Here is a 55,835-nt window from a genome sequence, read left to right as displayed (position 1 = left end):
GCCGCAGGCGACCAGTTCGACGCCCGGGTCGATCTGGCGCATGGCGCGGGCGGTCTCGGCGGCGATGCGGCCGTACTCCTCGGCGGTCTTGTGGCCGGTCTGCCAGGGGCCGTCCATCTCGTTGCCCAGGCACCACAGCCGGATGCCGAAGGGGTCCTTGTCGCCGTGCGCCGCCCGCAGGTCCGACAGGGCCGTGCCGGAGGGGTGGTTGGCGTACTCCTGGAGTTCGAGGGCCTCGGCGACCCCGCGCGTGCCGAGGTTGACCGCCATCATCGGCTCGGCCTGCGGGCCGATCTTCCTCAGGAAGGCGATGTACTCGGACAGGCCGAAGCGGTTGGTCTCGGTGGAGTGCCAGGCCAGGTCCAGGCGGTGGGGGCGCTCCTCGGCCGGGCCGACGGAGTCCTCCCACTTGTAGCCGGAGACGAAGTTGCCGCCGGGGTAGCGCACGGCGGTGACGCCGAGTTCGCGGACGAGGTCCAGGACGTCCCGGCGGACGCCGTCCTCGTCGGCGGTGGGGTGGTCCGGTTCGAAGATGCCGGTGTACACGCAGCGGCCGAGGTGTTCGACGAAGGAGCCGAAGAGCCTGGGGTCGACCGTGCCGACGGTGAAGGCGGGGTCGAGCGTGAAACGGGCGGTGTCGTGCATGGTCGCCTTTCGGAGTGGGTGGGGCGGGTGGCGTGGGTGCGTGGGCGTGTGCGGGCCGGCCGTGGCGGGGCGCGCGGTTCCCCGCGCCCCTGGCGCAGGGCCGGCCGGCCGTCCTTCGTCCGGGTCAGGGCGTCGAGGCCCGGCTCGGGGGTGCCGTCGTCCCCGGCGTCGCAGCAAGGGCGCCGCGCACGGTCACTGCCCCGCCAGTCCCGTGTGGGCGACGCCCGCCACGATCTGCCGCTGGAAGAAGACGAAGACGACGATCAGCGGCAGGCCCGCCATGAGGCCGCCGGCCATGAGCTGGGCCCACTGGATGCCGTAGGAGTTCATGACGGTCGCGATGCCGTTCGGCATGGTCATCAGGTCGGGGTTGTTGGTGACCATGTACGGCCACAGGAAGTTGTTCCACGACGCGATGAAGGTGAAGATGCCGACCGCGGCGAGCGAGGGCCGGGCGAGCGGCACCACGATGGTGAGGAAGACCCGCCAGCGGCCCGCGCCGTCGATGAAGGCGGCCTCCTCCAGTTCGCGCGGGATGCCCTGGAAGAACTTGTAGAGGATGTAGACCATCGCGGCGGGCGCGCACTGCGGCAGGATCATGCCCCAGTAGGTGTCGACCATGCCCATCTGCTGGACCGTGGTGAACAGCGGGACGCCGAGCACCGCCGGGGAGATCATCAGGCCCGCCATCACCAGGCCCAGCAGGAGGTTCTTGCCGCGGAACTCGGTGCGGGCGAAGCCGTATCCGGCGAGCGCGGCGACGGTCAGCACGACGGCGGTCACGCACACGGAGACGACCAGCGAGTTGACGAACCAGCCGGTGATGTTGCCGGTCTCGAAGATCGCCGACCAGGCCTGGCCGGTCCACTCCTCGGGCAGCCAGTGCGGCGGCACCTCGACGGCCTCGGTCTCCGACTTCAGCGAGGTGAACAGCGCCCAGGCGAGCGGGGCGAGGAACACCGCGGAGACGGCGGTGCCGAGCAGGGTGAGGACGATCTGGCCGGGCGTCCACGCCCGGCGGGGCCTGACGCGGACCTGCTGTGCGGCGGTGGTCATCGGCCGCCCTCCTCACGGTTGCGCAGCAGCCACATCCGCGCGAGGGCGACGGCCGCGATGAGCACGAAGAAGATGATGGAGATCGCGGAGGCGTAGCCCACGCGGTAGCTGGTGAAGCCCTCTTCGAGGGTGAACTGCACGAACGTCCGGGTCGACTCCTCGGGGCCCGGCGAGAAGTCCATCATCACCACGGCCTGGTCGAAGACCTGGAGCGAGGCGAGGATCTGCAGGGCGACGACGAGGCCGGTGATGTGGCGCAGCATCGGCAGCGTGATGTGCACCGTGCGGTGCCAGGCGTTGGCGCCGTCCAGCTTGGCGGCCTCGTACAGGTGCCCGGGGATGCCCTGGAGCGCGGCGAGGTAGAGCAGGAAGCTGAAGCCGACCGTCCACCACAGGGTGCAGACGACGACGGCGAGCATGGCGTACGCCTTGTCGGTGAGCCAGGGCGTCTCGAGGCCGAGGACGTGGTTGACCATGCCGGTGCCGGGGTTGAACAGCCACTGCCACAGGTTGCCCGCGACCGTGGAGGGCAGCAGGAACGGGGCGAAGAAGCACAGCCGCCACAGCCACTTGCCGCGCTCGATGTGGTGGGCGAGCATCGCCAGGAGGAAGGCGAGGACGGTGATGCAGGGCACGACCAGGAGCGTGAAGTACGCGCTGTGGCCGAGCGCGTCCCACATCAGCCGGTCCCGCAGGGCCTCGCGGTAGTTGTCGAGGCCGACGAAGCCCGCGCCGTCGCCGGAGATGTTGGCGTCCGTGAAGCTGAGGTAGACGCCGCGCAGCAGCGGCCAGATCACGAACAGCGCGAACAGCGCGAGGAACGGGGCGACGAACCAGCCGCCGTGCTGGAAGCCCTGCCCGCGGCGGACGGCGGCACTCGGCGCGGCGGTCCGCGCGCGGGCCGGTGCGATGACGGTCTCTGCGCCGGTCGTCGTCATGCGGCCGCACCTCCCTGCGCGGCGGTCCTGCCGTCCATGGGGTTGGCCGTGCCGAGCAGTTGGGTGAGCACGCCCTTCATCCGGCGGGCGGCGGCCTCCGGCCGGGCGGAGCCCGTCGTGGAGGAGACGACGACGGGGCCGATGCGCTGGGCGAGCAGGCCGGTGGACCCGGCGAACCACACCTTCGGCTCGGTGGCCTGGTGGTCCATCGCCGAGGCGTACTCGCTCTGCGGGTCGAGGTCCTTGTACGCCTGCGTGGACAGGGTGGGCGTGTAGGCGGGGATGTGGCCGCCGCCCGCCCACTGCTGGGCGTGCCGCACGATGTAGGCGGCGAGCCGGTGGGCGGCCTCGTCGGCGGCTCCGCCGCGCTCCGCCTGGTGGGGCAGGACGAAGGAGTGCGACTCGGCGTGGGTGGCCTGCCTGCCGAAGACCGGCGGCAGGGGGGCGGCGCCGTAGTCGAGCTTCGCCCCGGAGAAGACCGGCACCGACCAGTTGCCCTCCCACGCGAAGGGCGAGCCGTTGACGAACTGCTCGGCGCCCGCGCCGCCGCCGAAGGCGGGGTCGGCGTAGCCGTCGGTGACGTGCCGGCGCAGGAACTCCAGGACCTGCACGGCCTTGCCGGTGTCGAAGGTGACCTCGGTGCGGGCGTCGTCGAACCAGGTGCCGCCGAGCTGGGTGTAGAAGGCGACGAAGAACCACCACTGGAAGTTCTGGTCGTTGTGCCACAGGCCGATGGTCTGGAGCCCCTTCTTCGTGGCCTTCCTGGCCTCCTCGAGCACGTCGAACCAGTCGTCGGGCGAGGTGACGGGCACCATCCGCCCGTCGGCGCCGAGCAGCCCCGCTTTCTTCAGCACGTCCTTGCGGTAGAAGCAGAGCTGGACGTGGATGTCGAGCGGGAGGGCGTAGAGCCGGCCGTCGATGACGGCGCGCTTCCACAGCTCGGGGTTGAAGTCCGCCTCCCGCACGCCGTACCGGGCGAGCAGGTCGACGTCCCAGGGGTCCAGGAGCCGGCCGGGCGAGAAGCCCGGGACCCGGCCCAGGTGCATGACGCCGAGGTCGGGGGCGCGGTTGCCCGCCGCCGCCATGGCCAGCTTGGTGTAGAAGGGGCTGCCCCACTGGAGCGTGGAGTCCTTCACCGCGATGCCGGGATGCTCCTCACGGAAGGAGTCCAGCATCGCGATCATGTTGTAGCCGTCGCCGCCGCTGAAGAGGTTCCAGTACCGCACCCGCGTGTCGGCGTCGGAGGCCAGTGCGTCGGCGCCGGTCCCGAGGGCGGCGAAGCCGAAGCTGCCGGCGACGGACAGTCCCGTGAGCCCGCCCAGAAGCTGCCTGCGATTCAGGCCAGGTCGTCCCATGCCCTGCCCTAACTGTTCGGTGTCCAGTGATCGGGGTGTGCTGTGACGCGTCGGGCGCGTTCGATATTTCGACAGGCGCCCGTAACTTCGAACGGGACCGTAGGTTCGAAGCGTGTGCGCGTCAATGGTTCGGACAGAATGCACAGCCGGCTTCCGAAAAGCGGTGGCCGGACCTGGCCGAACTCCGGCCGCCGGATGGCATGATGCGACCGGTTGTCGCCACGTAGGCTCGAACAGGCCGCCGACGGCCGGGGCCAGGGGGGTGCGAATGGACATCGGGGGCGCGCGCACGGCCGGGGCCCGGGTCGCCGGGGCGCTCCGGCGTTCGCGGAACGGCGCGGCCATGCGCCGGCTGGCCGCCGACCTGGCCGCGGCGGTCCGGGCCAGGCCCCGGCCGCCGGACGGCGTACGGGCGCTGTGCCGGGCGCTGTGCGAGGAGATGAGCGCGCGCCGCGGCGGGCGCCCGGTCGAGCTGCGCTTCGAGCGCTTCCCCGACGAGCTCCAGGTGACCGGCCTGTGGGTGGAGTTCCACGACTTCGACCTGGTCATCGTCGAGCAGCGGGCCGAGGCGGTGCAGCAACTGGTCATCCTGGGACACGAGTTGTGGCATCTGTACGTCGGTCACGACCACCACCACGCCGGCGGGGCGGCGGCCGCGCGGGCGCTGGCCGGCGAGGCCGGCTGGCGGGAGGCCGCGCTGGCCGTGGCCGCGCGCAACGGCTCCCGTGAGCGGGACGAGGCCGAGGCCGACGACTTCGGGCACCGGCTGGCCGCCGTGTTCCGGCCCTGGGTGGGGGCGCGGCCCGGCACCGGCACGGCCGCCGGGCCCGTGCAGCGCTCCCTGGGCTACCGGCCGCGCGGCGGGGCCGAGCGGTGACGACCCGACCGGCGCTCACGCCCTCCGCGCTCCTCGGCGAGTTCTCCATCTCCTTCTGGGTGCCGGCCGCGGTCCTCACCGTCGCCCTGCTGATCAAACTGCCCACCATCGTGCGGCTGTGGCGGGACCCGCTGCTGCGCGCGGTGGGCGGCCTGCTGCTGCTCGCCTGCCTCGTCTTCGTGTTCTGCGCCCCGTCGACGATCGCCCGCGTCAACCGCCTCGCCGGCGTGCCCAACATCTCCGCGCCCTGGTGCTATTCGCTGCTCACCGCGTTCTGCGGGTCCTGCCTGCTGCTGATCATCGCCTGGCGCAACGGCCTGTCCGAACGCTCCGCGGCCACCCGCCGCGCGATGCGCTGGGTCGTCTGCGGCTACTCGGGGGTGATCGTCGCCCTGTGGGTGCTGTTCCTCCTCGCGGACGCGCCCGTGGAGCGGCTGCGCGACCTGGACACGTACTACGCCACCACGCCCTTCATGCGCGAGGAGATCCTGCTCTACCTGACCGCCCACACCGTGGCCGTGCTCATCACGTCCCGGCTGATCTGGAACTGGGTGCGCACCGACGGGCTCGACGCCTGGCTGCGCTGGGGCCTGAAGTCCCTCGGCGTCGGCTACGCGATCAACCTGGTCTTCGACGCGGCCAAGCTGACCGCCGTCGCGGCCCGCTGGACCGGGCACGACCTGGACTGGCTGAGCACCGACCTCGCGCCGCTCGTCGCCTGCCTGTCCGCCCTCCTCATCGCGGTGGGCTTCATCCTCCCGCACGCCGGCCAGTACCTGAGCGAACGCCGGCGCATCCGGCTCGCCCACCGCGAACTGCGGCCCCTGTACCTGCTGATGCAGTCCGTCAACGGCTCCGGCGTGCCGTTCGTGCTGCGCGCCGGCCCGGAGCTGCGGCTGATCCGCCGGGAGACGTTCATCCGCGACGTGCTCCTCCCGCTGGCCCGGCACGTCGACGACGACACGCGGCGGCGGGCGCACGCCGCCGCGCTGGAGCTGGGCCACGAGCCGGGCCGGGCCAAGGCGCTCGCCGACGCGGTGGCCGTCCTGGACGCCGTCGAGGCCGGACGGCGGACGCCGGACGCCGACGGCGACGGCGGTCTGGACACCGCCGACCTGCTCCAGGAGATCGGGGCCGTCTCCCGGGCCCTGCGCCGCCCCGACGAGATCGCCGCGGTGCGCGCCCGGGCGGCCGCGCCGGGCGGCGAAGGCCCGCCCGGCGCCCGAAGAGCCGTCGAGGAACAGAGCCGTTGAACAGAGAGCGACCCCGCCCATGAGTGAACGCCCCGCCACCGCCGTCGTCCTCGGCGGCTCCCTCGCGGGCCTGCTCGCCGCCCGCGCCCTCGTCGGCGTCGCCGGGCGGGTCACGGTGGTGGAGCGCGACGCGCTGCCCGCCGGGCCGGAGCCGCGCAGGGGCCTGCCGCAGGCCCGCCACGTCCACCAGCTGTGGTCGGGCGGGGTGCGCGCCCTGGAGGAGCTGGTCCCCGGCGTCACCGGCGAGCTGCGGCGGGCGGGCGCGCACCGGCTGCCCGTCACCACGGACATGGTGGCGCTGTCACCGCAGGGCTGGTACCGGCGGTGGGCCGAGTCGCACTTCATGCTGCTGTGCACCCGGGACGTGCTGGACGCCACCGTACGGGCGCGGGTCCGCGCCGACGAGCGGATCGAGCTGGTGGAACGGGCCGAGGCGCTGGGCCTGGAGGGCACCGCCGCGGCGGTGACGGGCGTACGGGTGCGGCTGCGCGACGGTACCGTGCGGGTCCTGCGGGCCGGCCTGGTCGTCGACGCCACCGGCCGCGGCTCCCGCATGCCGCGGTGGCTGGCCGAGCTGGGGCTGCCGGAGCCCGAGCGGCGGGAGGTCGACGCGGGGCTGGCGTACGCCAGCCGGCTCTACCGCGCGCCGGCGGCGGCCCGGGACGGCTTCCCGGTGGTCAACGTGCAGCCCGACCCGCGGTCCGGCCGGCCCGGGCGGGGCGGGGTGCTGCTGCCCGTGGAGGACGGCGGGTGGCTGGTCACCCTGTTCGGCACGCGCGGGGGCGAACCGTCCGCGGACGCCGCGGACTTCGAGCGCTACGCCCGCACCGAGCTGCGGCATCCGCTGATCGCCGAGCTGATCTGCCGGGCGGAGGCGCTGACCGACGTGGCGTTCACCAGGACCACCGCGAACCGCCGCCACTTCTACGAGCGGATGCCGGCCTGGCCGGACAACCTGGTCGTCCTCGGCGACGCGCTCGCCGCCTTCAACCCGGTCTACGGGCACGGGATGTCGGTCGCCGCGCGCAGCGCGCTGGCCCTGCGGGAGGCGCTGCGCCGTTCGGCGGGCGGCCGGGACCGGCCCCGGGCGTCGCGGCGCGTCCAGCGGGCCGTGGCACGGCCGGTGGGCCCGGCCTGGGACCTCGCCGCCGGGCAGGACGTCTTCTTCCCCGGCGCGACGGAGCACGGGCCGACGCTGCGGGAGCGGCTGACGGCCGCGTACGTGGACCGCCTGCTGCTGACCGCCACCGGGAACGGCCGCATCGCCCGGCGGGTCACGGACGTGACCTCGCTGGAGCGGGGCCCGGAGGCGCTGCTGGCGCCGAGCGTGCTGGTGGCGGCGGCGGTCGGGCCGCTCAAGCCGGCGCTGGACGGGCCCCCGCTGACGGAGGCGGAGAGGAAGGCGGCCGGGCTGGTGTAGCGGCCGCCGGGCCGGGCTCGCGCGGCCGGCCCCCGGGGGCGTGCGTCCGCCTCCCGGCAGGGGCGGACCCGGCGGCGGGCCGCGCGGCCCGCCGCCCGCGCCGCGCGGTCAGCCCGCGAACGCCGGCTGCGCCAGCCCCTTCCCGGCTCCCGGCACCACCAGCAGGGAGCCCGCCAGCGGGTGCGGCGCGTCCAGGCCCACCCGGGCCGTCGTGACGTAGAGGTCGGTCAGGTCCGGGCCCCCGAAGGCGCAGGCCGTCACGCGCGGCACCGGCAGCTCGATCACGCGGTCCAGTACGCCGTCCGGCGTGTAGCGGCGCAGCGCAGCGCCGTCCCACAGGGCCACCCACACGCACCCGTCGGCGTCCACGGTGAGGCCGTCGGGGAACCCGGCGCCGTCCTCGACGCGGGCCAGGGTCCGCCGGTCGGACACCCGGCCGTCCGCGTGGTCGAAGACGTCGATGCGGCGGGTCGGCGTGTCGATGTAGTACATCAGCCGGCCGTCGGGGCTCCACCCGGTGCCGTTGCTGACCGTCACGTCACCGAGCACCGGCTCGACCGTGCCGTCGCCGGTGATCCGGGACAGCGTGCCGCCGCCGGGGGCCTCGTCGTAGCGCATGGTGCCGGCCCACAGCGCGCCGTCGGGGGCGACGGCGGCGTCGTTGGCGCGGCGGCCGGGCACGGGGTCGCGGTGCAGCCAGCGGAAGGTGCCGTCGTCGTCCAGCAGGGCCACGCCGTCGCGGAGGTTCAGCACCAGTCCGCCGCCCGCGCGCGGCTTGACCGCCCCGACGTGCTGGTCCGTGCCGCGGACCGTCCGGCGCCCCGAGACCGGGTCGTAGGTGTGCACCCGGGATCCCAGGATGTCGATCCACAGCAGCCGGCCCGCCGCCGCGTCCCAGGTCGGTCCCTCGCCGAGGGCCGCCTGCGCGCGGACCGCGACCTCGTACGCCCTCGTCGCCGTCATGCCGCGCTCCGGTGGCCGAGCCGCTCGGACAGCTCCGCAGCGCCCTTGGCGGCGAGCTGCTCCAGCTCGGCCCGGCGCTCCTCGCTCCAGCGGATCATGGGGACGGAGATGGACAGGGCCGCGACCACCTGGCCGGTCCGGTCCCGGACCGGGGCGGCCACGCAGCTCACGTCCGGGTTGGACTCGCGGTTCTCCACGGCGATGCCGCGCTGCCGGATCCGCGCCAGGGTCTCGCGCAGGGCGGCCGGGTCGGTGATGCTGTTCGCAGTCATCGCGGGCAGCTCGGCGCCGTCGGGGATACGGGCGGCGAGCTCCTGCTCGGGGAGGGAGGCCAGCAGCATCTTGCCGACGGAGGTGCAGTGCGCGGGCAGCCGGCGGCCGGCCGCCGACACCATCCGCACGGCGTGCGTGGAGTCCACCTTGGCGATGTAGATGACGTCGGTGTCCTCGAGGATCGCCACGTGCACGGTCTCGTCGCAGGTCTCGGCGACCGACCGGGCGACCTGCTGCCCCTCGGCGGCGAGGTCGAGCCGCTCGGCGTACCGGGCCCCGAGCTGGTAGGGGCGCACGCCGAGCCGGTAGCGTCCGGGCTGGCCGGGCACGGGGACGATGTACTTGCGCGCGGCGAGCGTGGTCACCAGCTCGTGCACGGTGGTGCGCGGCAGCTGGAGCCTGCGCACGATGTCGGGCGCGGAGAGCGTCCCGTCCCCGTCGAGGAAGAGCTCGAGAATGTCGAGAGCCCGGGTCACGGCTGGTACGAGGCGTCCCACGTCCGGTCCCCTCCCTGTGTGTCTCAGCGCCTGCGTTCGAAATTTCAACAGGCGATCGGCATGACGAACACAGGCTAGACAGAGAGGGCGGGCACGGGCAATGGCCGGGTCCGGCCGGACGCCCGGCCGGACCCGGCTCGTGGTGCCCGCCGGACCCGGCTCGTGGTGCCCGGCCGGACCCCGCCCGCGGCCCCCGGCCGGCCGCGCTCCGTCACCGCCGCGCGCGGGGATCCCCCAGCTCCCCCCGCAACCGCTGCGCCCGCAGCACCATCTCGAGCTCGAAGCGGCGGTCCGGGTCGTCGATCTGGGGGCCGAAGAGGTCGCGGATCTGGCGTAGGCGGTAGCGGACCGTCTGGGGGTGGACGCCGAGGCGGGCCGCGACCTCGGGGGCGCCGCCGCGGGTCTCCAGCCAGGCCAGGAGGGTCTCGGCGAGGCGGCGGCCGTGGGCGGGGCCGCAGTGGGACAGGGGCGCCAGGCAGCGCAGCGCGAGGGCGTCGATCAGCTCCTCGGGCTGCAGCAGCACCAGTGCCTCGGTGTGCTCGGTGCAGTGCAGCACCTCCCCGGACGGCAGCAGGCCCCGTTCCATCAGCCGTACCGCCGCCTCCGCCCAGCGCAACGACTTCGCCGCGGCGGCCGGCGGGACGGGAGGTCCGATCGCGCCGGACCAGCCGGTCAGGGCGCGGTGCAGCAGTTCGGGGCGGCCCGCGGCGTCCGGTTCGGGGACGATCATGCGCGGCTGCTCGTACTCCATGTCGAGCAGCACCCCCTGCCCCACCGCGGGGGCCACCGCCTCCCGCGCCGGGCGCAGCAGCACGCCCACCGCGACCCGGGCGGGCAGCGGCCAGCCGATCCGGGCGGCCCGTTCGGCCAGCGCGTCGGAGGGGTCGCCGCGGTGGTGCTCGGTGAGCAGCAGTTCCACCAGGCGGCGCTGCAGCCGCAGCCGTTCGCCGGCCTGCCGGGCCGCGGCCTCGGCGTAACCGCGCACGGACTGGTCGACCAGGCCGTCGAGGTACTCGTAGCCCGCGTCGACCAGTTCGTACATCGCCGGGGGCGGGATCTCCACGCGCTGGCCGATCTCGGCGAAGCGGCGCCAGGCCATGCGGACGCCCATGCGGTAGATCGCCTGGAGCGCGTCGAGCGAGCGGCCGTTGAGGCCCTCGCCGCGGCCGAAGTCCTGGAAGACGCCGGGGGGCACGGTCGGCCGGCCGGTGGAGAAGTCGGCCTTCTCCAGGTGCTGGACGAAGACCTCGATGGCGCGCCGGATGCCGACCAGGGCCATCGGCTCGCCGGAGTCGTCGAGGACGACGGGCAGGTGGGGGTACTCGCGCTGGATCTCGCGCAGGATCTCCTCGGCGAGTCCGGGCGCCTCGGCCAGGGCGGTCTGCGTGAACCGGCGCACCTTCGGGTGCGGCACGTCGTGCCAGGCCGAGCGGCTCGTGACGGTGCGCGCCGTCACCGGTCAGCTCCCCCGGCCGGCTCGTTCGTACGTGATCAACGGTGTGTTCGGCTGGTCGGGCGTCGCTTCGAGCAGCGCGACGACGCCGAGCGCGGCGGCCACGGCGAGGGCGGCGGCGAGCGCGACGGTCAGTGCGGCGGCGAGCAGTCTGGACATCGCAGGGTCAGCCTCTCTGTCCGAAAGGTCGTCCCCACCCCGGACGGTCACGTCTGCACACCCCTGCCAGTCGTCCGCCCAGTGTCGACAGACATTGACACCCCGTCAAGAGGCGCCTACGGTTCCCGGCCCATACCGCACGCGCACTTTCCCCCACGGTGTCGGCGCGACCGCATCCTCCGGCGCGCCGAGCCGCCTCACGCCCCTGGAGTGCCCGGATGCGCCGTACCGCCTCCCCTTTTTCCCTGCTCCTGCTGGGTCTCGGCACCTTCCTGCTGGTCCTGGCCCCGCTGCTCGCGTGGTACGTGCAACCGCGCGCCGCGGTGAACCCCGTCGACATCGACACCACCGCCGTCTACACCGGCCGGGGCAGCGTCTTCGACACCGACCGGATCGAGACGGTGCCCGACCGGAGGATCACCGTCACCCAGCGGGTGCGGGGCGACGTCGAGGAGAGCGAGCGCAGCGGGAACGCCGTCTGGGACGTGATCACCACCGTCGACACGGACGCGTCGCTGCCGGCCGCCGACCCGCACGACGCGCTGGACTTCACCCCGCACCGCTGGGTCATGGACCGCAGGACCACCAGGCCGGTGCACTGCTGCGGCGAGCGGCCGCGCATCGAGGGCGAGGCGTACCTGAAGTTCCCGTTCGACGTGCGCAAACGCTCCTACGAGTGGTGGGACAACACCCGCGGCTCCACGGTCACGCTGCACTACCGGGGCACCAAGGAGGTCCAGGGCCACACCGGTTACCGCTTCACCGGCACCGTGCCGCCGACGCGGACCGGCACCCGTCTGGTGCCGGGCAGCATCATCGGCCAGCCGCGGCGCCCGCAGGTCCTCGCCGAGGAGTGGTACGCCAACCACGGCGTCGAGCTGGTCGTCGACCGGCGCACGGGCCGGGTGGTCTACGCGCAGACCGGCCCGCGGCGGACCCTGCGGGCGCCGGGCGGCACGAAGGACGCGGCGGTGCTGCTGGACAGCCGGAAGATCGCGTTCACGACCGCGACGCAGCGCGAGGCGGTCCGGCAGGCCGAACGTGACGGCGGGCGGCTACGCCTGGTGGGCGAGACGCTGCCGGCCGGTGCGGCCCTGGCGGGGGGCGTCCTGGCCCTGGCGGGCGGCGTTCTGGTGGCCTGCGGGCGCCGTGCACCCGTACCGGCCGATACGCCGGAAACACCCGGTTCGCCCCGGCCCACGCTCACGAAATGACGTGCCGCCGCCTCCGACAAAGCCCGAAATTGTCACGCCTGTGAGTAGCCGTCGCGATCGTCCGGGCGAAAACTGTCCCATCCCACCCGGGCACACCCCGCCCATACCCCACCCTCAGGAAGAGCTCGGTCCCCCCACAGAGCGTGACGTCCGGCGGCCCCGCCGGCCGCCGCGCTGAGTTCCGCGACCCGAGACGAGTTGGAGCACCGATGCCCCAGCACGTACCGTCCACGCTGCGCACCGCGTCCCCCAGCGCGCCGCAGCACTCCCCGGCCCTCCCCCCGCCTCCCCGCCGGATCGTCTTCCTCGCCCACCGGGACCTCGGCAACCCGTCGGCCGGCGGCTCCGAGCTCCTGGTCGACCGGCTCGCCGACGGTCTGACCCGCCTGGGCCACCAGGTCACCCTGCTGTGCGGGGGCCCGGCCGCCTTCCGCGACTACCGGGTCGTGTCGGCGGGCGGCACCTACGGCCACTACCTGCGCGCCCGTTCCGCCTTCGCCCGCCAGGTCGGCGACTGCGACCTGCTGGTCGAGGTGTGCAACGGGGTGCCGTACCTGGCGCCCCTGTGGCACCGCGGCCCCACGCTGTGCCTGGTCAACCACGTCCACACCGACCTGTGGCCGATGCGCTTCGCCGGGCCGCTGGCCCCGGCCGCCCGGATCGGCCGCAGACTGGAGCACTGGGCGCTGGCCGGTGCCCGGCGGCGCGGCCTGCTGGTCGCCGTCTCCCCGTCCACGGCCCACGCGCTGCGCGCGATCGGCGTGGAGCGCGAACGGATCCGGGTGGTGCACAACGGCGTCGAGGAGCCGGGGCCGCGCGCCGCGCGCTCGCCCGACCCGCTGTTCGTCGCCGTCGGCCGGCTCGTCGAGTACAAGCGCGTCGACCTGCTGCTCCGGCTGTGGGAGCGGGTGCGGCCGGTCACCGGCGGCCGGCTGGTGATCGTCGGCGACGGTCCCGAGCGGCAGCGCCTGGAGCGGCTGGCCGGTCCCGGCGTGGAGTTCGCCGGTCATGTCCCGGAGGCGGAGAAGCACCGGCTGCTGTGCGCGGCCTGGCTGCTGCTGCACCCCTCGGCCGTGGAGGGCTGGGGCCTGGTGGTGACGGAGGCCGCGGCGCGCGAGACCCCGGCCGTCGCCTTCGACGTGCCGGGCCTGCGGGACTCCGTGGTGGACGGCGAGACCGGCGTCCTCGCGCGGGGCGAGTCGTCGTTCGCGGCGGCCTGGTGCACGCTGGCCCTGTCCGGGCACCGGCGTGAGCTGATGGGGAAGGCCGCGCGGGACCGCGCGGCGCGCTACCGCTGGGAGCGGACGGTCCGGCAGTTCCGGGCGGTGGCCGCGGAGGCGGTGCGGAGTTGGGGGCCGTGACGCCCGGTCGCCGGGCCGGCGGCGGCGTCCCGCGGCTGCGGGCCCGTCGTGGCGGGTCGCGCGGTTCCCCGCGCCTCTCCGGCGGGACGTCGCCCGGCCGGCGTGCGAAGGACCCCTCCCTGCGGCGTTCCCTCGCCCTCTTCCGGGCCTTCCTGCGCGAGCAGGACGACCCCGACGCCTGCTACACGCTGCTCGCGCGGGACGCCGCCGACCAGGTCGAGGCGTACGACGGGCCGGTCGCCGGCCGGACGGTGGTGGACGTGGGCGGCGGCAGCGGGTACTTCACCGCCGAGTTCCGCCGGCGCGGCGCGCACGCCTACCTCTTCGAGCCGGACGCGCGGGAGCTGGGCGGGAAGCCGCCCCGGGGCACGGTGATCGCCGACGGGTACCTGCTGCCGCTGGGCGACGGGGTCGCGGACGTCACGTTCTCCTCCAACGTGCTGGAGCACGTGGCCGATCCGCAGACCTTCCTGAGCGAACTGGTCCGGGTGACCCGGCCGGACGGGCTGATCTACGTGTCGTTCACCAACTGGCTGTCGCCGTGGGGCGGGCACGAGTGGGCCCCGTGGCACTACCTCGGCGCGGACCGGGCCCGGGCCCGCTACCTGCGCCGCACCGGCGGGCCCGCCAAGCACAGGCTCGGCGAGAACCTGTTCGCGCACCACGTCGGCACCACGTTGCGGCAGGTGCGCGCCCGGGACGACGTGCGGGTCGTCTCGGCGCGCTCCCGCTACTGGCCGTTCCTCGCGGAGGCCGTCGTCAAGGCGCCCGGCATCCGCGAGGTCGCCACCTGGAACCTCCTCCTCATCCTGCGGCGGTGTCCCCCATGACGACCACGGTCCAGGCTCCCCCTCCGGCAGCCGTCCCCACCTCCCGGGCCGCCTCGGGCCCGCCGGACGGGCCGCGGTCGCGGCGCTGGCTGCTGGGGTTCTGGGCCGTGGTGTTCGTGCTGCTGCTGGCGGTGCGGCCGGGCCGGCAGACCTTCGACACCAAGCTGGGGGTGACGGTCGACCCGGGGCGGTTCCTGTCCGACCTGGGCCAGTTGTGGCACGACCGGGCCGGGTTCGGCGGCATCCAGGACCAGTACGCCGGCTACCTGTGGCCGATGCTGCCGTTCTACTGGGTGGCCGACCTGGTGCGGCTGCCGGTGTGGCTGGCGGAGCGGCTGTGGCTGTCGCTCGTCGTGACCGTCGCCTTCTGGGGCGCGCTGCGGCTGGCCGAGCGGCTGCGCACCGGCAGCGGCGCGTCCCGGCTGCTCGCGGCGACGGCGTACGCGCTGTGGCCGGTGTTCACCACCGTCGTCGGCTCCACCTCGGCCGCCGCGCTGCCCGGCGCGTTCCTGCCGTGGGTGCTGCTGCCGCTGGCGGACGAGCGGTACGCGGCCCGGGTCGCGGCGCTGCGGTCGGCGCTGCTCGTGCCGTTCATGGGCGGGGTGAACGCGGCGGCGACCCTGGCCTCCCTGCTCCCGGCGGGCCTGTACCTGCTGTCCCGGCCGCCCGGCCCCCGGATGCGCCGGCTGATCGCCTGGTGGACGCCGGCCGTGCTGGTGGTGACGGCCTGGTGGTGGATCCCGCTGCTGCTGCTCGGCGCCCACGGCGAGAACTTCCTCCCCTACATCGAGACCGCGCGGACCACGACGTCCACCATGTCGGCGACGGAGGCGCTGCGCGGCGCCGGGAACTGGGTGGCGTACCTGCACTTCGGCGAGGCGTGGCTGCCGGCCGGCTGGACGGTGGCCTCCTCGGTGCCCGTGGTGGTCTGCTCGGCGCTGGCGGCCGGGCTGGGCCTGGCGGGTCTGGCCCGCCGGGACCTGCCGGAGCGGCGCTGGCTGGTGCTGACCGTGCTGGTGTGCGTGCCGGTACTGCTCGCCGGGTACGGCGGCGCGTCCGGGGCGCCCTTCCACGGCGTGGTGCAGGGCTGGCTGGACGGGTGGCTGGCGCCGTTCCGGAACATCTACAAGTTCCAGACGGGCGTGGCGCTGGCGCTGGTGCTGGGCCTCGCCCACCTGGTGGGCGCACCCGCCGGACCGCGCGGGGTCCGCCGGGTGCGCGGCCGCCGCCTCGCCGTGCCGGCCGCGGCGGTGCTGGTGCTGCCGGGGCTGGTGTGGCCGTACCTCAACGGCTCGATCCTCAGCGCCGGTTCGTTCCGGGAGATCCCGGCGTACTGGCGGGCCACGGCCGACTGGCTGGAGACCAACTCGCCCGACGCGCGGGCCCTGGTCGTCCCGGCGACCGCGCACGGCCTGTACACCTGGGGCTCGCCGGTCGACCAGCCGCTGGACGCGGTCGCGCGCTCCCGGTGGGCGCAGCGCGACCACGTCCCCTTCGGCACGCCCGGCAACCGGCGCGCCATGGACGCGGTCGAGCAGGCCCTGACGACCGGCGCCGAGGTCCCGGGCCTGGCGGACTTCCTGAGCCGGGCGGGCCTGTACCACGTCGTCGTCCGCAACGACCTCGACCCCGACCAGATCGGGTACGTGCCGACCACGACGGTCAAGCGCACCCTGGAGCAGTCCGGGTACGAGCGGGTCACGGGCCTCGGCCCGGTCATGACCGGCGGCCGGATCGCGCCGGACACCCCGCTCCAGGTGGAGGGCCTGTACCCGCGGCAGCGGGCGGTGGAGATCTACCGGCCGCGCGCGGCGGACGTGCCGCGCCCCGGGCAGGCCGGGCTGGCCCCGGTCGCGGACACGGCCGTGGTCTCCGGCGGGCCGGAGGCCCTGCTGCCGCTGGCGGCCGGGCTGCGCGGCCGGGCGACCGTGCTGACCGGCGACCGCCATCCCGGGCTCGCCGCCCCGCCGGTGCAGGTGGTGGGCGACGGGATGCGGTACGCGGACACCCGGTTCGGGCTGGTCAACGGGAACACCTCGTACCCGTACACCCGGGACGAGCGCAACGCGCCGGACGCCCAGCAGGACCCGGGCGAGAAGCCGCGCCAGATCCTGCCGACGCGGGGCCTCGCCCACCAGACGGTCGCCGAACTGCGCGGCGCCCGCTCGGTGACGGCCTCCTCGTACGGCAACTGGCTGTTCCACCTCCCGCAGTTCGACCCGGTGCACGCCTTCGACGGCGACCCGGGCACCGCCTGGACGGAGGGCTCGCCGGGTTCGCCGGACGGGCAGTGGCTGCGGATCGGCTTCGACGGCGGCTACGACATGCCGGCGTCGTTCGAGGTGACCCCGCTGCCGCAGGACGGTGTGCGGGCGGCGGCGACCCGGGTGCGGGTGGAGACCCGCAACGGCTCGGTCACCACCGCCCTGCGGCCGGACGGCACGGTGCAGCGCGTCCGGGCGCCGGAGGGGACCACGCCCTGGATGAAGCTGACGATCACCGGCTCGGTGGCCCCGCGGGCCGGCCTGGCCGGCGCCGGCTTCGCCGAGGTCGCCCTGCCGGACGTGCGGGTGACCCGCCTGCTGCGCCTGCCCGCCGACGCCGACGGCTCCGACGCGCCCGCCACGGTGATCTCCCTGCACCGCGCCCCCGACCCCACCGGCCTGTCCCCGACGGGCACCGAGGCGGGCCTGCACCGCCGGTTCACGGCCCCCGCGGCGGGACCGTACGCGGTGCGGGCGAGCGCGGTGCCGGTGCCGGGCGAGGCGCTGGACCGGCTGCTGTACGAGGTGGCGCCGCAGCAGCGGGGCCGCGTCGTCGCCACCGCCGACTCCACGGCGCGCCTCGGCGCGGGCCTGTCGGCGCGCAACCTCACCGACGGCGACCTGACGACGGCGTGGGTCGCGGGCGACCGTCCGACCGTCCACCTGAGGTGGCCGGGCAAGCTGCCGGTGGGCGAGCTGGTGCTGGCCCCGGCGGGCGGCCTGTCCACCCGGGCCACCGAGGTGCACATCGGCTCCCCGGACGGCGCCGCGATCGCCGGCGTCGACCGGAACGGCTGGGTGCGCTTCCCGCCGATCACCACCGACCGCCTCGACATCACGATCACGCGGACCGCCCGGCTGACCCTGCACAACCCGGTCGCCGACGAGCACCTGCGGCTGCCGGTCGGCCTGACCGAGGCGTACGTCCCGGCCCTCGACGCCTACCGCACCCCGCAGCCGCCGGGCACCCGGACGTTCTCGCTGCCCTGCGGGAAGGGCCCCGAGGTGACGGTGGACGGGGAGCGGTACCGCACGGGCGTGCGCGGCACGGTCCGGGACCTGGTGGAGCGGCGGCCCGTCGAGGTCGCCCTCTGCCGGGAGGACCGGCGGGACGCGGAGCTGCGGCTGACCGCGGGCTCGCACCGGCTGGAGAGCCGCGACACGGGCCCGCTGGCGCTGACCGGCGTGACGCTGACCCGCGGCACGGTCGCCGAGGACACCGCCGCCGGGCGCGCGCTGCGGATCCGCGACTGGCTGGGCGACCGCCGCGAACTGACGGTCGGCCCGGGCGCGGCGGCGTACCTCACGACGTACGAGAACCACAACGAGGGCTGGCGGGCCACGCTGGACGGCGAGGAGCTCACCCCCGTGCGGCTGGACGGCTGGCAGCAGGGCTGGCTGGTCCCGGCCGGGGCGGGCGGCACGGTGAAGCTGTCGTACGGGCCGGCCACGACGTACGAGGCCGGGCTGATCGGCAGCGGGGCCGGTGTCGCGGTGCTGGCCGGCCTGGCGCTGTGGCGCCGCCGCGCGCCCGGCCCCGGCGCGCCGCAGCCGGTCCCGCCGCCGCCCGGCCCGTGGCTGGGCGTGGTGGCGACGGCCCTGGCCGGCGTGGTGATCGCGGGGTGGCTCGCGCTGCTGGTCCCGGCGCTGGCGTTCCTGGCGGCGCGGCGGCGCGCCCTGCTGGTGCCGGTGGCGTTCGCGGCCCTGGCGGGGGCGGGGGCCGCCGCCGCGACCGGGGCCGGGGAACCGGTCGGGGCGGGCGGCGGGGCCTTCGGCCACGTGGCCCAACTGCTGGCGCTGACCGGCCTGTTCGCGGCTCTGGTGACCCTGCGGGAGCCGCCCGCCGCCGAGGCGCCGGCGCGGCGGCTGCCCGAGACGGACCCGGGGAAGGACGAGCCCGTATGACGACACCGGTACGCATCCCGTTCCCGGTGGTGGACGAGGTGTCCCGGCACTGCCTCCAGCAGGAGGAGCCGGAGACCGTGCACATCGAGGTCCACCTGCCCGGCCGCCTGGAACCGGCGCGGCTGCGCAAGGCGTTCACCGAGGCCCTGCACCGGCATCCCCGCGTCCTGATGCGGGAGGCGCCGGGGCCCTGGTACCGGCGCCGGTACGAGTGGGAGCTGACGGCGGAACCGGACGTGGCCGTGGTGGGTTTCCCGCCGCCGGGGCGGGACGCGCTGCGGGAGGCGAGGACGCGGGCGCTGACGCAGGCCCCGCCGCTGTCGCTGTCGCCGCCGGTCCGGCTGGAGGCGGTGGAGGGGGCCGGGACCGCGGAGACCGGGTCCGCACCGGGCACGGTGCTGCTCCTGACCGTCAACCACACCGCCCTGGACGGCCCCGCCTGCCTGCGCGTCCTCGCCACCGCGGCGGAGCTCTACGGCGGCCGGGACAACGCCCCCGCCGCCCCGCCCGTCCGCCCGGCGGAGGCCGGGCCGCCGCCCGGGGACGCCCCCTCCCCCTGGGCGCCGCCCGCCCGGGTCGCCCCCGGCACCCCCGGCGGCTCCCCGGGCAACGGCCTGCTCGTCACCGAACTGCCCCTGCCCCGCCGGCCCGAGGGCGTCCCGTACACGGTCAACGACCAGCTGATGGCCGCCACCGCCCTGACCGTCGCCCACTGGAACCGGGAGCGCGGCGCCCGCCCCCGCCCGCTGCGCATCACCATGCCGGTGGACGACCGCCCCCGCGACACCACCATGCCGATCGGCAACGGCACCCGGCTCGTCGAAGTGCCTTTCGCACCCGACGAGTTGACCGGGGACGCCGGCGACGTGCCCGCCCTGCTGCGCCGCACGGCCGCCCGCACCCGCGCCCTGAAGGCCCTGCCGCGCCCGCAGCTCGGGCACGGCGCCGCGCTCCTCACCGCGCCCTGGGCGCCGGTGGCGGTCCGCGCCGCCCTGACCCGCGCCCTGCGCCGGGCGGCCGCCCCGTGGACCTCCACCACCCTGCTCAGCAACATCGGCCGGATCCCGTACCCGCTGGACTTCGGGGAGGAGGCGGGCCGGGCGCACGCGGTGTGGTTCTCGGCCCCGGCCCGCATGCCGCGCGGGCTGACGGTGACGACCGCGTCCACCGCGGGCCGCCTCCACCTGGCGCTGCGCTGGTCCCGCGCCCTGCTCGGCCCCGGCGACGGCGAGCACCTGCGCGACCTGTTCGCCCACCACCTGCGCACCACGGAGGCCGCCCCGTGACCACCGCCCCCACCCACCCCCCGCACCTGCGCGACTTCCACGAGAACCCCGCCGTCCCCCTGGCCCCCGGCACACCCCGCAGCCACCGGGCCCGTACCACGCCCCGCCGGCCCCGCGGCCCGCACGGCCCCGGCCACCGCGCCCACCCGCGCCACCCGCTCGCGCACCACCCGCACACCACGGAGGCCGCCCCGTGACCACCGCCCCCACCCACCCCCCGCACCTGCGCGACTTCCACGAGAACCCCACCGTCCCCCTGGCCCCCGGCACACCCCGCAGCCACCGGGCCCGTACCACGCCCCGCCGGCCCCGCGGCCCGCACGACCCCGGCCACCGCGCCCACCCGCGCCACCCTCTCGCGCACCACCCGCACACCACGGAGGCCGCCCCGTGACCACCGCCCCCGCCCACCCCCCGCACCTGCGCGACTTCTACGAGAACCCCGCCGTCCCCGTGGCCTCCGGCGCACCCCGCAGCCGCCGTCAGGCCCGCATGCTGGCCGCGGCCCTCGGGCCGGCCGCCGGGGGCGCGCGCACCGTCCTCGACGTCGGCTGCGGCGACGGCACCGCCGCCGCCACCGCCGCCCCCTTCCTGCGCGGCCACCGCGTCATCGGCGTCGACTGGTCCCAGGACGCCCTGGCCCGCGCCCGCACCCGGATGCCGTACGCGGTGCGCGGCGAACTCACCGGCGGCGGGCTGCCGTTGCGCACGGCGTGCGCCGACGCCGTGCTGTTCAGCGAGGTGATCGAGCACCTCGTCGACCCGGACGCGGCCCTGGCCGAGATCCGCCGGGTGCTGCGCCCCGGCGGCCACCTGATGCTCTCCACCCCGAACCTGGCCGCCTGGTACAACCGCGCCCTGCTGATGGCCGGGGTGCAGCCGGTCTTCTCCGAGGTGAGCCTGCGCGCGGTCCACGGCCGCCCGGGCCGGGAGGTCGTCGGGCACCTGCGCCTGTACACCGCGCGCGCCCTGCGGGAGTTCGTCGCCGCGTCCGGCTTCGAGGTCGTCCGGCTGGCCGGCGCCCCCTTCCACGGCGTCCCGCGGCCGCTGCGCCCGCTGGACCGGCTGGCCTGCGCCCGGCCGCCGCTGGCGTCGATCCTGCTGCTGCACGCCCGGCGGGCGTGAGGGGCCGCGATGTGGTGGGGAGTGGCCGCGGCCCTGCTGGCGAACACCCTGTACAGCGTCGGTTTCGTGCTGGAGAAACGGGCGCTCGCCGCCCTGCCCGAGGTGACGGCCGGACGGCCGGCGCGGCTGCTGCGGCTGGTACTGGGCAGCCCGCTGTGGATCGCCGGTTCCCTGGCCCTGGCCGCGGGCTTCGCCGCCCAGCTCGCCGTCTACGCCACGCTGCCCATCGCCGCCGCCCAGGGCGTGTTCGTCTCCGGGCTGGTGCTGCTCGTGCTGCTGTCGTCCCGGCTGCTGGGCGAGCGGACCACCGGCCGGGAGCGGTCCGCGCTCGCCGCGATCCTGCTCGCGCTGCTCATGGTCGTCCTGTCGCTGCGCGGGGGCGGGGCGGGCGCCGACACCGTCGGCCGATCGGCGTCGCACCCGGTGATCTGGCTGGTGTGCGTGCCGTCGCTGGCGGCCGGGGTGGGGCTGTACCGCGCGGCGGAGCGCCGCGCCCGCCACCGGCACCGGCCGCCCGTGAGCGGTGTCGCGTACGGGGTGGCGGTGGGCCTGCTCTACGGCGTCAGCTCGCTCGCCGTCAAGGGCGTCTCCGGGCACCTGGCGGCCGGCGGCCCGGTCGGCGCGCTGCCGGCCCTGCTGCGCTCCCCGTACCCGTACCTGCTGCTGTTCACCGGCGCGTTCGGCCTGGTGATGTCGCAGGCGGCGCTGCAGCGCTGCCGGGCCTCGCTGATCGTGCCGGTCTGCACGACCGTGACCTGCCTGTACACGGCGGTGCTCGGCACGCCCGTGTTCGGCGAGACGCTGCCCGAGGAGCCGCTGCGGCTGGCGCTGCGCGTCGCGGGCACCGCGCTGGCCGTCGCCGTCCTGCTGGCGATGCCGAAGCACGACACCGCTCCCCCGCCCGCCCTCCCCGCCGAGGAGTTGACCCCTCCGTGACACCCGACGACCCGCTGCTGACGATCCTGGCGTGCCCGCTCGACAAGGGCCGGCTGCACCTCCTGCCCGCGCGGGACGGCCGGGAGGAGGCCCTGTACAACCCGCGGCTGCGCCGCCGCTACCCGGTCACCGACGGCATCCCGCAGCTGCTGCCCTCCTCCGGGGAGCAGGTCACGGACGACGACCACGAGGAGTACCTGAAGAGGATGGTGCCGTGACCACGCTGGCCGCCCGTCTGGCGCCCTTCCTCCCGGGCCGTGCGGTGGCCGCGGCCGCCCGGGCCGTCTACCCGCGCTTCGAGCCGGAACTGGCCCGGCTCGGCGAGCTGTGCCCGCCGCGCTGCGGCACGGCGGTGGACGTCGGCGGCTGGTACGGCCCGTGGACGCACCGCCTGTCCCGCCGCGCCCGCGAGGTGGTCACCCTGGAGCCGGTGCCGCACCTGGCGCGGCTGCTGACCGCCGCCGCCCCGCCGAACGTGCGCGTGGTCCGGGCGGCGGCCTCGGACCGGCCCGGCGTCGCCCGGCTGTGGCTGCCGCCGGACGACACAGGCGGCCGGGGCGTGTCGTCCCTGGTCCGCCGCGACATCCACGGCCGCGCCCTGGACGTGCCCTGCGTCACGCTGGACGGCCTCGGCCTGCGCGACGTCGGCTTCGTCAAGATCGACGTGGACGGCAACGAGCCGGCGGTGCTGCGCGGCGCGGCCGGCCTGCTGGCCCGCGACCGCCCGGCCCTCTTCGTCGAGCTGGAGTCCCGCATCCAGCCCGTCGCGCCGGTCGTGACGTACCTGGGACGGCTCGGCTACGACGGCTGGGTGCTGCCCGGCGACACCTGGGTCCCGCTGTCCCGCTTCCCGCTGGAGGCGCACCAGGCGGAGACCGCGTACGTCGTCGCGCACGGCCTGCTGCGCCGGGTGCTGCCGCCGCGCGGCCCCCGGTACGTCAACTCGGTCCTCTTCCTGCCGGACGGCCGCCGCCCGGGCGGGACCCGGGTGGGCGACGATGGGTCCCATGCCGTCCGCGAAGCCCCCCGCTAGCCCCTTCACCCCGCTCGACTTCCAGCTGGTGCTGCTGCGCCGGATGGCCGACCACAACCCGGGCCTGGTGGAGGACGCCCGTCACGCGCTGGGCGCCTCCCCCACCGACCTGCGGGAGGCCAACCGGCGCTGGCAGGCCATGGTCCGCTCGCCGCGCTCCCGCCCGGCCGCCGCGCGGTACCGCTCGGTGCTGGGCACCCCCGGGGCGGTCCTGCCCCGCCGCGTCGGCGGCCTCGACTGCGAGGCCTGGCAGTGGCCGCTCCCGCTCTGGCCGGACCTGCGCTTCGAGGTGCTGGTGGCGCCGGACCGGGTCGTGTGGAACGCGTGGCTGGTCCGCGCCCCGGGCGCCCCGGCCCCCGCCCTGCGCACCCTGGACGACCTCACCCCGTGGTCCTGCACGGTCGACGAGGCGGCCCGCGCCTTCGCCCCGGCCCGGGCGCTGGAGGGCACGGCCCCGACCCGGTGGGGGCTGGCGTTCACGGCGGCGGACGGGCGGGGGGTGCGGCACGAGGTGGCGGCGGAGTTCACCTGGGGACTGCTGCAGCGGGTCGCGGCCGGCGGCCGGCGGCCCTGAGGACCGCCTCCACCACCCCCGCCACCGACCCCGGGTGCAGGAACAGGAACAGGTTCGGCTCCACCAGCTCCAGCTCCATCACCCGCGGCTGTCCGTCCTCGCCCGTCACCAGGTCGACGCGGGCGTACAGCAGCTCGGGGTCCCCCGGCACGGCGGCCAGCGCCCGTTCGGCGACGGCCAGTTCCGCCGGGGCCGGGGTCCACGGCGCCAGGTCCGGGTGCGCCACCTTGTCCGCGTCGTACGCCGTGCCCGGCGCCAGCACCGCGCCCTTGCGGCTGGCGTGCAGGAACCGCCCGCCGAAGAACTGCAGCGCCCGCTCCCCGGCGCTGTCGATGCTGCGCACGTACGGCTGGACCATCGCGGTGAGGCCCTCGGCGTGCATCCGCTCCAGCTGCCGCACGGCCGTGGCGTGTTCGGCGGGCGTGTAGCGGGCGGCGTAGCGGGCGCCCGCGCCGGTGGTGGGTTTGACCACGTAGTCCCGGTCGCCGGGGAAGTCGGCGGGCTCGCCCGGGGCGAGGTAGCGGGTGGGGACGGTGGGCACCCCGGCCGCCGCGAGGTCCCCGAGGTACCGCTTGTCCGTGTTCCACCGCACGACCCGCGGCGGGTTGGCCAGCCGCGTCAGCGTGCCGCACCGCTCCACCCACGCGGCGAACTCCGCCGCCCGCCAGGTGTAGTCCCAGGTCGACCGTATGACGACGAGGTCGAAGGCGCCCCAGTCGGCGGCGGGGTCGTCCCACGGCACCGCGACGGCCTGCGCCCCGGCGTCCCGCAGGGCGGCCACCAGCACCGGGAGGTCGCGGTCCGCACCGGGCTCGGTCCCGGGGTCGTAGGTGGCGAGTGCGATACGGGGCACGGCGGGCTCCCTCGGCGGTCGGACGGGCGGGCGGTCGACCGGCAGGCTAACCGCCCGTGCGGCGCGCGGGGCAACCCCGGCGGCCCGCCCGCCGGCGGGACCGGTGCCGCGGCCGCGGGCACCCTCCCATGACCGTGCCCGGCTGCGGGTAGGACCCGCGGACGGCGGACAATCGACGACAGCCGCCACAGACAGGAGTACGACGCGTGTCCACTCTCTTCCCGGCCCTGACCGACGGCCCGGCCGACCGGCCCGCCCTGCGCTTCGGCGGGCGCTCACTGACGTACGGGGAGCTCGCCGCCGCGGCCGGTGCGACGGCCGCGCGGATCCGGGAGGCCCGCCGGGTGGCCGTCTGGGCGACGCCCGCGCTGGAGACCGCCGTCGCCGTGGTCGCGGCGCTGGCGGCGGGCGTGGCCGCCGTGCCGCTGAACCCGAAGTCGGGCGAGAAGGAGCTCGGGCACATCCTGTCCGACAGCGCACCGGACGCCGTGCTGGCCGCGCCCGGCGCCGAACTCCCCGCGCCCGTACGGGACCTGCCGCGCGGCGACGTCGACGCGCACGGCCGGGGCGCCCTGCCCGAGGAGCACGCCGGGGACGGCGACCCGGCGCTGGTCGTCTACACGTCCGGCACCACCGGCCCGCCCAAGGGCGCCGTCCTGCCGCGCCGGGCCCTCGCCACGACCCTGGACGCGCTCGCCGACGCCTGGCGGTGGACCGGCGACGACGTGCTGGTGCACGGGCTGCCGCTGTTCCACGTGCACGGCCTGGTGCTGGGCGTCCTCGGCCCGCTGCGGCGCGGCGGGCCGGTCCGGCACCTGGGCCGGTTCACCCCCGAGGGGGTCGCCCGCGAGTTGCGCGGCGGCGCGACCATGCTGTTCGGCGTGCCGACGATGTACCACCGGATCGCGGAGGCCCTGCCCGGCGACCCGGAACTCGCCGAGGCGCTGGCCGGGGCGCGGCTGCTGGTCTCCGGCTCGGCCGCGCTGCCCGTGCACGACCACGAGCGGATCGCGGCGGCGACCGGCCGGCGGGTGATCGAGCGGTACGGCATGACGGAGACGCTGATGAACACCAGTGTCCGCGCCGACGGCGAGGCCCGCCCCGGCACGGTCGGCGTCCCCCTGCCGGGCGTGGAACTGCGGCTCGTGGAGGACGACGGCACGCCGGTCACCGCGTACGACGGGGAGAGCGTGGGCGAGATCCAGGTGCGCGGGCCGAACCTGTTCACCGGGTACCTCGGCCGGCCCGACGCCACCGCCGCCGCGTTCACCGCCGACGGTTTCTTCCGCACCGGCGACATGGCGGTGCGCGACCCCGACGGCTACGTCCGCATCGTCGGCCGCAGGACCACCGACCTGATCAAGAGCGGCGGTTACAAGATCGGCGCCGGGGAGATCGAGAACGCGCTGCTGGAACACCCGGGGGTGCGGGAGGCCGCGGTGACCGGGGAGCCGGACGCCGACCTCGGCGAACGGATCGTGGCGTGGATCGTGCCCGCCGACCCCGGGGCGCCGCCCGGACTGGACGAGCTGGCCGGCCACGTCGCCGGCCGTCTCGCCCCGCACAAGCGCCCGCGCGTCCTGCACGTCCTGGACACCCTGCCCCGCAACGACATGGGCAAGATCATGAAGCGGGCGCTGGGCCGTGGCTGAGCGGCCGTCCGCCCGGCGGGCCGTCGCCCTCGTCGCCGACGACTTCACCGAACTCCCCTGCGGCATACGGGAGTCCGGGCCCGACGGCCCCCTCGCCTGGCCGGGCTACGACGCCGCCCGCGCCCGCGCCGCCGAGCGCACCGGCGAGCAGGAGTCCGTGGTCTGCGGCACCGCCGACGTCGGGGGCGTCCGCGCCGTGCTGATCGCGTTCGAGTTCGGGTTCCTCGGCGGCTCGCTCGGCGAGCGCACCGGCGACCGGCTGGAGGCGGCGTACGCCCACGCCCGCGAGCACCGCCTGCCGGTCGTCCCGCTGGTGGCGACCGGCGGCAGCCGCATGCAGGAGGGCATGCTCGCGCTCACCCAGCTCCAGCGCGTGGCACGGCAGTCGGTGCTCACCCGGGAGGCGGGGCTGCCGCAGGTCGCCGTGGTGCGGGACCCGACCACCGGCGGCGGCTGGGCCACCCTGGGCGCGGGCGCCGACGTCACGCTGGCGCTGCCCGGCGCGCAGGTCGGCTTCGCCGGTTCCCGGGTCCGCCCGGCGGACGCCGACCCGGCGGCGTACACGGCGGAGGCGCAGGTGGCGGCCGGGGCCGCCGACGCGGTCGTCCCGCCGCGGGAGCTGCGCGAGACGCTGGGGCGGTGGCTGCGGCTGCTGACCCGGCCGTCGGACGAGCCCGCACCGCCGCCGGAGCCGCTCGGCGCGGCACGGCCGCCCGCCACCGGCTGGGACGCCGTGCGCCGCGCCCGCGCCCCGCACCGCCCCCGCGCCGGCCGCTACCTGGACGCCTACTTCACCGAACGGGTGGCGCTGAGCGGCGACCGGTGCGGCGGCACCGACGCGGGCATGCTGTGCGGCTTCGGCACCCACGACGGCCGCACGGTGGCGTACGCGGCGCAGACCGGCACGGCCACCCGCCCGGCCGGCTACCGCACCGCCGCCCGCCTGGTCCGGCTCGCCGACCGGCTGGGCATCCCGGTGCTGACCCTGGTCGACACGCCGGGCGCGGCCAACGACGCGGCGGCGGAGCAGCAGGGCGCGGGCCCCGCGATCGCGGACCTGTTCGCGGCGATGGCCGCCGTGCGCACACCGGTGACCACCCTCGTCATCGGCGAGGGCGGCTCCGGCGGCGCCCTGGCGCTCGCCGCGCCCGGCAACACCTGGGCCACCCCGGACAGCTACTTCTCGGTGATCGCCCCGGAACTCGCGGCGGCCATCCTGAAACTCCCCCCGGAGCAGGTGGAGGCGACCGCCGACCGTCTGCGCGTCCGGCCGCAGGACCTGGTGGAGCTGGGGGTGATCCGGGGGGTGACGGGGCCGCCGTCCGGCGCGGGCGCGTGACGGCCGGCCCGGGCCGGCGAGCCACCGGGCCCGGCGGCGCCCCGGGCGCGTGACCCGCCGGTCCCCGCGGCCGCCGGGCCCTGCCCCGGGCCCCCGGCGGGCCGCTCCCCCGTACGGCCCTCCCTCGTACAGCCCTCCCCCGTACGGCCCTCCTCCGTATGGCCGCTCCCCACTCGGCCCCCTCCAGAAGGCGCCCGCCGCCCGGGCGCCCGCACGATGCCAGGGAGGCCCGCCACCCGGTGCGGCCTCGACGGTCTGCGCATTCGGGAGGAACCGCCGTGACCGCCAGCCTGGAGCAGTTGCGCCGCTGTCATTTCGCCGTCGACCTGGGGGCGACCCGCACCCGGGTGTACGTGAAGGGCGCCGGGCTCGTCGTCGACCAGCCGTCCACCGCGGCCGTGAACACCCGGACCGGAGCGCTGATCGCGGTCGGCGAGTTCGCGGAGAAGATGACGGGCCGCACCCCGGACTACATCCGCGTCGTCCGCCCGATCTCCGGTGGCACCGTCGTCGACATCGAGATGGCGCAGCGCATGCTGCGCCACCTGCTCGGCGACAAGACCCGCCGCGCCCTGCGCCGCAAGCCGTTCCTGCGCGCCGCCGCCTGCACCCCGCACGACATCGACCCGCTGGCCCGGCGCGCCGCGATCGAGACGCTGGTCGGCCTCGGCGCCCGCCGCGTCGAGCTCGTCGACACCCTCATCGCCGCCGCCGTGGGCTGCGGCCTGCCCGTGGAGCAGCCCGAGGCCACCATGATCATGGTGTGCGGGGCGCACGCCACGCAGGTCGCCGTGCTCTCCCTCGGGTCGATCGTGACCGCCGCGCGGATCCCGGTGGGCGGCGAGGCCGTCGACCACGCGATCGTGCAGCACCTGCGCCACCAGCACGAACTGATGCTGCCGAACCAGTCCGTACGGCCCCTGCAGCTCGCCCTGTCCGGCAACGGCCTCACCCCGCACGGCCCGGCGTCGACGGAGATCCACGGCCGGGACGTCGTCACCGGCCTGGCCCGCTCGGTGCAGGTCGACACGGCCGCCGTGCGCGACGCCATCCAGACGCCGCTGACCTCGGTCCTCGACGGCATCGGCAAGGTGCTGCGGAACTGCCCGCCCGACCTGGTCGCCGACCTGGCCGACCGCGGGATCATGATGGTCGGCGGCAGCGCCCTGCTGCCGGGACTGGACCAGATGCTGCGGCAGGCGACGGGGATGCCGGTGCACATCGCCGAGCGGCCCGACGTGTGCGCCGTGCAGGGCCTGGGCTACATGCTGGAGGGGAAGATCGAGCCGCTGGTCCTGGACCCGCTGGCGACCTGACCCGGCCGCCGGTCCGCGGGGCGGGTCACCGGGCGAACCAGCACCGCACGGTGGTGCCCTGGTCCCCGGTGTGCAGCCGCACCAGGTCCGCGACGAGGTTGACCAGCAGCAGCCCGCGGCCGCCGCGCTGGTCGCGGGAGGCGGGCCGGCGCCCGGCCAGCGGGTCGGCGAGCCGGCCCTTGTCGCGCACCTCGCACACGACGTACCCGTCCTCGGACCACACCCGCATGCTCCCCGAGCCGCCGGCGTGCACCACGCTGTTGGTGGTCAGCTCGGCCGTGGCGATCGCCAGGTCCTCCAGCCGGACGCCCGCGAGGCCGAGGCGCGCGCCCTCGGCGGTGGCGACGTGCCGGGCCTGGGACAGCGTGGCGGCGTCGAAGGGGAAGACCAGGGCGTCCGGCACCGGGGACAGCGGCTCGTTGTAGCGGGCGACCACGGCGTCGGGGGCGTAGGCGTCGCTGCCCTGCTCGTGCCGGGCGCCGGCGGGGATGACGGTGGGGTGGGTGGCGTACGCGTCGGCGACGACGTGCCCGGGCAGGCGCGCGATGTCGTAGGGGCACAGGATGGTCGCCGCACGGCCCCGGAAGGCGGCGTTGATCAGCGCCTCGTGCTGGACGCAGGCCGGGTACTCGGTGCCGGAGCGTCCCGCCCAGATCGGTTCGCCGATGATCCGCACCCGCGTCCCGGGCGGCTGGGCGTCGGCGAAGGCGCGCAGCACTCCCGGGATGATCCGGCCGGGGTTGCGCCCGGCCTCCCGCATGTCCAGGAGCCGGACCGCCCCGGCGTCGTCGCCGAGGGCGTCGCGGATCAGCCGCAGGTTGTCCCCGGGCACGGCGACGGCCACCGGCTCGCCCGCCGCCAGGCCGTCGCGCACGAAGGAGACGGTCCCGCCGAGGTACTCGTCCTCGTCCCGGTAGAACAGCGCGGGGTGGACGAACGGCTCGTCCGTCCCGATGGGTTCCGCAACGGTACTCATGACATCGACACCTCGATCGCCGCCAGGCCGGGCCAGAACGTGTCCAGGGCCCGCCGCAGTGTGCCCGGCGGCCCGTCCAGGACGAGCCGCCGGCCGTCCCGCAGCCGCTCGGCGGCGGCCGCGAGCGCGTCGGCGCCCGCGACGTCGACGAACGTCACGTCGGACAGCTCCAGGTAGTACACGTCCTCACCCTCGCGCACCGCCTGTTCGAGCACGCGTTCCCATATGTCGCGTGTCGACAGACTGATCTCTCCCGCCGCCCGGACGCCTCTGCGTCCGCTCAGCGGTGCCACCGTCAAGCGCGGTACCGGTGCCGGACCGCGGAATGCCCGGTGTCGAGTATCCACCCCGTCTCCCCCCACTCCGCGACCGCGGCGGATCCCACCGACCGCCGGTACGCCGACCCGGGCGGTGTGTACTCCGCCGAACGGCGGGCAGGCGCACCCTCAGCATAGATGCGGCAGTCACGGAAAAGGCCGGAGAGGACGACGACCGGCACCGGCGTCCCCCGGCGGCCACGACCGGCGACCGGCCGACGACCAGCGACCACCAGGTGCCCGGCGCCGCCATCGACGACGACCGGACGACGACCGAGAAGGCGGTGACATGACCCCCGCGGGACCCCCCTCGTTCACAGGGAGGCTGAACACCCTGGTCATCGAGGTCCGCGTGGAGGCGGACCGGGCTCTGCTCGAGCCGAGAGGGGAGCTCGTCCACGGCTGCGCGCAGACCCTGTCCGAGACGCTGGCCGGGCTGCCGGCGGCCACCGGCCGGGTCGACCTGGACATGAGCGGCGTGCACTTCATGGACACGGCCGGGCTGCAGTTCCTCGACGTCCTGGGCGACTACGGGCGGCGGCGTTCGGTGCCGGTCACGGCCACGCGCTGGAACGGCCAGCCGCGCCGCGTCCTGGAGCTCGCCGGCCTGGACACCACCGACCCGCTGCGCGGCGGCGCGCCGGGGCCCGCGCCGCTCCCCGGCCCGCCGCCGGCCCCGGTCTCCTCCGCGGTGGTCCTGGAACCGGCGGAGCAGCTGTGCGTCCTGCGCGCGGAGGTCCAGCAGCTCCGCCACGCGATCGCCTCCCGCCCGGTCATCGACCAGGCGCGCGGCATCCTCATGGCGACCCACGGCTGCACGTCCGACGAGGCCTGGCACATCCTGCGGGAGACCTCCCAGCTCGCCAACACCAAGCTGCGCACCGTCGCGGCGGCGGTCACCGCGGGCGCCGCGGCCGGCGGCCCGCCCCTGCCGCCCGCCCTCCGCACGGCCCTGCGGCGCGCGCTGGCCCGCCGCAGGCGCTGACCGGCCGGGAGGGGACGCCGTTTCCGCGCACCGGCGCCGGGTACCCGGCGCCGGCCCGGAATGGCCGCATGCCGAGGAGACCCCCCATGGGCTTCAACCCGCTCGAGCACCAAGGCATCGCACTGGACCGTCAGCTGCGCAGCTGGCGGGAGCTGGACGTCGAACCGGTCGACCCCGACCGCGGTGACCCCTACACCCGGTGCCGCATCATCACGATGAACGGCATCGAGGTCGAGGCGATCATGTTCAGCCACCAGCTCGCCCGCCGTTGTCCCGACCCCGAGGTGAAGCGCCAGCTCGCCGAGGTGCGCTACATCGAGCACCAGCAGCAGAAGGCGGTCAACTGGCTGCTGCCCGGACTCGCCTCCGTCCTGGAGACGACCATCGCCTACGAGCAGGTGGCCGTCGACCTCACCGGCTGGGTGGCGCGCCACGAGCCCGACCCGTACCTGAGGCAGGCCTACGAGTTCGGCGTCCTGGAGGACTTCGACCACCTGTACCGGTACGCGAACCTGTACGAGATGATCGAGCACCGCAAGGCGGAGGCGATCGTCGACGGCCTGACCGAGGTCATGCCGGGCCGCCCCACGAAGTTCCACCACCGCCACCCGGCCGACAACGTGCGCGAGCCGTACGACCGTTCGACGGTGGACCCGCTGTCCAGGCTGCACGCGCTGACCATCATGTCGGCGGAGCAGCAGACCATGAACTTCTACATGAACGTCGGCCCGCAGTACATGGAGCCGATCGCCCGTCAGCTCTACCAGGAGATCGGGCTGATCGAGGAGGAGCACGTCACGCACTACGAGTCGCTGGTCGACCCGGGCGAGACGTGGTGGGAGCAGCTCGTCAACCACGAGTACAACGAGTGCTACCTCTACCACTCCTTCATGGAGCAGGAGTCCGACCCGAAGGTGAAGGCGATCTGGGAGCTCCACCTGAACATGGAGCTGGAACACCTGCGCATCGCCTGCGACCTGATGCGCCGCCACGACGGCCGCGAGCCGCAGGAGATCCTCGCGCCGGAGCTGCCGAACGTCCTCACCTTCGAGGAGAACAAGCAGTTCGTCCGCAACCTCCTCGACACGCAGATCGACCTGACCACCCTGGGCGCGGGGTACGTCCGGGACGCGCACGAGCGGTTCGAGCGGATGCAGGAGCAGCTGCACGGCGGCGAGGAGCCGCCCAGCGAGCGGGTGATGGCCCAGCACCAGGAGATGTTCGGCCGCGAGTACCGCATCGAGACCGAGGGCGAGCACCCCGACGCGTCGCTGAGGGAGAAGTGACATGGCCGGTACCGCGCAGGGTGACGCCGACGTCGTGGCCCTCCTGATGCGCCAGCACGGCGACATCCGCAACCTCTTCGACGAGGTGGAGCGGACCGCCGGGGACGAGCGGCGCGCCGCCTTCCGCCGCCTGGTGCGGCTGCTGGCCGTGCACGAGACGGCCGAGGAGGAGGTGGTCCACCCCTTCACCCGGACGTCCGTCCCGGACGGCGAGCGGGTGGTGGAGGCCCGCCTCACCGAGGAACGGGAGGCCAAGGAACTCCTGTCCCGGCTGGACGGCATGGACCCGGACGACCCGAAGTTCCTGCCCGAACTGCAGGCCCTGCGCCTGGACGTGATGGCCCACGCCCGCGCCGAGGAGCGCTACGAGTTCAACCACATCCGCCGCCACGCGGACGAGGCGCGCCTGGCGACCATGGCCACGGCCCTGAAGGCCGCCGAGGCCACCGCCCCGACCCATCCGCACCCGGGCACGGAGTCCGCGGCGAAGAACATGGCGCTGGGCCCGGTCGCGGCGGTCGTGGACCGCACGAGGGACGCCGTCCGCAAGGCCATGGGCAAGGACGGATGAGAGCCCTGCCGCGCGGGCCGGCCCGCCGCCCGCCGCGCCGGACCCGCCGCGCGGCGGCGGAACGCTGACGCACCGGGACGCACACCGACGATGCACCACGGCATCTCCGCCCCCGCCCCCCTGCCCGTCCTCGTCCTGCTGTGCTGCCTGCTCTACACGGCGGCCGCCGCCCGGCTGCGCCGGCGCGGGGACCGGTGGCCGTGGTGGCGGGAGGCGGGCTTCTGGCTGGGCGGCGGCACGCTCGTCGCCGGGGCCGCCGTGCCGTGGGAGGCGTGGCTGCCGCCGCTCACCGCGCACATGGCCGCCCACCTGGCGGCCGGCATGGCGGCCCCGCTGCCGGTGGTGCTCGCCCGGCCGGTCACGCTGGCGCTGCGCGCCCTGCCGGTGCCGGGCCGCCGCGCGCTGCTGTCGCTGACCCGCTCCCGGCTCGCCACGGCCCTGGTTCTCCCGCCGGTCGCCGCGGTCGTGGACATCGGCGGCCTGTGGGTCCTGTACCGCGTCCCGCTGCCGCCCGCCGTGCACCACAGCCCGCTGCTGTACGTCCACCTCTTCGCGGCGGGGACGCTCTTCACGTTCGCCCTGCTGGCCGTGGACCCGCTGCGCCGCCGCCCGGGCCTCGCGCTGCGGGCGGGCACGCTGCTGGCCGCCTCGGCGGCCCACGCCGTCCTCGCCAGGAGCCTGTGGGCGGCGGGCCCGCCGGGCCTGTCGTACGCCCCGGCCGACCTGCACCTGGCGTCCCGGGTCATGTACTACGGCGGGGACGCCGTCGAGGTCGCCCTCGCCGTGGTGCTGGCCGGGCAGTGGTACCGGGCGCGGGGCAGGGCGCTGTCCCGGCGGGCGGTGATCCGGCCGGTCCCCGGTGCGCCGGCGTCCGGCGGGGTACCCGGTGCGCAGACCCCCGACAGCCCCCTCAGCAGGAGGTACCACGATGAGTGACCAGATCCCGTCGCAGGCCGAGGGCGAGCCCGAGGACGACCCGAAGAACCCGGCCCACCACAGCTCGCCGCCCCACCCGACCCCGTCGCAGGCCGAGGGCGAACGCGACGACACGGACACCGACGAACCCGGCTGACCCCGCGCCCTCCCTGACGCCCCCGCAGCCGCCGGCACGCCGCGGGGGCGTACCGCTGCCCGCAGGGCCGTGCTGAGGAAGGGGGACCCGGCTCGGCAGGCGGAAACGCTTCTGCCCGAGGAGTGCCTGGTGGGGCGGGTGGGACTCGAACCCACGGCCGACGGATTATGAGTCCGCTGCTCTAACCGGCTGAGCTACCGCCCCATAGCGGCGTGTCGCGTACATGTGTGCGCGCCGTCTGCCGCAGCATAGCCGCTCATACGATCTCCTGCTTCGGATGGTCGGCTTCCCACGGCGTCCGTGACCATGAGGACTGCGCTGCGCCCCGGGCGGTTCCCGGACACCGGGGCGGACATGAAAAAGGACCCCTGAGGGGTCCTCGTTCAGCATGCTCCCCCGACTGGACTCGAACCAGTAACCTGCCGGTTAACAGCCGGCTGCTCTGCCAATTGAGCTACGGAGGACCGAGCTCCCCCGACTGGACTCGAACCAGTAACCTGCCGGTTAACAGCCGGCTGCTCTGCCAATTGAGCTACGGAGGAATGCCTCGTTGCATCGAACGCATCTGCCTGGGTATCCGCCAGGGGGCGCGCGCTCGCTGCGACACATACATTAGCGCAAGCAGGGGGGTGCTCCGCCAATCGGTACTCCCCGGCGCCGACGCCGCACCGGAGACCTACGCCAAGGGAAGGGTGGCCGCCATGCGTTACCGGCTCACGTTCGTCGCCGGAGTCGTCCTGGGTTACGTGCTGGGCACGAGGGCCGGACGCGAGCGCTACGAGCAGTTGAAGAAGCAAGCCAGGCAGTTCGCGCAGAACCCCGCCGTCCGCAACACCGCGGAGACCGCCGCGCAGCAGGGCCGCGAGTACGCGGGCAAGGCGTACCACGCGGTGAGCGACAAGGTCGGGGACCGCGTGCCCGACTCGGTGGCCCAGCGGGTGCGGTCCCTGCGGGAGCGCGCCGGGCACGGCAGCGGCGAGGACGACTGGGGCACCAGCAACACGTGACCCGTTCGGCACACCGCGCCGTCGAGGGCTCCGGGCGTCGCCCGGGGCCCTCGACGGCGTCCGGGGACGTGCGCCGAGGTACGGCCACCCCCCGCCGTACGGCAGAATTTTCGCCATGGGGATAGTCGCCGGGTTGGACAGTTCGCCCGATTTCACTCGTATCGTCGTCTGCGACACGGACACGGGGGCCGTGCTCAGGCAGGGATATGCGCCGCATCCGGTGGAGAGCCCCGACGGAGGGCGGCCCTCCGACGTCGATCCGCAGGCCTGGCTGCTGTCCCTGGGCGAGGCGGCGGGCGGCGGGCTGCTGGAGGGCGTGCAGGCGATCGGGGTGTCCGCGCAGCAGAACGCCGTGGTGCCGCTGGACACGCAGGGCAACACCGTGCGGCCGGCGATGGTCGGCGGCGACAAGCGGACCCAGGTCGCGGCGGCCGACCTCGTCGACGCGCTGGGCGGGCGCGAGGCCTGGGCGCACGCGGTCGGGGCCGTGCCGCAGGTCGCGCAGCCGGTGACCAAGCTGCGCTGGCTGGCGCGGACCGAGCCCGAGAACGCCGCGCGCACCGCGGTGCTGCTCCAGGCGCACGACTGGCTGGTGTGGCAGCTGCTCGGGCGGCCGGTCCGCAGGACCACCGACCGGGGCGGGGCGTCCGGCACCGGCTACTGGTCGGCGGCCACCGGCGGCTACCGGCCCGACCTCGTCGAGCTGGCGCTCGGGCACCAGGTGATGCTGCCGGAGGTGATCGGCCCGGCCGACGCGGCCGGTACGACGCCGGAGGGGCTGCTGATCTCCGCGGGGACGGGCGAGACGATGGCCGCGGCCTTCGGGCTGGGCCTCGGCCTGGGCGACGCGGTGGTGTCGCTGGGCGCCTCCGGGTCGGTGATGGCCGTGCACCCCGAGGCGCTGGTCGACGGCTCCGGCATGATCACCGCCCTGGCCGACGCCACCGGCATGCACCTGCCGGTCGTCACGACCCTGAACGCCGTACGGACGCTGCGCGGTGCCGCCGAGCTGCTCGGGCTGCCGGACCTGGAGAGCCTGTCCGACCTGGCGATGAAGTCGACGCCGGGCGCGCACGGGCTGGTGCTGCTGCCCTACCTGGAGGGCGAGCGCACCCCCCACCTGCCGCACACGGCCGGGACGCTGTCGGGGCTGCGGCGCGAGTCGATGCGGCCGGAGCACCTGGCGCGGGCCGCCTTCGAGGGCATGCTGTGCGGGCTGGCCGACGCGCTGGACGTGCTGCGCGGCCGGGGCGTGGACGTACGGCGGATCTTCCTGCTGGGGCCGGCCGCCGAGCTGCCCGCCGTGCAGGCCGCGGCGCCCGCGCTGTTCGGGACGCAGGTCGTGGTGCCGCAGCCCGCGGACTACGCCGCGATCGGCGCCGCCCGGCAGGCCGCCTGGGCGCTCGGGGTGCAGCAGGGCGTCCTGGACCCGCGCACCCCGCCGGCCTGGCAGGGCGCGGCGGCGCAGGTGCTGGAGCCCGGCGAGGAGCTGGCGGTGGGTCAGGCGGTGCGCCAGCAGTTCGTGTCGGTGCGCGAGCAGACCCACCCGGGGGCGTTCCGGGTGTGAGGGGCGACCGGTCGGATTAATGGGTTGAGGTAACGCGGGTGGAGTGTTCGACGATAGGGGCCACGGGCAACCGTCCGCCCCCCTCGCCGACCCCGAGAGAAGCAGCGTGCTCATACGACTCCTGCGAACCCACCTCAGGCCGTACCGCCGGCCCATCGCCCTGGTGGTGCTGCTGCAGTTCCTGCAGACCTGCGCCACGCTCTACCTGCCGACGCTGAACGCGGACATCATCGACCGGGGTGTCGTCCGAGGCGACACCGGTCGCATCGTGTCCTACGGCGCCCTGATGATCGGCATCTCGCTCGCCCAGGTGGTGTGCAACATCGGCGCGGTGTACTACGGCGCGCGCACCGCCTCGGCGCTCGGCCGCGACGTGCGGGCCGCCGTCTTCGACCGCGTGCAGTCGTTCTCGGCGCGCGAGGTCGGCCGCTTCGGCGCGCCGTCCCTGATCACCCGTACGACGAACGACGTCCAGCAGGTACAGATGCTGGCCCTGATGACGTTCACGCTGATGGTGTCGGCGCCCATCATGTGCGTGGGCGGGATCGTGATGGCGCTCGGGCTGGACGTGCCGCTGTCCGGGGTGCTGGTCGCGGTGGTGCCGGTGCTGGGCGTCTGCGTGACGCTGATCGTGCGGCGGCTGCGTCCGCTGTTCCGCACCATGCAGGAGCGGCTGGACACGGTGAACCGGGTGCTGCGCGAGCAGATCACCGGCAACCGGGTGATCCGGGCCTTCGTCCGCGACGACCACGAGCAGCGGCGGTTCCAGAAGGCCAACGCCGACCTGACCGAGATGGCGCTGGGCACGGGCAACCTGCTCGCGCTGATGTTCCCGGTGGTCATGACGGTGGTGAACCTGTCGTCGATCGCCGTGGTGTGGTTCGGCGCGCACCGCATCGACAGCGGCGGGATGCAGATCGGCGACCTGACCGCGTTCCTCGCCTATCTGATGCAGATCGTGATGTCCGTGATGATGGCCACCTTCATGTTCATGATGGTGCCGCGCGCGGAGGTGTGCGCCGAGCGGATCCAGGAGGTGCTGGACACCTCGTCGAGCGTGGTCCCGCCCGAGGCCCCCGTGCGGGAGCTGCGGCGGCACGGGCACCTGGAGATCCGCGGGGCGGGCTTCCGCTATCCGGGTGCCGAGGAGCCGGTGCTGAAGGGCGTCGACCTGGTGGCCCGGCCCGGCGAGACCACCGCCGTCATCGGGTCGACGGGCAGCGGCAAGTCCACGCTGCTCGGGCTGGTGCCCCGGCTGTTCGACGCCACCGACGGGGAGGTCCTCGTGGACGGCGTGGACGTGCGGACCATCGACCCGGCGGTGCTGGCGCGGACGGTCGGGCTGGTGCCGCAGAAGCCGTACCTGTTCGCGGGGACGGTGGCGAGCAACCTGCGGTACGGCAACCCGGACGCCACCGACGAGGAGCTGTGGCACGCGCTGGAGGTGGCGCAGGGCAGGGAGTTCGTCGAGCGGCTGGAGGGCGGGCTGGACGCGCCGATCGCGCAGGGCGGCACCAACGTGTCGGGCGGTCAGCGGCAGCGGCTGGCGATCGCCCGGACGCTGGTGCAGCGCCCGGAGATCTACCTCTTCGACGACTCCTTCTCCGCGCTCGACTACGCCACCGACGCGGCGCTGCGGGCGGCGCTGGCCCGGGAGACGGCGGAGGCGACCGTGGTGATCGTCGCCCAGCGGGTGGCGACGATCCGGGACGCCGACCGGATCGTGGTCCTCGACGAGGGCCGGGTGGTCGGCACGGGCCGGCACCACAAGCTGATGGCGGACAACGAGACCTACCGGGAGATCGTGCTCTCCCAGCTGACGGAAGCGGAGGCTGCCTGATGGCCGGGCCGATGGGGCGGATGATGGCCGGGGGCGGCCCCGATCAGCGCTCGATGGACTTCAAGGCGTCGGGCGGACGGCTCGTCGCCCGGTTCCGGCCGGAGCGGCTGACGATCTGCGCGTTGCTGCTGTGCGTGGTCCTCAGCGTCGGCCTCAGCGTGGTCGGGCCGAAGATCCTCGGCGAGGCGACCGACCTGGTCTTCGCGGGGATCGTCGGGCGGGAGATGCCGGACGGGGTGAGCAAGGAGCAGGCGCTCGACGCGATGCGGGAGCGCGGCGACGGCGACGTGGCCGACATGCTCCGCAGCACCGACTTCACCCCGGGCGAGGGCATCGACTTCACCGCGGTCGGGCACGTGCTGCTGCTCGCGCTGGCCGTGTTCGCGGTGGCCGGCCTGCTGATGGCGGTGGCGACCCGGCTGGTGAACCGGGCCGTGAACCGGACCATGTACCGGATGCGCGAGGACGTGCAGACGAAGCTGTCCCGGCTGCCGCTGTCGTACTTCGACAAGCGGCAGCGCGGCGAGGTGCTCAGCCGGGCCACCAACGACATCGACAACATCGGGCAGACGCTCCAGCAGTCGATGGGCCAGCTCATCAACTCGGTGCTGACCATCGTCGGCGTGCTCGCGATGATGTTCTGGGTCTCCTGGATCCTGGCGCTGGTCGCCCTGGTGACCGTGCCGCTGTCGTTCGCCGTCGCCACCCGCGTGGGCAAGCGGTCGCAGCCGCACTTCGTGCAGCAGTGGCGCACCACCGGCAGGCTCAACGCGCACATCGAGGAGATGTACACCGGGCACACCCTGGTGAAGGTGTTCGGGCGGCAGGAGGAGTCGGCGGCGCGGTTCGCCGAGGAGAACGAGGCGCTGTACGAGGCCGGGTTCCGGGCGCAGTTCAACAGCGGCGTCATGCAGCCGCTGATGTTCTTCGTGTCGAACATCAACTACGTGCTGGTCGCGGTCGTCGGCGGCCTGCGGGTGGCGTCCGGCGCGCTGTCCATCGGCGACGTGCAGGCCTTCATCCAGTACTCGCGGCAGTTCTCGATGCCGCTGACGCAGGTCGCGTCGATGGCGAACCTGGTGCAGTCCGGCATCGCCTCCGCCGAGCGGATCTTCGAACTGCTCGACGCCGAGGAGCAGCAGGCGGACCCGGAGCCGGGCCTGCGGCCGGCGCGGCCGCGCGGGCGGGTGGAGCTGGAGCGCGTGTCGTTCCGCTACGACCCCGACCGGCCGCTGATCGAGGACCTGTCGCTGACGGTCGAGCCCGGGCAGACGGTCGCGATCGTCGGCCCCACCGGCGCGGGCAAGACCACCCTGGTCAACCTGCTCATGCGGTTCTACGAGGTCACCGGCGGGCGCATCACCCTGGACGGCGTGGACATCGCGCGGATGTCCCGGGACGACCTGCGCGCCGGGATCGGCATGGTGCTCCAGGACACCTGGCTGTTCGGCGGCACCATCGCCGAGAACATCGCGTACGGCGCCGCGCGGGAGGTCACCCGCGGGGAGATCGAGGAGGCGGCCCGGGCCGCGCACGCCGACCGGTTCATCCGGACGCTGCCCGACGGCTACGACACGGTGATCGACGACGAGGGCTCGGGCGTGAGCGCCGGCGAGAAGCAGCTCGTCACCATCGCGCGGGCGTTCCTGTCCGACCCGGTGATCCTGGTGCTGGACGAGGCGACGAGCTCCGTCGACACCCGCACCGAGGTGCTCATCCAGAAGGCGATGGCCAAACTCGCGCACGGGCGCACGGCGTTCGTCATCGCGCACCGGCTGTCGACCGTCCGGGACGCCGACACCATCCTCGTGATGGAGAACGGCTCCATCGTCGAACAGGGCGCGCACGCGGAGCTGCTCGCGGCGGACGGCGCCTACGCGCGGCTGTACAAGGCGCAGTTCGCGCAGGCGGTCGCCGAGGTCGACTGAGGGCCGGTGCGAGGCAGCGGCACCGGGGTGCCGTCGTGGCCGTGCGCGGCGCGGCGGCACCCCCGCGTTCAGTCGAGATAGCCCCGGAGCTGGTCCGCGAAGGCGTGGTCGCGCAGCTTGTTGAGGGTCTTGGACTCGATCTGCCGGATGCGCTCCCGGGTGACGCCGAAGATGCGGCCTATCTCCTCCAGGGTGCGGGGGCGGCCGTCGTCCAGCCCGTAGCGGAGCTGGACCACCTTGCGCTCGCGCTCGCCGAGGGTGGAGAGCACCACGTCCAGGTGCTCCCTGAGCAGCAGGAACGCCGCCGACTCCACCGGGCTGGCCGCGTCGCCGTCCTCGATCAGGTCGCCGAGCGCCACGTCGTCCTCCTCGCCGACCGGGGCGTGCAGCGACACCGGCTCCTGCGCCAGGCGCAGCACCTCGCTCACCCGCTCCGGGGGCAGGTCGAGGTGGGCGGCGACCTCCTGGGGGGTCGGCTCGTGCCCGCGTTCCTGGAGCATGCGGCGCTGGACGCGGACGACGCGGTTGATGAGTTCGACGACGTGCACGGGCACCCGGATGGTGCGGGCCTGGTCGGCCAGCGCCCGGGACATGGCCTGCCGGATCCACCAGGTGGCGTACGTGGAGAACTTGTAGCCGCGGGCGTAGTCGAACTTCTCGACGGCCCGGATGAGCCCGAGGTTGCCCTCCTGGACGAGGTCGAGCATGGTCAGGCCGCGGCCGACGTACCGCTTGGCCACGGAGACGACCAGCCGCAGGTTGGCCTCGATCAGGCGGCGTTTGGCCATGCGGCCCATGACGACGAGCCGGTCCAGGTCGGAGGCGAGCTCGCTGTCCAGGTCGGGCGTGTTCAGGAGCTTCTCCTCGGCGAACAGGCCGGCCTCGACGCGGCGGGCGAGTTCGACCTCCTCGGCCGCGGTGAGCAGGGGGATGCGGCCGATCTCCCGCAGGTACTGGCGGAACAGGTCCGCGGCGGGGCCGCCGGTCTCGGGGCGGGCGGGCGGCGCGACGGCGGGCTCGGCGGGTTCGGCGGCGTCCGGGGCCTCGGCCGGGGGGTCCTCCGGCTCGGGCGGGTCCTCGGGCCGCGCCTCGGGGTGGTTCTCGAGGTGGTGCGCGACACGGCTCTGCGCGGGGACCGCGACGAGAACGTCCGCCTCCGCGTCCGGCTCCGTACCGTCCGTACTGATGTCGGTCTCGACGAGGGTCTGGGTCTGCACGGGGGCGACCTCCAGGATGATCGCTGCTGAGGCGTGCGGCAGCGGTACTTCGGGGGCGGAGCGGGCGGCCTCGCCGCTGTCCGTCCGTACGCGATGAGCGGAACGGCGGGATTCGGGGATCCGCAGGGACGGACCGGCCGCGCTCCGAGGACTCAGGCACCGGACCCAGTGTGGGGTACGACACATCGCCGCCACGAGGGGCGTGCGGTGACTTTTTGCGTCCGGTGCGTGACCGCACGGTTACTCTCACCGGACGAGTGGGCAGCCCGGCGGAGACCAAACCGCTTGAATCCCGAACCGACGGGGCGTCAGAGAGCGGCCGCGCCGTGCTCCCGCAGGGCCTGGTCGTACTGCTGGAGGACCCACAGCTCGTTCTGCACGGCGGCGAGCCGGGCCGGGTCGCCGTGCGAGCCCAGGCGGGTGAGCTGGCTCTGGATGTCGCGCACCCGGCGCTCGACGGCCCGGCGGCGGACGGTGACCAACTGGGCGCCCGCGTAGGTCGCGTCGACCTCCTTCACGCCCCGGTGCAGCATGATCGCCTCGACCGCGAGCTCGGTGACCATGGCCCGGACGGTGTCGTCGGGGGCGGCCTCGCGGACCCGCACCAGGTAGTCCTGCGGGTCCCGGATGCCGGACTCGGCGCCGCCCGCGTCCGCGACGGCCTGGCGGACCGCCGCGTAGGGCGGGGCGGTGAACTCGTCGACGCCGTACGCGTCGAAGGCCGGGGAGACCAGCTCCGGCCGCTGGAGCGCCAGCTTGAGCAGTTCGCGCTCGGTGGCGTGGACGGGGTTGCGGAGGTTGAGCGCCGGGCCGCGCGGGGCGGCCTGGGCGGGGGCGGCGTACCCCTGGGCGGCGCGCTGGTGCTGCGCGGGCGCCGGGCCGTGGCTGCCGCGCTCGCGGGCCCAACGGGCCAGCTGCGCCACCCGCTTGACGACGAACTGGGTGTCGAGGATGCCGAGCATGCCGGCGAGCTGGACGGCGACCTCGTGCTGGGCGCCGCTGTTCTTGATGCGGGCGACGACCGGGGCGGCCTCGTCGAGGGCGGCGGCGCGGCCCGCCGGGGTGTCCAGGTCGTAGCGGCCCACGATCTGGCGCAGGGCGAACTCGAAGAGCGGGGTGCGGGGTTGGACCAGGTCGGCGACGGCCTCGTCGCCCTTGGCGAGCCGGAGGTCGCAGGGGTCCATGCCGTCGGGGGCGATGGCGATGTAGGTCTCGGCGGCGAACTTCTGGTCGTCCTCGAAGGCGCGCAGGGCCGCCTTCTGGCCGGCGGCGTCGCCGTCGAATGTGAAGATCACGCGCGCGCTGCCGTTGTCCATCAGCAGGCGGCGCAGGATCTTGATGTGGTCGCCGCCGAAGGCCGTGCCGCAGGTGGCGATGGCGGTGGTGACGCCGGCCAGGTGGCAGGCCATGACGTCGGTGTAGCCCTCGACGACGACCGCGCGGGAGGTCTTGGCGATCTCCTTCTTCGCCAGGTCGATGCCGTAGAGCACCTGGCTCTTCTTGTAGATCGCCGTTTCGGGCGTGTTGAGGTACTTCGGGCCGTTGTCCGCCTCGTACAGCTTGCGGGCGCCGAAGCCGACGACGTCGCCGCCGATGTCCCGGATGGGCCACATCAGGCGGCCGCGGAAGCGGTCGATGGGGCCGCGGCGGCCCTCCTGGGAGAGGCCGGAGAGGATCAGCTCCTTGTCGCTGAAGCCCTTGCCGCGCAGGTAGCGGGTGAGGTGGTCCCAGCCCTGCGGGCTGTAGCCGACGCCGAAGTGGAGGGCGGCGGCCTGGTCGAAGCCGCGCTCGGCGAGGAAGACCCGGCCGGTGTCGGCCTCGGCGGAGGTCGCGAGCTGCTCCGCGTACCACTCGGCGGCGATCTTGTGGGCCTCGACCAGGCGGATGCGCTCGCCGCGCTGGTGGGTGGGGTTGTACCCGCCCTCCTCGTACCGCAGGGTGATGCCGGCCTGGCCGGCGAGGCGCTCGACCGCCTCGGAGAAGGAGAGGTGGTCGATCTTCATCACGAACGTGATGGTGTCGCCGCCCTCCTGGCAGCCGAAGCAGTGGAAGAGCCCCTTGGCCGGGCTGACCTGGAAGGACGGCGACTTCTCGTCGTGGAACGGGCACAGTCCCTTGAGGTTGCCGCCGCCCGCGTTGCGCAGCTGGAGGTACTCGGACACCACGGCGTCGATCGGGACCGCGTCCCGTACCGCCTTCACGTCCTCGTCGTTGATCCGTCCTGCCACGCGTGAATTCTACGGGGCCGGTGCGACACTCCCGCCGGGCTACGGGGCCACGCGGTCCAGCGGGACGTGCGGGTCCGCCAGCGCCTCGGTGTCCACCGGGGTGCGGGAGCGGATCAGCCGCTGGATCCGGTCCGTGACGTCCCACACGTTCACGTTCATCCCGGCCAGCACCCGCCGCTCCCTCACCCAGAACGCGATGAACTCCCGCTTGCCCGCGTCCCCCCGGATCACCACCTCGTCGTAGCTGCCCGGGGGCGCCCAGCCGGAGTACTCCATGCCCAGGTCGTACTGGTCGGAGAAGAAGTAGGGCACCCGGTCGTACGTCACCTCGCGGCCCAGCATCGCGCGGGCCGCCGCCGGGCCGCCGTTCAGCGCGTTGGCCCAGTGCTCGACGCGCAGCCGGGTGCCGAAGAGGGGGTGCGGGAAGGACACGACGTCGCCCGCGGCGTGGATGTCGGGGTCGGAGGTGCACAGCCGCTCGTCGACGACGATGCCGCCGCCGGACGCCCGGTCGGCGGTCTCCAGACCGGCCGCCTCGGCGAGGCCGGTGCGCGGCGCGGCGCCGATGGCGGCCAGCACGGCGTGCGCGGGGTGCTCCTCGCCGTCGTCGGTGCGGGCCGCCAGCACCACGCCGTCCTGGCCGACGATCTCGGTGAGCCGCAGGCCGAAGTGGAAGCGGACGCCGCGCTCGCGGTGCAGCTCGGTGAAGAGCTGGCCCAGCTCGGGGCCGAGCACCGCGTGCAGGGGGGTCGGCTCGGGCTCGACGACGGTGACCTCGGCGCCGTACTCGCGGGCCGCCGCGGCGACCTCCAGGCCGATCCAGCCGGCGCCGGCGATCACCAGGTGGCCGTTGTCCCGGCCGAGGGAGGTCAGGACCTGCTTGAGGCGCTCGGCGTGGGCGAGCCGGCGCAGGTGGTGGACGCCCGCCAGGCCGGTGCCGGGCACGTCCAGGCGGCGGGGTTCGGCGCCGGTCGCCAGCAGCAGCTTGTCGTAGCGCACGAGGGTGCCGTCCTCGCCGAAGCGGACCGTCTTCGCCGTCCGGTCGATCGCGTCGACGGTCTGGCCGAGGTGCAGCTCGACGTCGTTGCGCGCGTACCAGGCGGGCTCGTGCACGAAGACGCTGTCGCGGCCCTCCTTGCCGAGCAGGTAGCCCTTGGACAGGGGCGGACGCTCGTAGGGGTGGTCGCGTTCGTCGCAGATCAGTATCACGCGGCCGGTGAAGCCCTCCGTCCGGAGCGTCTCGGCCGCCTTCGCGCCGGCCAGGCCGCCTCCGACGATGACGAATGTCTGATCCGCGTCGACCACTTGTTGCCTCCTCGTCAGGGTGCCGCCACTTGCGAGCGTCCCGCACGGAGCGTGATGCGGGAAGAGGGAGTGGCCCGATCAGGCCACGCAGGGTCACGATCGGGCGTGCTGCCGTCCCTCCCGCCCCGAGGGCCCCGGCGGTGTCACGTCCGTGGGGTCACGCGCCGCCCGTCCGTCTCACCGGTGCTCCGTCAGACGGGCGTGCAGCGAGCGGGCGGAGACGTCGGTCAGCGACGCGATCTGGTCGACGACCACGCGCTTGCGGGCGCGGTCGTCCGGGGCCCGGTCGAACAGGGCGCGGAACTGCGGGTCCAGGCCGTCGGGGGCGCGGGCGGTGAGCGCCTCGGCGAGCTCCAGCACCACGATCCGCTGGTCGGCGCGGAGCCGCTCCTGCTCGGCGCGCTGCATGACGTACCGGTCGGCGACCGCCTTGAGCACCGCGCACTCCATGCGGGTCGCGCGCGGGACGACGAGTTCGGCGGTGTAGCGGGTGAGCCGGCCGTCGCCGTACGCGGCCCGCGTGGCGCCCTCGGCGGCCAGGCAGAAGCGGCCGATGAGCTGGCTGGTGGCGTCCTTCAGGCGGGCCTGGGCGACGGCCGTGCCGTCGTAGCCGTGCGGCCACCACTCCTGGTCCAGGAGGCGGTCCAGGGCCGCGGCGAGTTCGGCGGGGTCGGTGTCCGCGGGGACGTAGCGGCCGACGGCGACCGCGAAGATCTCCCGGCGTTCGGGGTCGGCCTGGAGGCAGTTGGGGTCGATGTGGCCGGCGTGCAGGCCGTCCTCCACGTCGTGCACCGAGTAGGCCACGTCGTCGGACCAGTCCATGACCTGCGCCTCGAAGCAGGTGCGGGTGCCGGGGGCGTCCTTGCGGAGCCAGTCGAAGACCGGGCGGTCGTCCTCGTACACGCCGAACTTCGCCGAGGCCGGGTCGGTGGGGTGGGCGCCGCGCGGCCAGGGGTACTTGGTGGCGGCGTCGAGGACGGCGCGGGTGAGGTTGAGGCCGACGCTGGCGAGGTCGCCCGAGGCGGGGTCGGTGACGAACCGCTTGGGTTCGATGCGGGTGAGCAGGCGCAGGGACTGGGCGTTGCCCTCGAAGCCGCCGCAGTCCGCCGCGAACTCGTTCAGCGCCTGTTCGCCGTTGTGGCCGAAGGGCGGGTGGCCGAGGTCGTGGGAGAGGCAGGCGGCCTCGACGAGGTCCGGGTCGCAGCCGAGGGCGGCGCCGAGTTCGCGGCCGACCTGGGCGCACTCCAGAGAGTGGGTGAGGCGGGTGCGGGGGCTGGCGTCCCAGGCGGGGCCCAGGGTGCCGGGCGTGACGACCTGGGTCTTGCCGGCGAGGCGGCGCAGGGCGGCGGAGTGCAGGACGCGGGCGCGGTCGCGCTGGAAGGCGGTGCGGCCGGGGCGTTTGTCGGGTTCTGCGGCCCAGCGTTCCACTGACGTGGGGTCGTAGCCGGTGAGGGGTGCGGTGCCTTCCATGTCTCGACAGTAAGGGCAGGGGGTGACAATCCGGTGCCGCTGCGTGTGCCGGGCGGGGGTTTCGGGCGGGTGCGGGTGCGGGTGCGTGCCCGGCTCGGCGCGCGGTTCCCCGTGCCCCTGGGGTGAGCGGGCGGGTGCGGGTGGGTGTGTGGCTCGGCGCGCGGTTCCCCGTGCCCCTTCCGGGGCGTCGTCCCCGCCGATGTCGTCAGGCCGAGGCCAGCGCCGGGGTGGTGGCCGCCGGGGTCCGGAGGGTCCGGTCGTAGCGGTGCAGGAGGAGGCGGGCCATCGCCGGGTGGGTGCCCAGGGGGGCCGAGGCGATCCAGGGGGCGGCCTCGGCGCACTCGGTGGCGAAGCGGCCGGGGGCGGTGAAGTAGGAGGCGACGGCGACGCGGTGGCGGCCCCGGGCGGCCAGGGCGCGGACGGCCTCGGGGACCGTGGGGGCGGCGGCGGAGGCGTACGCGGGGACGACGGGGACGCCGAGGCGGCCGGCCAGGAGGCGGGCGGTGCGGCCGGTGTCGACGCGGGACTCGGGGTCGCGGGAGCCGGCGGCGGCGAGGACGACCGCGCCCGTGCGGCGCACGTCCCCCTCGGCGCCGTCGGTGCCCAGGGGCCAGCCCGCCTCGGCCAGCCGGGCGTGCAGGGCGTCGACGAGCAGCGGGTGCGGGCCGAGCGGGGCGGCCAGGCGCGTGCGGGCCCGGGCGGCGGCGGCCATCTCCGGGATGTCCTGCTTGACGTGGTAGCCGCGGCTGAGCAGCAGCGGTACGAGCACCGCCTCGGCCTCCCCCAGGGCGGCGAGCGTGTCCGGCAGCAGCGGCTCGTTCAGCTCGATGTGGCCGAGGCGCACGGGCAGGCCGGGGCGCAGCGCGCGCACCCGGTCCAGGAGCGCGCCGACGGTGCTCAGCGCGCGCGGGTCGCGGCTGCCGTGCGCGACGACGACGAGGGCGGGCGGGGCCGGGCGGCGGCCGTGGAGCGGGGAGACACGGCCGGGCCGGGCGCTGATCCGCTGCATGAGGTCCGCCGTACGGTCGGGGGTGCTGTTCGTCGCCTTCATGGACCGATGGTGGCGGCGGCACGTTGCCTTCCCGTTGCACGGGAATGACGGGTGTTTTCCGGAGGTTCACGGTGGGGCGCCCGGGGGGTGTGAGGCGGTGTGACCTGCGGTTTCACCGTCCGGAGTGAAGACCGTCACGGGGGCGAGGGGGAACCGGGGGCCCCGCCGGGGCGTTCTTCGGGGGCGAGAGCCGACCGGGGAGGGGGCGTCCGATGCGCCGTTGGAGAGCCGTGCGGCCGCGGTTGCCGCGCACCCGTGCCGGGCAGCGGCGGCTGGTGCAGGCCGTCATGGCCGGGTGCGCGCTGGCCCTGCTGCCGGCGGCCTGGACGCACGCGGTGGCGGACGGCCGGCTGCGCACCACGGCCGACGTGCCGCGCACGGAGGTGGCGGTGGTGTTCGGCGCGGGCCTGTGGGCCGGGGAGCCGTCGCCGTACCTGGCGCACCGCCTGGACGCGGCGGCGGAGCTGTACCGCGCCGGGCGGATCGAGGTGGTCCTGGTCACCGGCGACAACAGCCGGGAGGACTACGACGAGCCCGACGCGATGCGCGCCTACCTGACCGGGCGGGGCGTCCCCGACGCGCGGATCGTCAGCGACTACGCCGGCTTCGACACCTGGGACTCCTGCGTGCGCGCCAGGAAGATCTTCGGCGTGGACCGGGCGGTGCTGATCAGCCAGGGCTTCCACATCCGGCGGGCGGTGGCGCTGTGCGAGACCGCGGGCGTGACGTCGTACGGCGTCGGGGTCGACGACCGGCACGACGCCACCTGGTACTACGGCGGGGTGCGGGAGGTGGTCGCGGCGGGCAAGGCCGTCTTCGACGCGGTGGCCCGGCCCGATCCCCGTTTCCTCGGGCCGCGGGAGCCGGGGGTGGAGCGGGCGCTGGCCGCCGCGGCCCGCTGACACGCGTCCCCGCCCGGGGCGGCGGCCCGCGCGCCGCCCGGACGCGGCGGTGCCTCACGCCGGACCCGCGGTGGCGGGGAGGTCCCCGTGCCGGTCGTGTAACAGGGGACCGTCGCGCGCGTAACACGGCGGAAGCACGCTGGGCCGCATGCAGCAGACCACCGTGACGCCCACGCACTGCCCGTACTGCGCCCTGCAGTGCGGAATGAACCTCACGCCCCTGCAGGACGGGGGTGTCGCGGTGGTCGAGCGGCCGGACTTCCCGGTGAACCGGGGCGCGCTGTGCGGCAAGGGCCGTACGGCGCCGGAGGTGCTGTCCTCCCGGGCGCGGCTGACCTCGCCGCTGGTCCGCTCCGGGGGCGCGCTGGTGCCCGCCTCCTGGGAGGAGGCGCTGGACCGGATCGCCGGGGCGCTGTCCCGTACCCGCGCGGAGCACGGCCCGGACGCGGTCGGGGTGTTCGGCGGGGGCGGGCTGACGAACGAGAAGGCGTACGCGCTGGGCAAGTTCGCGCGGGTCGTGCTGGGCACCTCGCAGATCGACTACAACGGCCGGTTCTGCATGTCGTCGTCGGCGGCCGCCGGGACGAAGGCGTTCGGGCTGGACCGCGGCCTGCCGTTCCCGCTGGAGGACATTCCGCGGACGGGCTGCGTGATCCTGGTCGGCTCCAACCCCGCGGAGACGATGCCGCCGTCGCTGCGCTTCCTCACCGAGCTCAAGGAGAACGGCGGCACGCTGATCGTGGTGGACCCGCGGCGCACGCGGACCGCCGAGCAGGCCGACCTGCACCTGGCGCCCAGACCCGGCACCGACCTGGCGCTCGCGCTGGGCCTGCTGCACCTGGTGGTCGCCGAGGGCCGCACGGACGAGGCGTACATCGCCGAGCGCACGGCCGGCTGGGAGGAGGCCCGGGCGGCGGCGATGGCGCACTGGCCGGAGTACGTGGAGCGGATCACCGGGGTGCCCGTCCCCCGGCTCCGGGAAGCGGTGCGGCTGTTCTGCGAGCCGGAGCACGCCATGGTGCTCACCGCGCGCGGGCCCGAGCAGCAGTCCAAGGGCACCGACACGGTGAACGCGTGGATCAACCTGTGCCTGGCCACCGGCCGGGCGGGCCGCCCGCTGTCCGGGTACGGCTGCCTGACCGGGCAGGGCAACGGGCAGGGCGGGCGCGAACACGGCCAGAAGGCCGACCAGTTGCCCGGGTACCGCAAGCTGACGGACCCGGCGGCGCGGCGGCACGTGGCCGAGGTGTGGGGCGTGGACCCGGACAGCCTGCCGGGGCCGGGGCGCAGCGCCTACGAGCTGCTGGACGCGCTGGGCACGGACATCAGGTCGCTGCTGGTGATGGGCTCCAACCCGGTGGTGTCGGCGCCGCGCGCCGGGCACGTCGAGGAGCGGCTGGGGTCCCTGGACTTCCTCGCGGTGTGCGACGTGGTGCTGTCGGAGACGGCGGCGCTCGCGGACGTCGTCCTGCCGGTCACCCAGTGGGCGGAGGAGACCGGCACCATGACCAACCTGGAGGGCCGGGTGCTGCTGCGCCGGCAGGCCCTCACGCCGCCCGGGGGCGTGCACAGCGACCTGTACGTGCTGCACGAGCTGGCCGCCCGGCTCGGCGTGGAGAAGGGCTTCCCCACCGACCCGGAGGAGGTCTTCGAGGAGCTGCGCCGGGCGAGCGCGGGGGGCCTCGCGGACTACTCGGGGATCACCTACCGCCGGCTCGCCGAGGAGAACGGGGTGTTCTGGCCGTGCCCGGCCCCGGCGCGGCCGCTCGACGAGGGCGAGGACGCCGCCGTCGACGGGCCGCTGCCCGACGACCCCGCCCAGGACGTCCCGGAGCCGCACCCGGGCACCCCGCGCCTGTTCCTGGACCGGTTCGCCACGCAGGACGGCCGGGCCCGGTTCGTGCCCGTCTCGCACCGGCCGATCGCCGAGGAACCGGACGACGAGTACCCGCTGCTGCTGACCACCGGGCGGGTCGTGGCGCACTACCAGTCCGGCGCCCAGACCCGGCGCGTGGACGAGCTGAACGCCGCCGCGCCCGGCCCGTTCGTGGAGCTGCACCCGCGGCTGGCGGCGCGGCTCGGGGCGGCCGAGGGCGATCCGGTGGCCGTGGTGTCCCGGCGGGGCCGGGCCGTGGCCCCGGCGCGGATCACCACCGCCATCCGGCCCGACACGGTCTTCATGCCCTTCCACTGGCCGGGCGAGGGCCGCGCCAACACGCTCACCAACCCCGCGCTGGACCCGACCTCGCGGATGCCGGAGTTCAAGGCGTGCGCGGTGCGGGTGGAGGCGGTGGCCCCACAATCGTCCGTGTGAGCGTTTCCCCCGTCCCGCCCCCGCTCCCGTTCTTCGTCTACGGCACCCTGCGCCCGGGCGAGGTCAACCACGGCCTCTTCCTGCGCGGCCGCACCCGCTCCGAGGAGCCGGGGCGGCTGCGGGGCGCGGTGCTGTACGACGGGCCCGGCTATCCGTACGCCGTCGAGGAGCCGGGCGGGGTGGTGAGCGGGGAGCTGGTCACCGCGCGGCCGGAGGCGTACGCCGGCCTGCTGGCCGAGCTGGACCTGCTGGAGGAGTACGTGCCGGGGTCGCCGCACAGCCTCTACGAGCGGGTCGCCCGGGACGTGGTCCGCGACGCGGACGGCCGGGCGGTGCGGGCCTGGGTGTACGTCGCCGCGCCGGCCGTCGCCGCCCGGCTGCGGTCCCGGGGGAGGCCGATCGAGGGCGGCGACTGGCGGTCGCGGCGGCCCGCGCGCTGAGGACGGCCGTACGGGACCCCCGCGGCGCGGGACGCCGGCCGGGCCGGGCCGCGCGCGGGGCGGTCAGCCGGCGTACGGCCACCTCGCGCGGGCCGTGCGCGGTGCCCGCGCCCGCCGGGCGAGCCGGTCGGGCATCGCTCCGGCCGCCGCGTCCGGGCCCGAGGGGTCGCGCGGGCGGTCCTCGTCGTCGGAGGCGGCGCCGGCGTCGTGGAAGGAGACGGTGTCGCGGATCGTCACGGCGTGCGGTGCGGCGAAGACCCGCCGCGGGTGCTCGGCGGCCCGCGGGCCGCCGGCCGGTCCGCCGTGGGAGACGGTGGGAGACGAGGGCGACGGGCTCGGCGCGCCACTCGGCGGAGTGCCGGTCGATGAGGTTCTTCAGCCCGCCGGGAAGAAGTGGTCGTACTCCGGGGTGAGGACGACGAAGGCGTCCGCGCGCTGCGGCCCGGGCGTGATCCGGGCCGGAGAGGCGGTCGGCCCGGGGGTCCGGGCGAAGGAGGTGGGCAGGTCGGCCCGGCGACGTCCACGACGTCGGGGACCGGGTCGTCGCGCTCCCCGGGCGGTCGAGGAGCCGGTCGGCGACGACGGGCCCGAAGCGGCCGTGGCGGTCGCCGCCGAGGACGACGGTCACGCGGAGGGCGTCGGCCGCTGTCTTCGTGCGCCACGGCCCCGTACCCCGACTTCGCTCGGGGTCGAGCTCCGCCGCGCCCGGCCGGTCACCCGTTCACAGCCGCCCGCCCCGGGATTCCGCGACACGCCCGCCGCACGCCGGTGACCTGCCCGAACGGCGGCGGGGAGGGGTGCGGACCGGACCGCCCGACACCCGTTCAGCCCCTCTCTGACGCCCCCTCAGGAAGCGGTGGCGCGCCGCTGCCCCTTTCCTCGGAAGGGCAGGGGCACGACCGAACAGCTCGACAGCTCGACAGCTCGAAGGAGCACCGATGCGACGTACCGTCCGGCCGCTGACCGGTACCGCTCTCGCCGTCGCCGCCGCGGGTCTCCTCGCCGCGCCCGCGTACGGAGCCGGCACCGGCGACCTGGAGGTGTACCCGTCCTCCGTCGTCCCGGGCGGGCTGGTCACCGTGACCACGGCCGCGTGCCGCGACGACGGCACGGCGGCGGGCGACGCCAGCGCCGTGGGGGCCGGTTCGTTCGCGCTGGCCCCCGGCGGCGAGCGGGACGTGACCGGCAGGTTCGAGGTCCCGCCGGGCGCGCAGCCGGGGACGTACGAGATCGTCGCGACGTGCTCCGGGGGCGGCGGGCCGGTCACGGGCGACCTGGTGGTCACGCTGACGGCCCCGCGCGAACAGGTGTACCCCAGAGGAAGCGTGAAGACGGGGGTCGGCGGCGCCCTGGGCCCCGACCCCGTGCAGACCGCGGCCGGTGTGACGGCCCTGGCCGTCGCCGCCGCGGGCGGTACCTGGCTCCTGCATCGCCGGGCGAGAGGCGACGGGATCTGACGGGCACCCTCCGCTGTCCGTCCACCGGTACCGCATGTCCCCTCCCCCTCCGGGTCCGACGCCCCTCGCGGCCCGGAGGGGGGCACGGGGGTCCGGCCACGGGAAGGGTTGGGGAGAGGCGCCATGCGCGGGTTGTGCAGGTCCCGTCGCACCGCGGGGAACGCGGCGATAGCCGCCGTCACCGCGTTCGCCCTGTGCTGCGGGGTGTGGCTGCTGGGCAGCGGCGCCCGGACGCACGCGCCGCCGCAGCCGTCGGCGGCCCAGGCGGGCGCCGGGCTGGACGGCCGCGGGCCCGCGGCGCCCGCGCTGCCGCCCTCGCCGCCCGACCGCATCCGCATCCCCGCGATCCGGGTGGACGCCCCGCTGACCGGCCTCGGGCTGACCCGCACCGGCAGCCTCGACGTCCCGCCGGCCGCGCGGCCGGACCTCGCCGGCTGGTACGAGGCGGGCACCACCCCCGGCGAGCGGGGCACCGCGATCGTCGCCGGCCACGTCGACAACGCCGACGGCCCGGCCGTCTTCTACTCCCTCGGCGCCCTGCGCAAGGGCCACCGCATCGAGGTGGACCGGCGGGACGGCTCCGTCGCCGTCTTCACCGTGCACGCCGTCGAGGTGTACGACGCGCGGGACTTCCCCGACACGACGGTGTACGGGGCGGCCGGGCGGCCGGAACTGCGGGTCATCACCTGCGGCGGCGGCTACTCACGTACCACGGGCTACCAGGGCAACGTCGTCGTCTTCGCGCACCTGACGGACACCCGCTGAGCCCCGGCCGGGCAGGTCGCCGGCGCCCGTCGCGGCCGTGCCCTCCCCGGCGTCCGCCGCACCGAGCACGTGTTCCCGCCCCCACGCCCCGAGCGGCTCCAGCGCGCGGTTGAGGGCGGCGCCCCGGGGGGTGAGGGAGTACTCGACGCGGGGCGGCACCTCGTCGTACTCCTCGCGGTGCACGATGCCGTCGGCCTCCAGCTCCCGCAGGTGCGAGGCGAGGACCTTCTCGGTGACGCCGGGCAGCTCCCGGCGCAGTTCACCGAAGCGGCACGGCCGCACCGACAGCGCCCACAGGATGAGCACCTTCCACTTGCCGCCGATCACGTCCATCGCCGCGTCGACCCCGCACACGTACGCCCCCGGCCGCCGTACCGCCGCCATGCCCGGCCCCCGTCCCTCCGTCTGCCTGGATGCTTCCCCCGGAGTAACCACCCACTTCGAAGTACGTACTTGAGCAGGCACCTCTCCGGCGGCGAGCCTGGTCGCCATGAGTGACAACGTCCTTTCCCCCAGCTCTGTTTCCGCCGGCTCCGTCTCCCCCGCGCCCGTCACCGTCCTCGGCGCCGGGGCCATGGGCACCGCCCTGGTCCGCGCCTGGCGCGCGGCCGGCCACCCGGTGACCGTCTGGAACCGCACCCCGGCCCGCGCCGAGGCGCTCGCCGCCGAGGGCGCCACGGTCGCCCGCACCGCCGCCGAGGCGGTCGCCGCGAACCGGCTCGTCGTCGCCTGCCTGCTCGACGACGCCACCGTCGGCGCGGCCCTCGAGGACGCCGGCCTGGCCGGGCGGGACCTGGTGAACCTCACCACCGGCACGCCCGCGCAGGCCCGGGCCCGCGCCGCCTGGGCCGAGGCGCGCGGCGCCCGCTTCCTGGACGGCGGGATCATGGCCGTCCCGCCGATGATCGGGACCCCCGGGTCCGGCGCGTACGTCCTCTACAGCGGCTCCCGCGCGCTCTTCGAGGAGCACCGCGCCGCGCTCGCCGTGCCGGCCGGCACCCGCTGGGTGGGCGCGGACCCGGGCTTCGCCGCCCTGCACGACGTGGCGCTGCTGAGCGCGATGAGCGGCATGTTCGCGGGCGTGGCGCACGCCTTCGCGCTGATCCGCCGGGAGGACGTCGCCCCGAAGGACTTCGCGCCGCTGCTCGCCTCCTGGCTGACCGCGATGGCGCCCCACGTCCACACGGCCGCCGACCAGCTGGAGAGCGGCGACTACGGCAGGGGCGTGGTCTCGAACCTGGCGATGCAGGTGGCGGGCGGCGCCACGCTGCTGCGGACCGCCGAGGAGCAGGGCGTCAGCGCGGAGCTGCTGACGCCGTACCTGCGCCTGTTGGAGCGGTGGCTGGCCGAGGGACACGGGGCGGAGGACACCACCGGGGTGGTCGAACTGCTCGACCTGCGGCGGGACGGGGCCCGGTCCTAGGCGAGCCACTGCTCGTACGCCAGGTTCGCGACGAGCGCGAAGACCACCGTCAGGAGCACGATCCGCACGAAGCGGCTGCCCTGCTTCAGGGCCGTGCGGGCGCCGAGCGTGCCGCCCGCGAGGTTGAACACGGCCATCAGGGCCGCCAGTTGCCACAGCACGGCGCCCTGCCAGGCGAACGTGGCGAGGGCGCCCGCGTTGGTGCAGCAGTTGACGATCTTGGCGGTGGCGGAGGCGGCCACCAGGTCCAGGTGCAGCACGGCGGTGAGCGCCAGCACGAGGAAGGTGCCGGTGCCGGGGCCGACGAGCCCGTCGTAGAAGCCGATGCCGAGGCCCGCCAGGCCGATCGCCGCGAGGACCTGGCGGCGGGTGGCCGGGCCGGGGGCGGGGGCCGTGCCGAAGGCGGGGCGCAGGATCACGAAGGCGGCGACCGCGAGCAGCACCACCATGATCACCGGCTTGAGGACCTCCGTGCTCATGCCGGCCGCGAAGAAGGCCCCGGCGGACGATCCGGCCAGGGCGGCCAGCCCGATGCGCACGGCCGTCCGCACGTCCACCGGGGCCCTGCGGGCGTAGGTCACCGCGGCGCCCGTGGTGCCGACGATGGCGACGGCCTTGTTGGTGCCGAGCGCGTGCGCGGCCGGGGTGCCGGCGGGCAGGCCCAGCAGCAGGGCGGGCAGCAGCAGGAGCCCGCCGCCGCCGACCACGGCGTCGATCCACCCGGCGGCGAGGGCCGCGAGGCACAGCAGGGCGACCACGGTCAGCGGTATGTCGGGCATGGGCGCGACCCTAAGGACCGGATGCGTGCGCCGTCCAACCACTTGAGGTTCCGCTGAGGTGGGCGGTGTCGTAGACGATGGCGCGTGCACGGAACGCGGGGCCGGCGGCCGGGAACGGCCCGGGGCGGCCCGCCTCACAGCCCGCCCCGGGCCCGGGTCCCGAACCCTCACACCCACCCCCCTCCCCCGCTGAGGGCAGCGTTCCCGGTGGGAAACAGACGTGATGCCACCGGGTAACACCGGCACCGCACGCTCGGGAACATGACCTCGAACGAGCGTGTGGTGGTGATCGGCACCGGCCTCGCGGGCGTGCGTCTCGCCCGGCGGCTCGGTGAGCTCGGCACGCCCGCGACGCTGA

The 55,835-nt window shown here is 75.3% G+C and carries 51 protein-coding genes, 3 tRNA genes and 2 pseudogenes (2 of these 56 running past the window's edge); 34 read left to right on the top strand and 22 right to left on the bottom strand.

Translation table 11 applies throughout. The features are described 5' to 3' along the window. From ACIF8T_RS02495 to ACIF8T_RS02480, 4 genes are all read right to left on the bottom strand, one after another. Positions 1-645, bottom strand: partial view of an alpha-N-arabinofuranosidase gene (locus tag ACIF8T_RS02495; RefSeq protein ID WP_400030311.1) — the start only. It extends 873 nt beyond the left edge of the window; the window shows 645 of its 1,518 coding nt (coding positions 1-645); the start codon lies at positions 643-645; its stop codon lies beyond the left edge, outside the window. 192 nt (positions 646-837) lie between these two features. Beyond that, positions 838-1,701, bottom strand: coding sequence for a carbohydrate ABC transporter permease (locus ACIF8T_RS02490; protein WP_400030309.1), 864 nt, complete (start codon positions 1,699-1,701; stop codon positions 838-840). Beyond that, entirely contained in the window at positions 1,698-2,639 is a 942-nt protein-coding gene (locus ACIF8T_RS02485; RefSeq protein ID WP_400030307.1) for a carbohydrate ABC transporter permease, read from the bottom strand. Before ACIF8T_RS02485 ends, ACIF8T_RS02490 begins: the two co-directional genes overlap by 4 nt. Further along, positions 2,636-3,994, bottom strand: a complete 1,359-nt coding sequence (locus ACIF8T_RS02480; protein ID WP_400030305.1) for an extracellular solute-binding protein — start codon at positions 3,992-3,994, stop codon at positions 2,636-2,638. Before ACIF8T_RS02480 ends, ACIF8T_RS02485 begins: the two co-directional genes overlap by 4 nt. Before the next feature lie 268 nt (positions 3,995-4,262). Between ACIF8T_RS02480 and ACIF8T_RS02475 the strand changes: the two genes are divergently transcribed. Genes ACIF8T_RS02475 through ACIF8T_RS02465 form a run of 3 tightly spaced genes read left to right on the top strand, consistent with a single transcriptional unit; the run spans position 4,263 to position 7,544 of the window. Then, positions 4,263-4,871, top strand: a complete 609-nt coding sequence (locus tag ACIF8T_RS02475) for a toxin-antitoxin system, toxin component family protein (protein WP_400030303.1) — start codon at positions 4,263-4,265, stop codon at positions 4,869-4,871. Then, positions 4,868-6,124, top strand: a complete 1,257-nt coding sequence (locus ACIF8T_RS02470) for an MAB_1171c family putative transporter (protein ID WP_400030301.1) — start codon at positions 4,868-4,870, stop codon at positions 6,122-6,124. The genes ACIF8T_RS02475 and ACIF8T_RS02470 overlap by 4 nt, the downstream gene beginning before the upstream one ends. Positions 6,125-6,143: 19 nt before the next feature. Then, a complete protein-coding gene (locus tag ACIF8T_RS02465) occupies positions 6,144-7,544 on the top strand; it encodes an FAD-dependent oxidoreductase (RefSeq protein ID WP_400030299.1) in 1,401 nt (466 codons plus the stop codon). 108 nt (positions 7,545-7,652) lie between these two features. On the opposite strand, the gene ACIF8T_RS02460 is transcribed toward ACIF8T_RS02465, so the two are convergent. The 4 genes from ACIF8T_RS02460 to ACIF8T_RS02445 form a co-directional block, all read right to left on the bottom strand. Continuing rightward, positions 7,653-8,507 (bottom strand): SMP-30/gluconolactonase/LRE family protein, encoded by an 855-nt coding sequence (locus tag ACIF8T_RS02460; protein ID WP_400030297.1) that lies wholly within the window; start codon positions 8,505-8,507, stop codon positions 7,653-7,655. Further along, positions 8,504-9,277, bottom strand: coding sequence for an IclR family transcriptional regulator (locus ACIF8T_RS02455; RefSeq protein WP_400030295.1), 774 nt, complete (start codon positions 9,275-9,277; stop codon positions 8,504-8,506). Before ACIF8T_RS02455 ends, ACIF8T_RS02460 begins: the two co-directional genes overlap by 4 nt. Before the next feature lie 211 nt (positions 9,278-9,488). Further along, positions 9,489-10,733 (bottom strand): helix-turn-helix domain-containing protein, encoded by a 1,245-nt coding sequence (locus ACIF8T_RS02450; protein ID WP_400030293.1) that lies wholly within the window; start codon positions 10,731-10,733, stop codon positions 9,489-9,491. A 3-nt stretch (positions 10,734-10,736) separates the two neighbouring features. Continuing rightward, positions 10,737-10,889, bottom strand: coding sequence for a hypothetical protein (locus tag ACIF8T_RS02445; RefSeq protein ID WP_400030291.1), 153 nt, complete (start codon positions 10,887-10,889; stop codon positions 10,737-10,739). Positions 10,890-11,107: 218 nt separating this feature from the next. On the opposite strand from ACIF8T_RS02445, the gene ACIF8T_RS02440 reads away from it, so the two are divergent. From ACIF8T_RS02440 to ACIF8T_RS02385, 12 genes are all read left to right on the top strand, one after another. After that, positions 11,108-12,103 (top strand): DUF3068 domain-containing protein, encoded by a 996-nt coding sequence (locus ACIF8T_RS02440; protein ID WP_400030289.1) that lies wholly within the window; start codon positions 11,108-11,110, stop codon positions 12,101-12,103. A gap of 209 nt (positions 12,104-12,312) precedes the next feature. Then, a complete protein-coding gene (locus ACIF8T_RS02435; RefSeq protein WP_400030287.1) occupies positions 12,313-13,464 on the top strand; it encodes a glycosyltransferase family 4 protein in 1,152 nt (383 codons plus the stop codon). 119 nt (positions 13,465-13,583) lie between these two features. Beyond that, positions 13,584-14,294: a class I SAM-dependent methyltransferase gene (locus ACIF8T_RS02430; protein WP_400031465.1), complete on the top strand. Its 711-nt coding sequence runs from the start codon at positions 13,584-13,586 to the stop codon at positions 14,292-14,294. Further along, the gene (locus tag ACIF8T_RS02425) at positions 14,291-18,463 is read left to right on the top strand and encodes an alpha-(1->3)-arabinofuranosyltransferase family protein (RefSeq protein WP_400030285.1); all 4,173 of its coding nucleotides are present in this window, start codon (positions 14,291-14,293) and stop codon (positions 18,461-18,463) included. The genes ACIF8T_RS02430 and ACIF8T_RS02425 overlap by 4 nt, the downstream gene beginning before the upstream one ends. Continuing rightward, complete coding sequence (locus ACIF8T_RS02420) at positions 18,460-19,749, top strand: condensation protein (protein ID WP_400030283.1); 1,290 nt, start codon at positions 18,460-18,462, stop codon at positions 19,747-19,749. The genes ACIF8T_RS02425 and ACIF8T_RS02420 overlap by 4 nt, the downstream gene beginning before the upstream one ends. Continuing rightward, entirely contained in the window at positions 19,746-19,946 is a 201-nt protein-coding gene (locus ACIF8T_RS02415; RefSeq protein ID WP_400030281.1) for a hypothetical protein, read from the top strand. Before ACIF8T_RS02420 ends, ACIF8T_RS02415 begins: the two co-directional genes overlap by 4 nt. Next, positions 19,943-20,143, top strand: coding sequence for a hypothetical protein (locus ACIF8T_RS02410; RefSeq protein WP_400030279.1), 201 nt, complete (start codon positions 19,943-19,945; stop codon positions 20,141-20,143). The genes ACIF8T_RS02415 and ACIF8T_RS02410 overlap by 4 nt, the downstream gene beginning before the upstream one ends. Further along, a complete protein-coding gene (locus ACIF8T_RS02405; protein WP_400030277.1) occupies positions 20,140-20,874 on the top strand; it encodes a methyltransferase domain-containing protein in 735 nt (244 codons plus the stop codon). Before ACIF8T_RS02410 ends, ACIF8T_RS02405 begins: the two co-directional genes overlap by 4 nt. Before the next feature lie 9 nt (positions 20,875-20,883). Beyond that, positions 20,884-21,810, top strand: a complete 927-nt coding sequence (locus tag ACIF8T_RS02400) for a hypothetical protein (RefSeq protein WP_400030275.1) — start codon at positions 20,884-20,886, stop codon at positions 21,808-21,810. Beyond that, the gene (locus ACIF8T_RS02395) at positions 21,807-22,028 is read left to right on the top strand and encodes a Trm112 family protein (RefSeq protein WP_400030273.1); all 222 of its coding nucleotides are present in this window, start codon (positions 21,807-21,809) and stop codon (positions 22,026-22,028) included. The genes ACIF8T_RS02400 and ACIF8T_RS02395 overlap by 4 nt, the downstream gene beginning before the upstream one ends. Beyond that, the gene (locus ACIF8T_RS02390) at positions 22,025-22,843 is read left to right on the top strand and encodes an FkbM family methyltransferase (protein WP_400030271.1); all 819 of its coding nucleotides are present in this window, start codon (positions 22,025-22,027) and stop codon (positions 22,841-22,843) included. The genes ACIF8T_RS02395 and ACIF8T_RS02390 overlap by 4 nt, the downstream gene beginning before the upstream one ends. Further along, positions 22,809-23,417, top strand: a complete 609-nt coding sequence (locus ACIF8T_RS02385; RefSeq protein ID WP_400030270.1) for a hypothetical protein — start codon at positions 22,809-22,811, stop codon at positions 23,415-23,417. The genes ACIF8T_RS02390 and ACIF8T_RS02385 overlap by 35 nt, the downstream gene beginning before the upstream one ends. Here the strand turns inward: ACIF8T_RS02385 and ACIF8T_RS02380 are convergent. Further along, a complete protein-coding gene (locus tag ACIF8T_RS02380) occupies positions 23,368-24,270 on the bottom strand; it encodes a RimK family alpha-L-glutamate ligase (protein ID WP_400030268.1) in 903 nt (300 codons plus the stop codon). The two genes, ACIF8T_RS02385 and ACIF8T_RS02380, sit on opposite strands and share 50 nt — an antisense overlap. 206 nt (positions 24,271-24,476) lie before the next feature. On the opposite strand from ACIF8T_RS02380, the gene ACIF8T_RS02375 reads away from it, so the two are divergent. From ACIF8T_RS02375 to ACIF8T_RS02365, 3 genes are all read left to right on the top strand, one after another. Next, the gene (locus ACIF8T_RS02375; protein ID WP_400030266.1) at positions 24,477-25,922 is read left to right on the top strand and encodes an acyl-CoA synthetase; all 1,446 of its coding nucleotides are present in this window, start codon (positions 24,477-24,479) and stop codon (positions 25,920-25,922) included. Further along, positions 25,915-27,261 carry a carboxyl transferase domain-containing protein gene (locus ACIF8T_RS02370; protein ID WP_400030264.1) on the top strand — a complete coding sequence of 449 codons (1,347 nt, stop codon included), beginning with the start codon at positions 25,915-25,917 and terminating at the stop codon, positions 27,259-27,261. Before ACIF8T_RS02375 ends, ACIF8T_RS02370 begins: the two co-directional genes overlap by 8 nt. A gap of 278 nt (positions 27,262-27,539) precedes the next feature. Then, a complete protein-coding gene (locus ACIF8T_RS02365; RefSeq protein WP_400030262.1) occupies positions 27,540-28,577 on the top strand; it encodes a rod shape-determining protein in 1,038 nt (345 codons plus the stop codon). 25 nt (positions 28,578-28,602) lie between these two features. On the opposite strand, the gene ACIF8T_RS02360 is transcribed toward ACIF8T_RS02365, so the two are convergent. Both ACIF8T_RS02360 and ACIF8T_RS02355 read right to left on the bottom strand, forming a co-directional pair. After that, positions 28,603-29,553 carry an anti-sigma factor RsbA family regulatory protein gene (locus ACIF8T_RS02360; protein WP_400030260.1) on the bottom strand — a complete coding sequence of 317 codons (951 nt, stop codon included), beginning with the start codon at positions 29,551-29,553 and terminating at the stop codon, positions 28,603-28,605. After that, entirely contained in the window at positions 29,550-29,846 is a 297-nt protein-coding gene (locus ACIF8T_RS02355) for an STAS domain-containing protein (RefSeq protein WP_400030258.1), read from the bottom strand. The genes ACIF8T_RS02360 and ACIF8T_RS02355 overlap by 4 nt, the downstream gene beginning before the upstream one ends. A gap of 313 nt (positions 29,847-30,159) precedes the next feature. Here ACIF8T_RS02355 and ACIF8T_RS02350 point away from each other — a divergent pair, with 313 nt between their 5' ends. From ACIF8T_RS02350 to ACIF8T_RS02330, 5 genes are all read left to right on the top strand, one after another. Next, positions 30,160-30,855, top strand: coding sequence for an ANTAR domain-containing protein (locus ACIF8T_RS02350; RefSeq protein WP_400030256.1), 696 nt, complete (start codon positions 30,160-30,162; stop codon positions 30,853-30,855). Between the two features lie 86 nt (positions 30,856-30,941). Then, on the top strand, positions 30,942-32,141 hold the full coding sequence (locus tag ACIF8T_RS02345) for a hypothetical protein (protein WP_400030254.1): 1,200 nt from the start codon (positions 30,942-30,944) through the stop codon (positions 32,139-32,141). 1 nt (position 32,142) lies between these two features. After that, on the top strand, positions 32,143-32,712 hold the full coding sequence (locus ACIF8T_RS02340) for a hemerythrin domain-containing protein (RefSeq protein ID WP_400030252.1): 570 nt from the start codon (positions 32,143-32,145) through the stop codon (positions 32,710-32,712). Between the two features lie 90 nt (positions 32,713-32,802). Further along, a complete protein-coding gene (locus tag ACIF8T_RS02335; protein ID WP_400030250.1) occupies positions 32,803-33,648 on the top strand; it encodes a cytochrome c oxidase assembly protein in 846 nt (281 codons plus the stop codon). Further along, positions 33,641-33,784, top strand: a complete 144-nt coding sequence (locus tag ACIF8T_RS02330; protein WP_400030248.1) for a hypothetical protein — start codon at positions 33,641-33,643, stop codon at positions 33,782-33,784. The genes ACIF8T_RS02335 and ACIF8T_RS02330 overlap by 8 nt, the downstream gene beginning before the upstream one ends. Positions 33,785-33,911: 127 nt before the next feature. On the opposite strand, the gene ACIF8T_RS02325 is transcribed toward ACIF8T_RS02330, so the two are convergent. The 3 genes from ACIF8T_RS02325 to ACIF8T_RS02315 form a co-directional block, all read right to left on the bottom strand. Continuing rightward, positions 33,912-33,988 (bottom strand) — tRNA-Ile (locus tag ACIF8T_RS02325). 187 nt (positions 33,989-34,175) lie between these two features. Next, positions 34,176-34,248 (bottom strand) — tRNA-Asn (locus tag ACIF8T_RS02320). Positions 34,249-34,253: 5 nt separating this feature from the next. Next, a tRNA-Asn gene (locus ACIF8T_RS02315) sits at positions 34,254-34,326 on the bottom strand. 159 nt (positions 34,327-34,485) lie between these two features. Here ACIF8T_RS02315 and ACIF8T_RS02310 point away from each other — a divergent pair. The 4 genes from ACIF8T_RS02310 to ACIF8T_RS02295 all read left to right on the top strand — a co-directional run bounded on the left by ACIF8T_RS02310 (position 34,486) and on the right by ACIF8T_RS02295 (position 40,126). Continuing rightward, positions 34,486-34,791, top strand: a complete 306-nt coding sequence (locus ACIF8T_RS02310; RefSeq protein ID WP_400030246.1) for a YtxH domain-containing protein — start codon at positions 34,486-34,488, stop codon at positions 34,789-34,791. A gap of 115 nt (positions 34,792-34,906) precedes the next feature. Further along, positions 34,907-36,358 carry an FGGY-family carbohydrate kinase gene (locus ACIF8T_RS02305; protein ID WP_400030244.1) on the top strand — a complete coding sequence of 484 codons (1,452 nt, stop codon included), beginning with the start codon at positions 34,907-34,909 and terminating at the stop codon, positions 36,356-36,358. A 106-nt stretch (positions 36,359-36,464) separates the two neighbouring features. Beyond that, positions 36,465-38,198, top strand: coding sequence for an ABC transporter ATP-binding protein (locus tag ACIF8T_RS02300; RefSeq protein WP_400030242.1), 1,734 nt, complete (start codon positions 36,465-36,467; stop codon positions 38,196-38,198). Then, positions 38,198-40,126 (top strand): ABC transporter ATP-binding protein, encoded by a 1,929-nt coding sequence (locus tag ACIF8T_RS02295; protein ID WP_400030240.1) that lies wholly within the window; start codon positions 38,198-38,200, stop codon positions 40,124-40,126. The genes ACIF8T_RS02300 and ACIF8T_RS02295 overlap by 1 nt, the downstream gene beginning before the upstream one ends. A 68-nt stretch (positions 40,127-40,194) precedes the next feature. Here ACIF8T_RS02295 and ACIF8T_RS02290 read toward each other — a convergent pair. The 5 genes and pseudogenes from ACIF8T_RS02290 to ACIF8T_RS02270 form a co-directional block, all read right to left on the bottom strand. Next, positions 40,195-41,503, bottom strand: a pseudogene (locus ACIF8T_RS02290) (RNA polymerase sigma factor). Between the two features lie 148 nt (positions 41,504-41,651). Then, entirely contained in the window at positions 41,652-43,571 is a 1,920-nt protein-coding gene (gene dnaG / locus ACIF8T_RS02285; RefSeq protein WP_400030238.1) for a DNA primase, read from the bottom strand. 39 nt (positions 43,572-43,610) lie between these two features. Next, positions 43,611-44,876 carry an NAD(P)/FAD-dependent oxidoreductase gene (locus ACIF8T_RS02280; RefSeq protein ID WP_400030236.1) on the bottom strand — a complete coding sequence of 422 codons (1,266 nt, stop codon included), beginning with the start codon at positions 44,874-44,876 and terminating at the stop codon, positions 43,611-43,613. Between the two features lie 177 nt (positions 44,877-45,053). Beyond that, positions 45,054-46,346, bottom strand: a complete 1,293-nt coding sequence (locus ACIF8T_RS02275) for a deoxyguanosinetriphosphate triphosphohydrolase (RefSeq protein WP_400030234.1) — start codon at positions 46,344-46,346, stop codon at positions 45,054-45,056. 205 nt (positions 46,347-46,551) lie between these two features. Further along, positions 46,552-47,355, bottom strand: a complete 804-nt coding sequence (locus tag ACIF8T_RS02270) for a sirohydrochlorin chelatase (protein ID WP_400031463.1) — start codon at positions 47,353-47,355, stop codon at positions 46,552-46,554. 254 nt (positions 47,356-47,609) lie between these two features. Here ACIF8T_RS02270 and ACIF8T_RS02265 point away from each other — a divergent pair, with 254 nt between their 5' ends. The 3 genes from ACIF8T_RS02265 (at position 47,610) to ACIF8T_RS02255 (ending at position 51,053) form a co-directional block, all read left to right on the top strand. Further along, the gene (locus ACIF8T_RS02265; RefSeq protein WP_400030232.1) at positions 47,610-48,299 is read left to right on the top strand and encodes a vancomycin high temperature exclusion protein; all 690 of its coding nucleotides are present in this window, start codon (positions 47,610-47,612) and stop codon (positions 48,297-48,299) included. A 148-nt stretch (positions 48,300-48,447) separates the two neighbouring features. Further along, a complete protein-coding gene (locus ACIF8T_RS02260) occupies positions 48,448-50,613 on the top strand; it encodes a molybdopterin oxidoreductase family protein (RefSeq protein WP_400030230.1) in 2,166 nt (721 codons plus the stop codon). Beyond that, the gene (locus ACIF8T_RS02255) at positions 50,610-51,053 is read left to right on the top strand and encodes a gamma-glutamylcyclotransferase family protein (protein WP_400030228.1); all 444 of its coding nucleotides are present in this window, start codon (positions 50,610-50,612) and stop codon (positions 51,051-51,053) included. Before ACIF8T_RS02260 ends, ACIF8T_RS02255 begins: the two co-directional genes overlap by 4 nt. A 63-nt stretch (positions 51,054-51,116) precedes the next feature. On the opposite strand, the pseudogene ACIF8T_RS02250 reads toward ACIF8T_RS02255, so the two are convergent. Then, positions 51,117-51,681 (bottom strand): annotated as a pseudogene (locus ACIF8T_RS02250) (NADPH-dependent FMN reductase). A gap of 310 nt (positions 51,682-51,991) precedes the next feature. Here ACIF8T_RS02250 and ACIF8T_RS02245 point away from each other — a divergent pair. Both ACIF8T_RS02245 and ACIF8T_RS02240 read left to right on the top strand, forming a co-directional pair. Further along, a complete protein-coding gene (locus tag ACIF8T_RS02245) occupies positions 51,992-52,510 on the top strand; it encodes a hypothetical protein (RefSeq protein ID WP_400030226.1) in 519 nt (172 codons plus the stop codon). A gap of 123 nt (positions 52,511-52,633) precedes the next feature. Continuing rightward, complete coding sequence (locus ACIF8T_RS02240; protein WP_400030224.1) at positions 52,634-53,275, top strand: class F sortase; 642 nt, start codon at positions 52,634-52,636, stop codon at positions 53,273-53,275. Here the strand turns inward: ACIF8T_RS02240 and ACIF8T_RS02235 are convergent. Next, positions 53,213-53,659, bottom strand: a complete 447-nt coding sequence (locus tag ACIF8T_RS02235; protein ID WP_400030222.1) for a winged helix-turn-helix transcriptional regulator — start codon at positions 53,657-53,659, stop codon at positions 53,213-53,215. The genes ACIF8T_RS02240 and ACIF8T_RS02235 overlap by 63 nt on opposite strands. 106 nt (positions 53,660-53,765) lie before the next feature. Between ACIF8T_RS02235 and ACIF8T_RS02230 the strand changes: the two genes are divergently transcribed. Then, positions 53,766-54,698, top strand: a complete 933-nt coding sequence (locus ACIF8T_RS02230) for an NAD(P)-dependent oxidoreductase (RefSeq protein ID WP_400030220.1) — start codon at positions 53,766-53,768, stop codon at positions 54,696-54,698. Here the strand turns inward: ACIF8T_RS02230 and ACIF8T_RS02225 are convergent. After that, positions 54,695-55,477 carry a sulfite exporter TauE/SafE family protein gene (locus tag ACIF8T_RS02225; protein ID WP_400030218.1) on the bottom strand — a complete coding sequence of 261 codons (783 nt, stop codon included), beginning with the start codon at positions 55,475-55,477 and terminating at the stop codon, positions 54,695-54,697. The genes ACIF8T_RS02230 and ACIF8T_RS02225 overlap by 4 nt on opposite strands. A gap of 261 nt (positions 55,478-55,738) precedes the next feature. Between ACIF8T_RS02225 and ACIF8T_RS02220 the strand changes: the two genes are divergently transcribed. After that, positions 55,739-55,835 carry the 5' end (the start) of an NAD(P)/FAD-dependent oxidoreductase gene (locus tag ACIF8T_RS02220; protein ID WP_400030216.1) on the top strand. It continues 1,127 nt past the right edge of the window, so 97 of the gene's 1,224 nt are visible here — the first part of the coding sequence; it begins with the start codon at positions 55,739-55,741; the stop codon falls past the right edge of the window.

This window comes from Streptomyces sp. NPDC085946, from assembly GCF_044540485.1.
GTDB lineage: Bacteria > Actinomycetota > Actinomycetes > Streptomycetales > Streptomycetaceae > Streptomyces.
This window is presented reverse-complemented; position numbering and strand designations above follow the sequence as displayed.

Coding starts and splice junctions, on each gene's coding strand:
- ACIF8T_RS02385 (WP_400030270.1), top strand. CDS start 22,809: ATGGGTCCCATGCCGTCCGCGAAGCCCCCCGCTAGCCCCTTCACCCCG.
- ACIF8T_RS02490 (WP_400030309.1), bottom strand. CDS start 1,701: ATGACCACCGCCGCACAGCAGGTCCGCGTCAGGCCCCGCCGGGCGTGG.
- ACIF8T_RS02230 (WP_400030220.1), top strand. CDS start 53,766: ATGAGTGACAACGTCCTTTCCCCCAGCTCTGTTTCCGCCGGCTCCGTC.
- ACIF8T_RS02245 (WP_400030226.1), top strand. CDS start 51,992: ATGCGACGTACCGTCCGGCCGCTGACCGGTACCGCTCTCGCCGTCGCC.
- ACIF8T_RS02295 (WP_400030240.1), top strand. CDS start 38,198: ATGGCCGGGCCGATGGGGCGGATGATGGCCGGGGGCGGCCCCGATCAG.
- ACIF8T_RS02435 (WP_400030287.1), top strand. CDS start 12,313: ATGCCCCAGCACGTACCGTCCACGCTGCGCACCGCGTCCCCCAGCGCG.
- ACIF8T_RS02310 (WP_400030246.1), top strand. CDS start 34,486: ATGCGTTACCGGCTCACGTTCGTCGCCGGAGTCGTCCTGGGTTACGTG.
- ACIF8T_RS02475 (WP_400030303.1), top strand. CDS start 4,263: ATGGACATCGGGGGCGCGCGCACGGCCGGGGCCCGGGTCGCCGGGGCG.
- ACIF8T_RS02340 (WP_400030252.1), top strand. CDS start 32,143: ATGGCCGGTACCGCGCAGGGTGACGCCGACGTCGTGGCCCTCCTGATG.
- ACIF8T_RS02480 (WP_400030305.1), bottom strand. CDS start 3,994: ATGGGACGACCTGGCCTGAATCGCAGGCAGCTTCTGGGCGGGCTCACG.
- ACIF8T_RS02225 (WP_400030218.1), bottom strand. CDS start 55,477: ATGCCCGACATACCGCTGACCGTGGTCGCCCTGCTGTGCCTCGCGGCC.
- ACIF8T_RS02235 (WP_400030222.1), bottom strand. CDS start 53,659: ATGGCGGCGGTACGGCGGCCGGGGGCGTACGTGTGCGGGGTCGACGCG.
- ACIF8T_RS02345 (WP_400030254.1), top strand. CDS start 30,942: ATGGGCTTCAACCCGCTCGAGCACCAAGGCATCGCACTGGACCGTCAG.
- ACIF8T_RS02275 (WP_400030234.1), bottom strand. CDS start 46,346: ATGGAAGGCACCGCACCCCTCACCGGCTACGACCCCACGTCAGTGGAA.
- ACIF8T_RS02260 (WP_400030230.1), top strand. CDS start 48,448: ATGCAGCAGACCACCGTGACGCCCACGCACTGCCCGTACTGCGCCCTG.
- ACIF8T_RS02350 (WP_400030256.1), top strand. CDS start 30,160: ATGACCCCCGCGGGACCCCCCTCGTTCACAGGGAGGCTGAACACCCTG.
- ACIF8T_RS02265 (WP_400030232.1), top strand. CDS start 47,610: ATGCGCCGTTGGAGAGCCGTGCGGCCGCGGTTGCCGCGCACCCGTGCC.
- ACIF8T_RS02465 (WP_400030299.1), top strand. CDS start 6,144: ATGAGTGAACGCCCCGCCACCGCCGTCGTCCTCGGCGGCTCCCTCGCG.
- ACIF8T_RS02420 (WP_400030283.1), top strand. CDS start 18,460: ATGACGACACCGGTACGCATCCCGTTCCCGGTGGTGGACGAGGTGTCC.
- ACIF8T_RS02330 (WP_400030248.1), top strand. CDS start 33,641: ATGAGTGACCAGATCCCGTCGCAGGCCGAGGGCGAGCCCGAGGACGAC.
- ACIF8T_RS02440 (WP_400030289.1), top strand. CDS start 11,108: ATGCGCCGTACCGCCTCCCCTTTTTCCCTGCTCCTGCTGGGTCTCGGC.
- ACIF8T_RS02305 (WP_400030244.1), top strand. CDS start 34,907: ATGGGGATAGTCGCCGGGTTGGACAGTTCGCCCGATTTCACTCGTATC.
- ACIF8T_RS02445 (WP_400030291.1), bottom strand. CDS start 10,889: ATGTCCAGACTGCTCGCCGCCGCACTGACCGTCGCGCTCGCCGCCGCC.
- ACIF8T_RS02335 (WP_400030250.1), top strand. CDS start 32,803: ATGCACCACGGCATCTCCGCCCCCGCCCCCCTGCCCGTCCTCGTCCTG.
- ACIF8T_RS02400 (WP_400030275.1), top strand. CDS start 20,884: ATGTGGTGGGGAGTGGCCGCGGCCCTGCTGGCGAACACCCTGTACAGC.
- ACIF8T_RS02460 (WP_400030297.1), bottom strand. CDS start 8,507: ATGACGGCGACGAGGGCGTACGAGGTCGCGGTCCGCGCGCAGGCGGCC.
- ACIF8T_RS02360 (WP_400030260.1), bottom strand. CDS start 29,553: ATGAGTACCGTTGCGGAACCCATCGGGACGGACGAGCCGTTCGTCCAC.
- ACIF8T_RS02270 (WP_400031463.1), bottom strand. CDS start 47,355: ATGCAGCGGATCAGCGCCCGGCCCGGCCGTGTCTCCCCGCTCCACGGC.
- ACIF8T_RS02240 (WP_400030224.1), top strand. CDS start 52,634: ATGCGCGGGTTGTGCAGGTCCCGTCGCACCGCGGGGAACGCGGCGATA.
- ACIF8T_RS02485 (WP_400030307.1), bottom strand. CDS start 2,639: ATGACGACGACCGGCGCAGAGACCGTCATCGCACCGGCCCGCGCGCGG.
- ACIF8T_RS02425 (WP_400030285.1), top strand. CDS start 14,291: ATGACGACCACGGTCCAGGCTCCCCCTCCGGCAGCCGTCCCCACCTCC.